The sequence below is a fragment of the Nocardiopsis sp. M1B1 genome (genome assembly GCF_052466615.1).
On sequence record NZ_CP196194.1, the window covers coordinates 1,777,848 to 1,835,319 of the forward strand.

General features: G+C 72.7%; 50 protein-coding genes and 1 pseudogene (2 of these 51 only partly in view). 34 read left to right on the forward strand and 17 right to left on the reverse strand.

What is annotated here, in order from left to right:
* Positions 1-554 carry the 3' portion of a 16S rRNA (uracil(1498)-N(3))-methyltransferase gene (locus ACSTA4_RS07700; RefSeq protein ID WP_444962962.1) on the forward strand. Its footprint begins 184 nt before the window's first position, so only the last 554 of its 738 coding nucleotides appear in the window; the start codon falls outside the window, past its left edge; its stop codon occupies positions 552-554.
* Positions 555-687: 133 nt separating this feature from the next.
* Here the strand turns inward: ACSTA4_RS07700 and ACSTA4_RS07705 are convergent, their stop codons facing one another.
* On the reverse strand, positions 688-1,455 hold the full coding sequence (locus ACSTA4_RS07705; protein ID WP_444962963.1) for a hypothetical protein: 768 nt from the start codon (positions 1,453-1,455) through the stop codon (positions 688-690).
* Positions 1,452-1,982, reverse strand: a complete 531-nt coding sequence (locus ACSTA4_RS07710) for a SigE family RNA polymerase sigma factor (RefSeq protein ID WP_013151757.1) — start codon at positions 1,980-1,982, stop codon at positions 1,452-1,454. Before ACSTA4_RS07710 ends, ACSTA4_RS07705 begins: the two co-directional genes overlap by 4 nt.
* Before the next feature lie 325 nt (positions 1,983-2,307).
* On the opposite strand from ACSTA4_RS07710, the gene ACSTA4_RS07715 reads away from it, so the two are divergent.
* A complete protein-coding gene (locus ACSTA4_RS07715; protein WP_444962964.1) occupies positions 2,308-2,658 on the forward strand; it encodes a histidine triad nucleotide-binding protein in 351 nt (116 codons plus the stop codon).
* Between the two features lie 152 nt (positions 2,659-2,810).
* Here the strand turns inward: ACSTA4_RS07715 and ACSTA4_RS07720 are convergent, their stop codons facing one another.
* Complete coding sequence (locus ACSTA4_RS07720; protein ID WP_444962965.1) at positions 2,811-3,374, reverse strand: RNA-guided endonuclease InsQ/TnpB family protein; 564 nt, start codon at positions 3,372-3,374, stop codon at positions 2,811-2,813.
* On the opposite strand from ACSTA4_RS07720, the pseudogene tnpA reads away from it, so the two are divergent.
* From tnpA to era, 6 genes and pseudogenes are all read left to right on the forward strand, one after another.
* Positions 3,343-3,660: pseudogene (gene tnpA / locus ACSTA4_RS07725) on the forward strand (IS200/IS605 family transposase); the annotation flags it as partial. The gene ACSTA4_RS07720 and the pseudogene tnpA overlap by 32 nt on opposite strands.
* 200 nt (positions 3,661-3,860) lie before the next feature.
* Positions 3,861-4,970, forward strand: a complete 1,110-nt coding sequence (locus ACSTA4_RS07730; protein WP_444962966.1) for a PhoH family protein — start codon at positions 3,861-3,863, stop codon at positions 4,968-4,970.
* Between the two features lie 185 nt (positions 4,971-5,155).
* Positions 5,156-5,644, forward strand: a complete 489-nt coding sequence (ybeY, locus tag ACSTA4_RS07735) for an rRNA maturation RNase YbeY (protein WP_444962967.1) — start codon at positions 5,156-5,158, stop codon at positions 5,642-5,644.
* Positions 5,641-7,038: a hemolysin family protein gene (locus ACSTA4_RS07740; protein ID WP_444962968.1), complete on the forward strand. Its 1,398-nt coding sequence runs from the start codon at positions 5,641-5,643 to the stop codon at positions 7,036-7,038. The genes ybeY and ACSTA4_RS07740 overlap by 4 nt, the downstream gene beginning before the upstream one ends.
* Positions 7,035-7,379: a hypothetical protein gene (locus ACSTA4_RS07745; protein WP_047870134.1), complete on the forward strand. Its 345-nt coding sequence runs from the start codon at positions 7,035-7,037 to the stop codon at positions 7,377-7,379. The genes ACSTA4_RS07740 and ACSTA4_RS07745 overlap by 4 nt, the downstream gene beginning before the upstream one ends.
* Before the next feature lie 9 nt (positions 7,380-7,388).
* Entirely contained in the window at positions 7,389-8,357 is a 969-nt protein-coding gene (gene era, locus ACSTA4_RS07750) for a GTPase Era (RefSeq protein WP_444962969.1), read from the forward strand.
* 139 nt (positions 8,358-8,496) lie between these two features.
* Here the strand turns inward: era and ACSTA4_RS07755 are convergent, their stop codons facing one another.
* Positions 8,497-9,231, reverse strand: coding sequence for an IclR family transcriptional regulator (locus ACSTA4_RS07755; RefSeq protein WP_019606907.1), 735 nt, complete (start codon positions 9,229-9,231; stop codon positions 8,497-8,499).
* 285 nt (positions 9,232-9,516) lie between these two features.
* Between ACSTA4_RS07755 and ACSTA4_RS07760 the strand changes: the two genes are divergently transcribed.
* Both ACSTA4_RS07760 and allB read left to right on the forward strand, forming a co-directional pair.
* On the forward strand, positions 9,517-10,821 hold the full coding sequence (locus ACSTA4_RS07760) for a DUF6986 family protein (protein WP_444962970.1): 1,305 nt from the start codon (positions 9,517-9,519) through the stop codon (positions 10,819-10,821).
* A 5-nt stretch (positions 10,822-10,826) separates the two neighbouring features.
* Positions 10,827-12,176, forward strand: coding sequence for an allantoinase AllB (allB, locus tag ACSTA4_RS07765; protein WP_444962971.1), 1,350 nt, complete (start codon positions 10,827-10,829; stop codon positions 12,174-12,176).
* Between the two features lie 60 nt (positions 12,177-12,236).
* On the opposite strand, the gene alc is transcribed toward allB, so the two are convergent.
* From alc to uraD, 6 genes are all read right to left on the reverse strand, one after another.
* Positions 12,237-13,364: an allantoicase gene (gene alc, locus ACSTA4_RS07770; protein ID WP_444962972.1), complete on the reverse strand. Its 1,128-nt coding sequence runs from the start codon at positions 13,362-13,364 to the stop codon at positions 12,237-12,239.
* An 89-nt stretch (positions 13,365-13,453) separates the two neighbouring features.
* Positions 13,454-14,392 (reverse strand): LysR substrate-binding domain-containing protein, encoded by a 939-nt coding sequence (locus tag ACSTA4_RS07775; protein ID WP_444962973.1) that lies wholly within the window; start codon positions 14,390-14,392, stop codon positions 13,454-13,456.
* Positions 14,393-14,488: 96 nt separating this feature from the next.
* Positions 14,489-15,997, reverse strand: a complete 1,509-nt coding sequence (locus tag ACSTA4_RS07780; RefSeq protein WP_444962974.1) for a nucleobase:cation symporter-2 family protein — start codon at positions 15,995-15,997, stop codon at positions 14,489-14,491.
* A gap of 534 nt (positions 15,998-16,531) precedes the next feature.
* Entirely contained in the window at positions 16,532-17,428 is an 897-nt protein-coding gene (gene pucL / locus ACSTA4_RS07785) for a factor-independent urate hydroxylase (RefSeq protein WP_444964113.1), read from the reverse strand.
* 233 nt (positions 17,429-17,661) lie between these two features.
* Positions 17,662-18,000: a hydroxyisourate hydrolase gene (gene uraH / locus ACSTA4_RS07790; RefSeq protein WP_444962975.1), complete on the reverse strand. Its 339-nt coding sequence runs from the start codon at positions 17,998-18,000 to the stop codon at positions 17,662-17,664.
* On the reverse strand, positions 17,997-18,545 hold the full coding sequence (gene uraD / locus ACSTA4_RS07795; RefSeq protein ID WP_444962976.1) for a 2-oxo-4-hydroxy-4-carboxy-5-ureidoimidazoline decarboxylase: 549 nt from the start codon (positions 18,543-18,545) through the stop codon (positions 17,997-17,999). The genes uraH and uraD overlap by 4 nt, the downstream gene beginning before the upstream one ends.
* A 411-nt stretch (positions 18,546-18,956) precedes the next feature.
* Between uraD and ACSTA4_RS07800 the strand changes: the two genes are divergently transcribed.
* The 6 genes from ACSTA4_RS07800 (at position 18,957) to leuA (ending at position 26,759) form a co-directional block, all read left to right on the forward strand.
* Positions 18,957-19,754 carry a hydroxypyruvate isomerase family protein gene (locus ACSTA4_RS07800; protein ID WP_248774025.1) on the forward strand — a complete coding sequence of 266 codons (798 nt, stop codon included), beginning with the start codon at positions 18,957-18,959 and terminating at the stop codon, positions 19,752-19,754.
* A gap of 83 nt (positions 19,755-19,837) precedes the next feature.
* Positions 19,838-20,728 carry a 2-hydroxy-3-oxopropionate reductase gene (locus ACSTA4_RS07805; protein ID WP_444962977.1) on the forward strand — a complete coding sequence of 297 codons (891 nt, stop codon included), beginning with the start codon at positions 19,838-19,840 and terminating at the stop codon, positions 20,726-20,728.
* A 210-nt stretch (positions 20,729-20,938) separates the two neighbouring features.
* Positions 20,939-22,654 (forward strand): glyoxylate carboligase, encoded by a 1,716-nt coding sequence (gene gcl / locus ACSTA4_RS07810; protein WP_416024448.1) that lies wholly within the window; start codon positions 20,939-20,941, stop codon positions 22,652-22,654.
* Between the two features lie 227 nt (positions 22,655-22,881).
* Positions 22,882-23,232, forward strand: coding sequence for a hypothetical protein (locus ACSTA4_RS07815; protein ID WP_248774028.1), 351 nt, complete (start codon positions 22,882-22,884; stop codon positions 23,230-23,232).
* Positions 23,233-23,554: 322 nt separating this feature from the next.
* Positions 23,555-24,616, forward strand: a complete 1,062-nt coding sequence (locus tag ACSTA4_RS07820) for an alkene reductase (protein ID WP_444962978.1) — start codon at positions 23,555-23,557, stop codon at positions 24,614-24,616.
* A 442-nt stretch (positions 24,617-25,058) separates the two neighbouring features.
* Positions 25,059-26,759, forward strand: a complete 1,701-nt coding sequence (gene leuA, locus ACSTA4_RS07825; RefSeq protein WP_416024454.1) for a 2-isopropylmalate synthase — start codon at positions 25,059-25,061, stop codon at positions 26,757-26,759.
* A 57-nt stretch (positions 26,760-26,816) separates the two neighbouring features.
* Here the strand turns inward: leuA and ACSTA4_RS07830 are convergent, their stop codons facing one another.
* Positions 26,817-27,527 (reverse strand): DUF2625 family protein, encoded by a 711-nt coding sequence (locus tag ACSTA4_RS07830; RefSeq protein WP_444962979.1) that lies wholly within the window; start codon positions 27,525-27,527, stop codon positions 26,817-26,819.
* A gap of 173 nt (positions 27,528-27,700) precedes the next feature.
* On the opposite strand from ACSTA4_RS07830, the gene ACSTA4_RS07835 reads away from it, so the two are divergent.
* The gene (locus ACSTA4_RS07835) at positions 27,701-29,899 is read left to right on the forward strand and encodes a TerD family protein (protein ID WP_444962980.1); all 2,199 of its coding nucleotides are present in this window, start codon (positions 27,701-27,703) and stop codon (positions 29,897-29,899) included.
* A 251-nt stretch (positions 29,900-30,150) separates the two neighbouring features.
* Here ACSTA4_RS07835 and ACSTA4_RS07840 read toward each other — a convergent pair whose 3' ends face one another.
* Positions 30,151-31,038, reverse strand: coding sequence for a CAP domain-containing protein (locus ACSTA4_RS07840; protein WP_444962981.1), 888 nt, complete (start codon positions 31,036-31,038; stop codon positions 30,151-30,153).
* A gap of 320 nt (positions 31,039-31,358) precedes the next feature.
* Between ACSTA4_RS07840 and recO the strand changes: the two genes are divergently transcribed.
* From recO to ACSTA4_RS07865, 5 genes are all read left to right on the forward strand, one after another.
* Positions 31,359-32,090: a DNA repair protein RecO gene (gene recO / locus ACSTA4_RS07845; RefSeq protein WP_212640976.1), complete on the forward strand. Its 732-nt coding sequence runs from the start codon at positions 31,359-31,361 to the stop codon at positions 32,088-32,090.
* Positions 32,087-32,908, forward strand: a complete 822-nt coding sequence (locus tag ACSTA4_RS07850; protein WP_248774035.1) for an isoprenyl transferase — start codon at positions 32,087-32,089, stop codon at positions 32,906-32,908. The genes recO and ACSTA4_RS07850 overlap by 4 nt, the downstream gene beginning before the upstream one ends.
* Complete coding sequence (locus ACSTA4_RS07855; protein ID WP_444962982.1) at positions 32,908-33,705, forward strand: SGNH/GDSL hydrolase family protein; 798 nt, start codon at positions 32,908-32,910, stop codon at positions 33,703-33,705. Before ACSTA4_RS07850 ends, ACSTA4_RS07855 begins: the two co-directional genes overlap by 1 nt.
* A 95-nt stretch (positions 33,706-33,800) precedes the next feature.
* Entirely contained in the window at positions 33,801-34,613 is an 813-nt protein-coding gene (locus ACSTA4_RS07860) for an SGNH/GDSL hydrolase family protein (RefSeq protein ID WP_444962983.1), read from the forward strand.
* Between the two features lie 128 nt (positions 34,614-34,741).
* Positions 34,742-36,091 (forward strand): hypothetical protein, encoded by a 1,350-nt coding sequence (locus ACSTA4_RS07865; protein ID WP_444962984.1) that lies wholly within the window; start codon positions 34,742-34,744, stop codon positions 36,089-36,091.
* Between the two features lie 12 nt (positions 36,092-36,103).
* On the opposite strand, the gene ACSTA4_RS07870 is transcribed toward ACSTA4_RS07865, so the two are convergent.
* The 4 genes from ACSTA4_RS07870 to ACSTA4_RS07885 all read right to left on the reverse strand — a co-directional run bounded on the left by ACSTA4_RS07870 (position 36,104) and on the right by ACSTA4_RS07885 (position 38,644).
* Positions 36,104-36,475, reverse strand: coding sequence for a Fur family transcriptional regulator (locus ACSTA4_RS07870; protein ID WP_248774039.1), 372 nt, complete (start codon positions 36,473-36,475; stop codon positions 36,104-36,106).
* Positions 36,472-37,374 (reverse strand): metal ABC transporter permease, encoded by a 903-nt coding sequence (locus ACSTA4_RS07875; RefSeq protein WP_248774040.1) that lies wholly within the window; start codon positions 37,372-37,374, stop codon positions 36,472-36,474. The genes ACSTA4_RS07870 and ACSTA4_RS07875 overlap by 4 nt, the downstream gene beginning before the upstream one ends.
* Positions 37,367-38,200: a metal ABC transporter ATP-binding protein gene (locus ACSTA4_RS07880; protein ID WP_444962985.1), complete on the reverse strand. Its 834-nt coding sequence runs from the start codon at positions 38,198-38,200 to the stop codon at positions 37,367-37,369. Before ACSTA4_RS07880 ends, ACSTA4_RS07875 begins: the two co-directional genes overlap by 8 nt.
* A gap of 72 nt (positions 38,201-38,272) precedes the next feature.
* Positions 38,273-38,644, reverse strand: a complete 372-nt coding sequence (locus ACSTA4_RS07885) for a DUF6703 family protein (RefSeq protein WP_444962986.1) — start codon at positions 38,642-38,644, stop codon at positions 38,273-38,275.
* 325 nt (positions 38,645-38,969) lie between these two features.
* Between ACSTA4_RS07885 and ACSTA4_RS07890 the strand changes: the two genes are divergently transcribed.
* From ACSTA4_RS07890 to ACSTA4_RS07915, 6 genes are all read left to right on the forward strand, one after another.
* Complete coding sequence (locus tag ACSTA4_RS07890; RefSeq protein ID WP_444962987.1) at positions 38,970-42,659, forward strand: CDP-glycerol glycerophosphotransferase family protein; 3,690 nt, start codon at positions 38,970-38,972, stop codon at positions 42,657-42,659.
* 205 nt (positions 42,660-42,864) lie between these two features.
* Positions 42,865-43,161 carry an antibiotic biosynthesis monooxygenase family protein gene (locus tag ACSTA4_RS07895; protein ID WP_444962988.1) on the forward strand — a complete coding sequence of 99 codons (297 nt, stop codon included), beginning with the start codon at positions 42,865-42,867 and terminating at the stop codon, positions 43,159-43,161.
* A gap of 242 nt (positions 43,162-43,403) precedes the next feature.
* Complete coding sequence (locus ACSTA4_RS07900; protein ID WP_444962989.1) at positions 43,404-44,792, forward strand: glycine--tRNA ligase; 1,389 nt, start codon at positions 43,404-43,406, stop codon at positions 44,790-44,792.
* A 126-nt stretch (positions 44,793-44,918) separates the two neighbouring features.
* Positions 44,919-45,479, forward strand: a complete 561-nt coding sequence (locus ACSTA4_RS07905) for a pyridoxamine 5'-phosphate oxidase family protein (RefSeq protein ID WP_444962990.1) — start codon at positions 44,919-44,921, stop codon at positions 45,477-45,479.
* 272 nt (positions 45,480-45,751) lie between these two features.
* Positions 45,752-46,126: a PadR family transcriptional regulator gene (locus tag ACSTA4_RS07910; protein ID WP_444962991.1), complete on the forward strand. Its 375-nt coding sequence runs from the start codon at positions 45,752-45,754 to the stop codon at positions 46,124-46,126.
* The gene (locus tag ACSTA4_RS07915) at positions 46,126-47,508 is read left to right on the forward strand and encodes a permease prefix domain 1-containing protein (RefSeq protein WP_444962992.1); all 1,383 of its coding nucleotides are present in this window, start codon (positions 46,126-46,128) and stop codon (positions 47,506-47,508) included. Before ACSTA4_RS07910 ends, ACSTA4_RS07915 begins: the two co-directional genes overlap by 1 nt.
* A gap of 135 nt (positions 47,509-47,643) precedes the next feature.
* Here the strand turns inward: ACSTA4_RS07915 and trhA are convergent, their stop codons facing one another.
* Positions 47,644-48,450 (reverse strand): PAQR family membrane homeostasis protein TrhA, encoded by an 807-nt coding sequence (gene trhA, locus ACSTA4_RS07920; RefSeq protein ID WP_444962993.1) that lies wholly within the window; start codon positions 48,448-48,450, stop codon positions 47,644-47,646.
* Positions 48,451-48,869: 419 nt separating this feature from the next.
* Here trhA and ppdK point away from each other — a divergent pair, with 419 nt between their 5' ends.
* The 6 genes from ppdK to ACSTA4_RS07950 form a co-directional block, all read left to right on the forward strand.
* On the forward strand, positions 48,870-51,566 hold the full coding sequence (gene ppdK, locus ACSTA4_RS07925) for a pyruvate, phosphate dikinase (RefSeq protein WP_444964114.1): 2,697 nt from the start codon (positions 48,870-48,872) through the stop codon (positions 51,564-51,566).
* Between the two features lie 372 nt (positions 51,567-51,938).
* Positions 51,939-53,021: a YdcF family protein gene (locus tag ACSTA4_RS07930; RefSeq protein ID WP_444962994.1), complete on the forward strand. Its 1,083-nt coding sequence runs from the start codon at positions 51,939-51,941 to the stop codon at positions 53,019-53,021.
* A gap of 51 nt (positions 53,022-53,072) precedes the next feature.
* A complete protein-coding gene (locus ACSTA4_RS07935) occupies positions 53,073-54,323 on the forward strand; it encodes a deoxyguanosinetriphosphate triphosphohydrolase (RefSeq protein WP_416024481.1) in 1,251 nt (416 codons plus the stop codon).
* Positions 54,324-54,497: 174 nt separating this feature from the next.
* Positions 54,498-55,508 (forward strand): LacI family DNA-binding transcriptional regulator, encoded by a 1,011-nt coding sequence (locus tag ACSTA4_RS07940; protein ID WP_444964115.1) that lies wholly within the window; start codon positions 54,498-54,500, stop codon positions 55,506-55,508.
* An 89-nt stretch (positions 55,509-55,597) separates the two neighbouring features.
* Positions 55,598-57,271, forward strand: coding sequence for a ribulokinase (gene araB, locus ACSTA4_RS07945; RefSeq protein WP_444962995.1), 1,674 nt, complete (start codon positions 55,598-55,600; stop codon positions 57,269-57,271).
* Positions 57,268-57,472 carry the 5' portion of an L-ribulose-5-phosphate 4-epimerase gene (locus ACSTA4_RS07950; protein WP_444962996.1) on the forward strand. Its footprint extends 488 nt past the window's final position, so only the first 205 of its 693 coding nucleotides appear in the window; its start codon is at positions 57,268-57,270; the stop codon falls past the right edge of the window. Before araB ends, ACSTA4_RS07950 begins: the two co-directional genes overlap by 4 nt.

The following is a 57,472-nucleotide window of genomic DNA, read 5'->3' on the forward strand; positions in this document are numbered from 1 at the left end:
TCGTCTGCGCGGTGGTGGAGCGCCGGGAGGAACCGGCGCCCCGCCCCCGCCTGACGGTGGTCCAGGCACTGCCCAAGGGCGACCGGGGCGAACTGGCCGTGGAGATGATGACCGAGGCCGGAGCGGACGCGGTCGTGCCCTGGGCGGCGGAGCGCTGCGTCACCCGATGGAAGGGCGACCGCGCCGCCAAGGCACTGGCCAAGTGGCGTGCGACCGCCCGCGAGGCGGCCAAGCAGGCCCGGCGTGCGCGGCTGCCCGAGGTCGCCGACCTCGCCGACCGGGCCGCCGTGGTCGGCCTCCTGGCGGGGGCGGACCTGGGCGTCGTGCTGCACGAGGACGGCGCCAGCCGCCTGTCTCAGCTGGAGCTGCCCGCGGGAGGGGGCGCCGGAGTCGTCGTGGTGGTCGGTCCCGAGGGCGGCTTCTCCGACGCCGAACTGGAGGCGTTCGACGCCGCGGGCGCGGTCCGGGCACTGCTGGGACCGAGCGTGCTGCGCACCTCCACCGCCGGGGTCGCCGCCCTGTCGGTGCTCCAGTCCCGCACCGGCCGCTGGTAGGGCGCACGCCCCGACCCCGAACATGTGAGAGGCGCCCGGACACGTCCGGGCGCCTCTCACATGCTCTCGTGGACGGCTCTCGCCCGTGGGGACACCGGTCCCGACGTGCGACGGGTCGCCTCGGAGGGGCCTGTCAGCTGCCGGGAGCCGTCTTGGCGCCGTTGTCGCCCCCGGTGGTGCCGGTGCCGCCCGTGCCGGTTCCGTCGCCTCCGGTTCCGCCGCCCTCGCCGCCGGTGCCGTCACCGCCGCCGGAGGGCTCCTCCCCGCCGGTCCCGCCGCCGTTGTCGCCGCCGCCCTCCTCACCGGTGGACCCGTCGCCGGCGCCGCTGCTGGGCTCGTCGGTGGGCTCGCACTCCTCCTCGGAGGCGGCCTTCTCGTCCTTCTCCTCCTCGGAGCTGGACGGGGTCGGGGGGACGGGCTCCTCGGGCGTCGGACACGTGGCGGCGGCCGTCACGCCCTCCTCGGAGGGAGCGGGCTCCTCCTCGTCGTCCTCCGGGGTGGGGGAGGAGGCCGGGTCGCGCGGCGGCTCCTCCTCCTGCTGGGTGGTGCCGTCCACGGAGCCGGTGGAGGGATCGGGAGCGGCCACACCGCCGCCCCCGCCCTCCTCCTCGGCGGGCGCGCCCTCGCGGTCGGCGCCCGCGGGGACGATCTCCAGCACGTGGTCGCGGACCTGGGGGCTGGAGATGACCACGGACCCGGCGATCAGGGCGGCTCCCGCCACCGCCACCGCCGGACGTAGCCAGGGCATACCGAACCAGGCCGAACCGCGGTTGCGCTCGGTGCGCTCACGGATCAGGTTCAACGCCTCGGGAGAGGTCGTGACCGCGTCGGCCTCGGCCTTGAGCAGGTGGCGCAGCTGCTCCTCGAACGGATCGTTCGTGGGGTTCGTGGGGCTGGTCATGTCGTTTGCTCCAGAACAGAGCGGAGCGCGGAGATACCGCGGGACGTGTGGCTCTTCACCGCACCCCGGCTGATCCCCATGGCGTCCGCGATCTGTGCCTCGGACAGGTCGCCGTAGTACCGGAGCACGATGGCCTCTCGCTGACGGGTGGGTAGTTTGCGCAGGGCACGGATGACGGCTTCGCGCTCCAACAGGCTCAGCGCGCCGTGTTCCGCGCTGGGGGCGTCGGGCAGGGCCTTGGGCGCGTGCTTCTCCACGACCGCCCTGTGGCGGAGCACGGACCGGGCCTTGTTGACCACGGCCTGGCGCAGGTAGGACAGGGCCTTGTTCGGGTCGCGCAGGCGGCGCCACGCTCCGTGCATGGCGACGAACGAGTCCTGGACGACCTCTTCCGCGGTCGCGTGGTCGCGGACCAGCAGGGCGGCGAGCCGAACGAGCGGACGGTAGTGCTCCCGGTAGAGCTCCGTCACGGCGTGGTCGGCGTCCCACTCCACCGAGAGCGGTGCCGTGGTGGCACCGGCCACCATGGTTTCTGTCGTCACATCAGTTCGACGCACACCCTTGTCGCGGGGTTTACGAAAGGGCATACCTCTTCTTTTCCAGGTAGACGTGCGTTTCAATCCGAACACGCGGGAATATGGCCGGGGCCGGACGGAGCCGACGACCTGACGCGCACGGGTGGAAAGCCTATCGCGCCCGGGGCGCCGAGCGTCGCCGAACCCGCTCGCCCGCGGTGCCCCGCAGGCCTTCCGCCGTCGGCCCGCCCGACGGCGACCTGCGGCATCATGGTCCCGGACGAAACCGAGAAGGCGGCCGTTCCCTCGGCCGCGCAGACGGAAAACAAGGTGAGCGATGGTCCAGGACGACTGCCTTTTCTGCAAGATCGTGAAGGGGGAGGTGCCCGCCGAGATCGTGCGCGAGAGCGAGCGCGCGGTCGCCTTCCGCGACATCAACCCCCAGGCGCCCACGCATGTGCTGGTCATCCCGCGCGAGCACTACCGCGACGCCGCCGAGGCCGCCGCGGCGGACACCGGCCTGCTCGACGAGATCGTCCGGGTGGCGCACGAGGTGGCCGCGGACGAGGACGTCGCCGAACAGGGCTACCGGCTGGTGTTCAACACCGGCAGCGGCGCCGGGCAGACGGTCTTCCACCTGCACGGGCACCTGCTCGGCGGCCGCGGGCTCAACTGGCCCCCCGGGTAGGAGGCGCGGAACCGGTCCGGCCCGCGGACGCCGGCGCCCCCGACCCCGTCCCAGCCCCTCCCGGACGTCGTCCACAGGCGGAAATAACGGATCGAGTCGGGCGGAGACGGCTTGTTGAAGTGCTCCCCCGGATGAATCCGGGGGATTCCCGCCTACCTCGCGGTGGTGGGCTTGACGCGACGAGCGCGCCTGACGACTGCCCTCCCGGCAGCCGGGAGGGCCACCACGTGGCCGATCCGGTACAGGTGCAAGATGTTGCGGGCCGCGTTGTAGTCGGCGTTCGCCGTAAAACCACAACCGTCCTTCTTGCATACGAACGTGGCCTGGTTCTGGCGGCTGCCGGGCGTGGTGAAACCACAAGCTGAACAGCGTTGGGAGGTGCCTGGAGCAGGCACTCTCACCAGGGTGCCGCCCCGGTGGGCGAGCTTGTACGCCAGCATCGTGACCGTGCGTCCCCATGCCTCCTGGGCGATGGCGCGGTTCAGGCCCGACTTCTGGCGGACTCGCTTCCCGGGTTGTTCGATCGTGCCCTTGGCGGACTTGGTCATGTTCGTGATGGTGAGTGCCTCGACCACGACCGTCCCGTACCGCTCGGCCAGAGCGGTGGTCACCTTGTGCTGCCAGTCCTGGTGGCGTCGCGTGGCTCTTGCGCGCAACCGGCGGATTCGGCCATAGGTGCGGTGCGAGGAGATGCTCGCTAGGTGTGAGGAGATCATGCGCGAGGTGTGCGCGGACTTCGAAGCCGAGTTGCGTGAGTTCAACGGCGAGGACGACCACGTACACCTTCTCGTGCGCTACCCACCGAAGGTTCAGCTCTCCAAGCTGGTCAACAGTCTCAAAGGGGTTTCGTCCAGGCGGATGCGCCAGGAGTACGACGCGCACGTGCGCCGGTACCTGTGGGATGGCCGCTTCTGGTCCGGTTCCTATTTCGCCGGATCATGCGGCGGAGCGCCACTGGCTGTCGTGCGTCAGTACATCGAACAGCAGCAGCGCCCGGCCTGACGGCCGGAGCGCTCTCGGATAAGACGGGTAGAATCGTCCATGTGGGCTTCGAGGGTTCGGTGTGACCGTTGGGAACACCGGCGCGCAAGCTCCGACCGGGCGCCGTCCGCGGCGCCGGGACCGTCCACCAGGTGCGCCTCCCGCAGGGGTCGGGCAGGCGCCCGACCGAAGGGTAGGGACAGCGGCCGCACGGCCTCACCATGTCCGAGACAACGCACACGCACCCGCCACGGGACACCCAGGTCAAAGTCGTGGTGCCCGACGAGCACACGATGGTCAGCCTGCTGGGCTCCAGGGACGAACTCCTCAGGGCGTTGGAGCGGGCCTTCGACAGCGACATCCACGTGCGCGGCAACGAGTTCACCATCAGCGGCTCCCCGGAGGAGACCGCCGTCGTGGTCCGCCTCGTCGAGGAGCTGATCGAACTCGCCAAGAGCGGCACCCACGTCACCCCCGACACCATCGAACGCATGGTCCACATGCTGCGCTCGCCCGGCGCCGAGCGCCCCGCGGACGTGCTGACCACCAACATCCTGTCCAACCGCGGCAAGACCATCCGCCCCAAGACGCTCAACCAGAAGCGCTACGTCGACACCATCGACCAGCGCACGGTGGTGTTCGGCATCGGTCCCGCCGGTACCGGCAAGACGTACCTGGCCATGGCCAAGGCGGTCAAGGCGCTCCAGGACAAGGAAGTCAACCGGATCATCCTCACCCGCCCCGCGGTGGAGGCCGGTGAGCGGCTGGGCTTCCTGCCCGGCACCCTCTACGACAAGATCGACCCCTACCTGCGCCCGCTCTACGACGCCCTGCACGACATGCTCGACCCCGACTCCATCCCCAAGCTCATGGCGGCGGGGACCATCGAGGTCGCGCCCCTGGCGTACATGCGCGGTCGCACCCTCAATGACTCCTTCATCATCCTGGACGAGGCCCAGAACACCTCGCCCGAGCAGATGAAGATGTTCCTCACCAGGCTCGGGTTCGGCTCCAAGATCGTGGTCACCGGTGACGTGACCCAGGTCGACCTGCCCGGCGGGCAGACCAGCGGTCTGCGCACCATCGAGTCCATCCTGCGTGACATCGACGACATCGCCTTCTGCCGCCTGAGCAGTGAGGACGTCGTCCGGCACAAGCTGGTCGGCAAGATCGTGGACGCCTACGGGCGCTACGACGCCGCCCAGGGCGACGCGCGCGACGGCAGGGGGTCCGCCGGGGGCGGCCGCCCCCGCCGCGGGTCCGCGCGCCGCGGTACCCCCGACACCCCGGCGGAGCCGGGGAGCGCCGGGGACGAGGAACAGGCAGACTGAGACGGGGCGTGTCCCGCCGGAGCCGAGACGGCCCGAGGAGCACGACCCCACGGCGTTCGAACCGGTGGGCCCGCCGCGGGCGGGTCCACCGGTTCGGTTGCCGCGGGCGCGCCGAACCGGCGCGCCGCACCACCGGCCGGGCGCGCCGCCCGGCCCCGCGATCCCTAGGTAAGGCAGCCGCAACCATGAGTATCGACGTCGCCAACGAGTCCGGCGTCACCACCGTGGACGAGGAGAGGCTCTCCCGTCTGGCCCGTCACGTGCTCGACGCCATGCGCGTCCATCCGCTGGCCGAGCTGTCCGTCGTGCTCGTGGACGAGGAGCCGATGGCCGACCTGCACGTGCGGTGGATGGACGAGCCCGGCCCCACCGACGTGCTCTCCTTCCCGATGGACGAACTGCGCCCCGGCGGCCCCGGCCGCACGAGCGAGCCGGGCGTCCTGGGTGACGTGATCATCTGTCCGCAGGTCGCCGAGCGCCAGGCGGAGAAGGCCGGGCACGGCACCGAGGCGGAGATCGACCTGCTGTGCACGCACGGCATCCTGCACCTGCTGGGCTACGACCACGCCGAGCCCGAGGAGCACAAGGAGATGTTCGGCCTCCAGGGCGAGATCCTCGCGGCCTGGCGCGAGCGCGAGGCGGCCGGGGCCGAGGGGGATGAGAGCGCCGAATGAGTCCGTCGGCCTGGCCTGACATCGCCCCGCTGACCACCGGTGAGCCCGTGGAGTGGATCAGCGCGTTCGCGGTCGCCCTGGTGCTGACCGCCGTCGCGGGCTTCCTGGTGGCCGCGGAGGTCGCCGTCACCCGGGTGATGTCCGTGGGCCTGCCCGAGGCGAGCCCCGGTGAGCGCGTGGCCAAGGCCGGGCGCCGCTGGGAGCGGGTGTCGGCGGACCCCACCCGCCACCTCAACGTGCTGCTGTTCCTGCGCGTGGTGTGCGAGGTGTGCGCGGTGCTGGCCGCGGCCGTGGGCATGGTGTTCCTGCTGGGGCTCGGCTGGCCCGCGCTCGGGCTGACCGCCGCGGCGATGGTCGTGGTGGAGTCGGTGCTGATCGCGATCGCGCCGCGCATCCTGGGCCGCCAGTTCTCCGGGGGCTTCGCGCGCGCCAGCGCGGCGGTGGTCTACCCGGTCCAGGTCGTGGTGGGCCCCATCGCCCAGCTGTTCGTGGGGGCGGGCCGCGCGCTCACCCCGCGCGCCAAGGGCGACCGGGAGGGCCCCTTCAGCACCGAGGTGGAGCTGCGCCAGCTCGTGGACCTGGCCGAGCGGGGGGAGGTCATCGACCCCGAGGAGAGCCAGATGATCCACTCGGTGTTCAAGCTCGACGACACGCCCGTGCGCGAGGTGATGGTGCCCCGCCCCGACATCGTGTTCACCAGCCGCGGGGCCGACGCCGACGCGGTGCTGACCCTGGCGCTGGCCAGCGGGTACTCGCGCATCCCGGTGACGGGCGAGGACGAGGACGACGTGGTCGGCATCGTCTACCTCAAGGACCTGGTGTACCAGCTGCGGGACCGCTGGGCGGCGGCCGCGGGCACCGACGGCGAGGTGCCGCTCACCGCGGGCGACGTGATGCGCCAGGCGAACTACGTCCCCGACACCAAGCCCATCGACGAGCTGCTGCGCGAGATGCAGCAGCAGCGCAACCACGTCGCCGTGGCCATCGACGAGTACGGCGGCACGGCGGGTCTGGTGACCCTGGAGGACATCGTGGAGGAGATCGTCGGTGAGATCACCGACGAGTACGACCACGAGATCCCGCCGGTGGCCTGGCTCGACGCGGACCGGGTTCGGGTGACCGCCCGCCTGCCGCTGGGCGAGCTGGACGAGCTGTTCCCGGACCGGGACCTGGACGTGGCGGACGTGGAGACCGTCGGCGGACTCGTGGCGTTCGTCCTGGGCCGGGTGCCCGTGGGAGGGGACCGGGCCGAATACGCTGGTCTCCGACTCACCCTCGAAGGCAAGAGCAGCCGCCGGAGCCGGATGACCACGGTCCTGGTGGAACGCCTGCCCGCCGACGCCGCGGCGTCGCCGGACGAGGGCAACGACGACGTGAGGAGTACGGAGCAGTGACGGAGACGACGGGGCTCGGCCCCGAGGACGGCAAGCTCATCACGCTCGCGCGGGCCTCCCGGGCCCGCAACGCGGCGGCGGAGGGCGCGGCGGTGCGCGACGAGACCGGGCGCACGTACGTGGCCACGACGGTGTCGCTGCCCTCGCTCCGGCTGTCCGCGCTCCAGGCGGCCGTGGCCGCGGCGGTCTCCGGTGAGGCCACCGCGCTTGAGGCCGCCGTGGTGGTCACCGAGGCCGCGGAGTTGACCGAGGACGACCGCGCGGTGGCGGACGACCTGAAGACCCAGGTGGTGGTGATCGCCGCCCCCGACGGGGTGCCCGCGAGCATCACCCGGCGCTGAGAAGGACCCATGAACGAGCTCGACCTGGAGAAGCTGCGCGTACCGCTGGAGATGCCCTCCCACCCCGAGGGCTTCCGCAGCGGTTTCGCGTGCTTCGTGGGCCGCCCCAACGTGGGCAAGTCCACCCTGATGAACGCGCTGGTCGGGCAGAAGGTGGCGATCACCAGCAACCGGCCCCAGACCACGCGGCGCACGGTGCGCGGGATCGTGCACCGGCTCGACGCGCAGCTGATCATCGTGGACACGCCCGGCCTGCACAAGCCGCGCACCCTGCTGGGTGAGCGGTTGGACTCGCTGGTGCGGTCCACCCTGGTCGAGGTGGACGTGATCGCGTTCTGCCTGCCCGCCAACGAGCCGATCGGGCGGGGCGACACCTACATCGCCAAGGAGCTGGCGGAGCAGACCAACACCCCCGTGGTCGCCCTGGTCACCAAGACCGACCTGGTGGACCGGGACGCCGTGGGCCGTCACCTGATGGCGGTGAACGAGCTGGGCGACTGGGCCGACATCGTCCCGGTCTCGGCCCAGGGGGGCTTCCAGCTGGAGACCGTCACCGACGTGCTGTGCTCGCACCTGCCGGAGGGGCCGCCGCTGTACCCGGACGGCGACCTCACCGACGAGCCGGACGAGATGCTGGTGGCGGAGCTGGTGCGCGAGGCGGCCCTGGAGGGTGTGCGCGACGAGCTGCCGCACTCCATCGCGGTGGTCGTGGACGAGATGTACGAGCGCGAGAACACCCGTCCGGGCAAGGAACTGGTGGACATCTACGCGTCGCTGTACGTGGAGCGCTCCAGCCAGAAGGCGATCGTGATCGGGTCCAAGGGCTCACGCCTGCGCGACGTGGGTTCGCGGGCCCGCAAGCAGATCGAGGCCCTGCTGGGCCGCCGGGTGTTCCTGGACCTGCGGGTGCGGGTGGCCAAGGACTGGCAGCGCGACCCCAAGCAGCTGCGCAAGCTGGGCTTCGACCAGCCCACCTGACGGGCTGACCGCGGGGGCCGCCGGTGCCGCGTGCGGGCCCCGACCCCCGGTGGTCCCGCGGGGTGCGGGCACCGCCGTCGGCCGGGTGCGCGGGAGCGCGGCGAACGGGCCGGGCCGGGAGCAACCCCGGCCCGGTTCGTCATGTCTGGTTGTTTAGGTCGGTGGCCAGCAGGGTGGCGCAGCGCCGCACGATGGGGGCGGCGCGGTCCACGAACTCCCAGCTCACCCGGGCTTCGGGGCCCGACACCGACACGGCCATCCCCGAGGGCGCGCCCGCGACGGGGACCGCCACGCAGCGCACGCCGACCTCCTGCTCGCCGTCGTCCACGGCGAAGCCCTGTGAGCGGACCCGGCGCAGCTCGGCGAGGAAGGCGTCGGGGTCGGTGATGGTGCGGTCGGTGGCGGCGGGCATGCCGGTGCGGCGGACCGTGGCCAGCACCTCCTCGTCGTCGAGCTGGGACAGCAGCGCCTTGCCCACGCCCGCCGAGTGCGGCAGCACGCGGCGCCCCACCTCGGTGAACATGCGCATGGAGTGCTGTGAGGGCACCTGCGCGACGTAGACGACCTTGTCGCCGTCGAGCATGGCGAGGTTGGCGGTCTCGCCCAGGTCCTCCACCAGCTGCGCCAGGTGCGGGCGGGCCCAGGTGCCCAGCATCTGCGAGGCCTTGTCGCCCAGTCCGATCAGCCGGGGTCCCAGCGCGTAGCGGCGGGAGGGCAGCTGGCGCACGTAACCGTTGCCGACCAGGGTGCGGATGATGCGGTGGATGGTCGGCAGGGGCAGCCCCGAGGAGTCGGCCAGCTGGCTCAGCGAGGTCTCGCCGCCCGCCTCGGCCATGATCTCCAGCAGTGAGAAGGCGCGGTCGAGGGACTGCACGCCGCCGGGGCGTCCGCGTTTGCCCTGTTCTTCAGGGTGTAGAGAGGTCTGTGGGGCTGACAAGGATCGTGCTCCCATGCTGAGGGCCGTGGGTTCGGGGTCCTGCCTCCGCGGGGGGAGGACGGTTTCCGGCTCACTGTCTTCTATAGCACGTGGAACGGCGGTGTTCCGGTGGTCCGGAAACCTGCGTCCCGGGATCTTGGACACCCCGGGCTCCCTTGTTATTCCGGATAGCAAAAGTTACTATCCACGATAGGAAAAACTAGCCTGGGAGGGGACATACACGTGCAACAGGACCGGTCCGAGAACCGCCGCAGGGAACCCGATCTCGGCCTGGACGTGCTCACCGCCGGGCTGAACGCCCGCCTGGCCGACGCCGACGCCCGACTCGTCCGCGACTACCCGGGCTCCTCCGGCGCCCGCCAGCCGGTGCACACCGTCTACGTTCCCGCGGACCGCGTCCGGGCCGGCCTGGTCCGGGAGTGGGGCGAGGCGGCCCTGCGCAGCCTGGACGAGTACGCGCCCGACGCCGCGGCACTGGCCGCCGCCACCGGTGTGGACGAGGACGCCGTGGCCGGGGTCCTGCCCCGCCTGCGCGACAAGCTCGTCCGCGAGCCGGTCGAGGACCTGCGCGTGGACCTGGAGGACGGCTACGGCGACCGGGGCGACGCACAGGAGGACGGCGACACCGTCGCCGCCGCCCGCGCCCTGTGCTCCGACATCGAAGCCGGACAGGCCCCGCCCGTTCTCGGCGTCCGGATGAAGGGAATGGAGGCGGCCGGACGCGCCCGCGGCGCCCGCAGCCTCGCGCTGTTCCTGCACACCCTCCTGGCGGAGCTGGGCGGCCTGCCGGAAGGGCTCGCGCTCACCCTGCCCAAGATCACCTCCGTGGAACAGGTCGAGGCGATGGTCTGGCTCACCGAGGAGCTGGAGCGGCGCCTGGAGCTGCCCGAGGGGCGGCTGCGCTTCGAGTTGCAGATCGAGACCCCGCAGTCGGTCCTGCTCCCCGACGGCACGGTGGCCGTCGCCCGCATGATCGGCGCCGGACAGGGCCGGGTCAGCGCCCTGCACTACGGCACCTACGACTACAGCGCCGCCTGCGGGATCACCGCCGCCTACCAGAGCATGGCCCACCCGGTCGCCGACCACGCCAAGGCCGTCATGCAGGTGGCCGCCGCCGGAACGGGCGTGTGGCTCTCCGACGGCTCCACCAACGTGCTGCCCGTGGGCTCGGCCGAGGAGGTGCACGCCGCCTGGCGCCTGCACGCCTCCCTGGTCCGCCGCTCCCTGGAACGCGGCTTCTACCAGGGCTGGGACCTGCACCCGCACCAGCTGCCCACCCGCTACCTGGCCACCTACGTCTTCTACCGCGAGGCCTTCGCGCCCGCCGCCGCGCGCCTGCGCGCCTACCTCGGCGCCGTGTCCGGCGGCGTGCTGGACGAGCCCGCCACGGCCCAGGCGTTGGCCGCCGCCCTGGTGAGCGGGGTACGCTGCGGGGCGCTGGACGAGGCCGAGGTGGCCGACGCCGCCGGAACCGACACCCGCACACTCGTCGACCTGGCCAGCCGACGGGTGGGACAGGAGCAGTGACACAGATGACCCAGCACGATCTCGCCGTCCGCGCCCGCCGCGCCCTCACCCCCGAGGGGGAGCGGCCCGTCACCGTCGGGGTGCGCGACGGGCGCGTGGTCAACGTCCTGGAGGGGGAGACCGCGCCGCTCATCGCCCGCCGCGAGATCACCCTGGCCGAGGACGAGGTACTGCTGCCCGGCCTGGTCGACACCCACGTGCACGTCAACGAGCCCGGGCGCACCGAGTGGGAGGGCTTCGCCACCGCCACGCGGGCCGCCGCCCTGGGCGGGATCACGACCCTGGTCGACATGCCGCTCAACAGCGTGCCGCCGACCACCACCGTCGTCGGGCTCGACGCCAAGCAGGCCACCGCCGAGGGGAAGCTCGCCGTGGACGTGGGCTTCTGGGGCGGGGCGGTGCCCGAGAACAGCCGCTCCGGCGCCACCAAGGAGCTCGCCGCGCTCTGGGAGCGCGGGGTGTTCGGGTTCAAGGCGTTCCTGTCCCCGTCGGGGGTGGAGGAGTTCGGCCACCTGTCCCCGGATGAGCTGTACACGGCCGCGGAGGCGATCGGGGAGTTCGGCGGACGGCTCATCGTGCACGCCGAGGACCCCGGCGTCCTGGAAGGGGCACCGCCCGCGGCCGGGCGCGACTACGCCTCCTTCCTGGCCTCGCGGCCCGACACCGCCGAGAACGAGGCGATCGCCCGGGTGATCGACGTGGCCAGGGCCACCGGCACCCACGCGCACGTGCTGCACCTGTCCAGCGCCTCCGCGCTGCCGCTGATCGCCCAGGCCAGGGCCGAGGGCGTGCCGCTGACGGTGGAGACCTGCCCGCACTACCTCACCCTGGAGGCCGAGGGCGTGCCCGCGGGGGCCACCCAGTACAAGTGCTGCCCGCCCATCCGGGACGCGGCCAACCGCGACCTGCTGTGGCGCGCGCTGGCCGACGGGCTGATCGACTGCGTGGTCAGCGACCACTCACCCAGCACCCCCGACCTCAAGGACCTGGACACCGGCGACTTCGGCACCGCGTGGGGCGGGGTGTCCGGCCTCCAGGTGGGCTTCTCCGCGGTGTGGACCGAGGCCCGCCGCCGCGGCGGCTCCCTGGCGGACGTGGTGCGGTGGATGTCGTCCGGGCCCGCGCGGGTGGCCGGGCTGCTCGGCAAGGGCGCCATCGCCGAGGGCGCCGACGCCGACTTCGCCGTGGTCGCCCCGGAGGAGTCCTTCCGGGTGGACGTGCGCGCGCTGGAGCACCGCAACCCGGTGAGCCCCTACGACGGGGCCGAACTGCTCGGGCGGGTGCGCCGCACCGTCCTGCGCGGACGGGACGTGGGGCCCGAGGACAGGGCCGGGCGGATGCTGGTCCGCCGGTAGGAACGGCGACGGGCCGCCGCCGGGACGTTCCCGGCGGCGGCCCGGTCGTTCGCGCGGGGGTCAGCCCCGCAGCTCACTCCAGCGGTCGCGGAGGTGGTCGGCCCCGGCCGTGGTCAGGGAGCCGAAGACGTTCAGGCGCGCGATGCCGCCGTCGGGGTACACGTCGGTGCGCACGTGGGTGGCGGTGACCGGTGTGTCCAGGACGAAGCGGTGGGCGCTGTCGGGCTCCAGCCGGGTGCGGGGGACGATCTCGAACCACGCGTCGGGGGCGTCGGAGTGCGCGTCGCGTCCCAGGACCGCCACCCAGCCCGCCGCGTTGCCCTTGAGGTAGGCGGTGTCCAACTCCAGGGCGCGGACGGTGGCCTGGGCGGTGAGGCGGAAGCGCACCCAGTCGTGCTCGGTGTCGCGGCGGCGCCGGTTCTCCCAGCCGTCGTCCATCTTCTGCGAGCGGCCGGGGGCGATGATGTTGTCCGGCGAGGAGTAGAAGCGGTCCGAGGCGTCCTCGACCATGCCGCCGTTGACCAGGGCTGCCACGTCGAAGCCGCCGAGGGCGGTGAGCCAGTCGGGGTCGGGCACGGGCTCGCCGTACACGCGCAGCCGGGCCACGCCGCCGTCGGGAAACTGCTTGAGGCGCAGGTGGGTCCACCGGCGCCCGGCGTCCACCTCGAAGGCGTTGGCGGCGTGCCCGTACACGAAGGCGCGGGGGACGATCTCGGTCCACTCCGCCTTGAGCAGCTCGTCGGTGGTGGGGGTGCCCTCCAGGTGGACGGCCTCGACGCTGACCTCGCGGGGGTGGTTGCCGCGGAAGTGCGCGGTGTCCACCACCACGCCGCGGACCAGGCCGGGCAGGCCGAGGCGGACCAGGGCCCAGTCGTGGTCGTCGGCCGCTGGGTGGGGCTGGTCGCCGCTCACGCCGCGGCGCCTGCGGGTCTCCCAGCCGTCCATCACCTTGCCCTTGTGCCCGAAGGCGTGCGGGTCGAACACGGCCGGTTCGGGCAGCAGCAGGTTCTCGCGCTGGGCGAAGAACTCGTCGTTGGCCGCCACGACCCCGGCGCCCAGGCGCCGGTCGGCCAGGTCGACCAGGGCCGAGAAGTCCAGGTCGGCGCCCCGGTAGTCGGCGTAGGGGTCGCCGCCCGCGTAGGGCCGGGCGTTGTAGGCACGTGGATCGGTGGGCTGGGCCCCGCTCATGTCTCTCCCGAAAAAAGTGGACGTGTCGGACATGTCCAGAGTCCCAAGAGAAAACGATTACTTCCAGCGAAAGTTTCTGATCATTCTGTTCAGTTGATCTGAACAGAAGGGCCGCCCAGGTCCGCCGCGGTGTCGGCCAGGGCGCGCAGCACCACCGCGACCTGGGGGCGCCCGCCCGCCCCGGAGCGCACGGCGGAGACCACGTGGCGGCGCGGCTGGTCGGAGCGCAGCACCCGCAGGCTGACCCCGGGGGTGCCGTCCGCGGCGGCCAACCGGGGGACCAGCGCGACGCCCATGCCCGCCGCCACCATGTCCAGGATGGCCCTCCAGTCGGAGGCCACGTGCGCCTGCTCGGGGACGAACCCCGCCTGGGCGCACGAGGCGACGGTGATGTCGCGCCAGGGACCAGACGCCCCGTAGATCCACGGCTCCTCGGCCAGGTCGCGCAGGCGCAGGGCGCGGGAGTCGGCCAGCCGGTGGTGGGCGGGCAGGGCCGCGTCCAGGGGGTCGGTGAGCAGCTCGCGCCGGTCGTAGCGTCCGTCGTGGCCGGTGGGGGCCTGGGCGGCCAGGGACAGGCCGACGTCGATCTCGCCCGCCGACAACAGGTCGTAGACCTCGGCCGCCTCGGCCTGGTGCACCCGCGTGGTCAGGCCGGGGTGGGCGCGCCGCAGGGCGCCCAGCGCGGGCACCACGAGGCTGGGGATGGCGGTGGCGAAGGCGCCCACGCGCACGTGCCCGGCCTCGCCCCGGGCGAAGCCCTCCAGTTCGGCCTCGGCCCGCTCCAGCTGGGCCAGGACGATGTCGGTGTGGCGCAGCAGGGCGTGCGCGGCGTCGGTGAGGCGGACCCGCCGCCCGTGCGCCTCCAGCAGGGCGACCCCCACCTGCTGGGAGAGGGAGGAGAGCTGCTGGGACACGGCGGAGGGGGTCATGCACAGGGCCTCCGCCGTGGCCCGGACGGTCCCGAACTCCTCCAGGGTGCGCAGGACACGGAGTTTGCGAAGATCCCAGTCGGTCACCCTCTCAGGCATACCATTCAGCCGCCCTGAACGGAACGCCGGTGTCCGCGGGGATCCCGCGGACACCGGCTCCGGGGGCGGGAGCGCGGCCCCCGGCCCGGCGACGGATTACGCCCGGGGCTTGTCCAGGGGCTCGGAGCCCCCGTCGCGGTAGGCCTCCCGGGCCTGGTCGGTGTACTTGGCCTCCCCGGGACCGGCGCTGCCGATCTCCTCGGCGTCGATCTCGGCCGGGGCGGCGGAGCCCCCGCGGCCGATCACGTTGAAGCACACGTTGAGCACGATCGCCACGACGGCCGCGCCGATGATGCCCGAGTGCGCGACCAGCTCCACCGACTCGGGCAGGAACGCGTAGAAGGTGGGGTAGGCCAGCGGGATGACCGCCACGCCCACGGAGGCGGCCACCAGCACCAGGTTGAGGTTGTTGGTGAAGTCGACCTTGGCCAGGGTCTTGACGCCGCTGGCGGCCACGCTGCCGAACAGCACCAGGCCCGCGCCGCCGAGCACGGGCGTGGGGATGGCCGCCATGGCGCCGCCCAGCACCGGGAACATCCCCAGCGCGACGAGGATGCCCGCGCCGGTGGCCACCACGTAGCGGCTGCGCACCTTGGTCAGGGCCAGCAGTCCGATGTTCTGCGCGAAGGAGCTGGTGGGGGTGGCGCTGAAGATCGGCCCGATGATCGACCCGCTCACGTCGGCGCGCAGGCCCGCCGAGATGCGTTTGGCGTCCACCTTCGAGCCGGTGATCTCCCCGACCGCGATGATGTGCGAGGCCCCCTCGGTCAGGACCACGAGCATGATGACGCACATGGTGACGACCGCGGCGACCTCGAACCGGGGTGCGCCGAAGTAGAACACCGAGGTCGGGTCGAACACGACGTCGGCCTCGCCCACCCGGCTGAAGTCGGCCATGCCCAGGGGAACGGCGACCAGGGTACCCACGAGCAGGCCCAGGAGGATGGACAGCCGACCCCAGATACCGGGCAGGACCCGGGAGCCGAGCACGATCACCCCGAGGGTGAGCCCGGCCAGCCCGAGGTTGGCCAGGGGCGCGGCCGGGACCGCGGAGCCGTCCTCCAGGGTGCGGACGCCGCCGTCCATGATCCACCGCGCCGCCACCGGCATGAGGCTGACGCCGATGACGGTGATGATGGTGCCCGTGACGATCGGGGGGAAGAAGCGGATCAGCTGCCCGAAGAACGGCGTCAGCGCCAGGGCGAAGAGCCCGGCGGCCAGGGAGGCGCCGAAGGCCACGGGCAGGTTCTCGCCGTCCTGCCCCGCGGCCAGGGAGGTGATGGCGCTGACGGGGACGAAGGAGCAGGCCACCACGATCGGCATCTGCGCGCCGACGCGCCGGTGGCCCACGGTCTGCATGAGGGTGGCGAACCCCGCCACGAGGAGCGCGCCGCTGACGAGGATGCCCATGGCGGCAGGGTCGTTCGCGAGCCCGGCGGCGGCGCCGATGACGAGGGCCGGCGCCACCGCGCCGGCGTACATGGTGAGGATGTGCTGGAGCCCGTAGACCAGGAGCAGCCGCGCGGGCAGCTTCTCGTCCTCGGGGCGGGGGGAGGAGGCGGCGTTCGTTGTGGCCGAGTCCTTCGCGGACGGACTGTTCGACATGGCCAGTTTCCAGCCTTTGCGATCGGCGGCCACCCCGGAGGGGGCCGAACTCTCGGGCACGGGGCCCGGTGGTGTCGCACCGGCCCGACACCTCCGTCAGGGGGTGCCGGGGCCGGGGGAGGGCCCGCCGCGGCGGGCCAGGGCCCGTGGCACGGCTGTGCGCGCGGGTCACGGGAGTGTCGGTGCGCGTGCCCGGCGGGGCGCCGGGGCCGCGGACGGGACCGCGAGGAGAGGGCGGTCCCGCCCGCGGGGCACTCGCCGGAGCGCCCACGGGGGAGCGCCCGGACACGGGGCGGGGCAGGGCTTTCTCCGTCAGGGGGCGCGCCGGGGGCTGCCGCCCCGGGGCGCCGTCCAGGGACTGTTTTTTGAACCTGCCTCAGCTTGTGGGGGGTGGTTCGGGCGCCCACGGGGTTCTGGAGGTGCCGGAGGCGGGTTTGCGAGGGACGAGCCAACCCGCCGTAGGCGCCGAAGGTTCCCGTTCTCCGGGCGCCCGAACACGGACCGAAGCGGAGCGGAGGTCCAAAAAAACACTGCCTAGACGAAGCCGGGGACGGTCTTCCAGGCGTCGCCGGGCTCGGGGGCGTCGTCGCGCTCCACGGTGGCCTCGATCTTGCCGTAGGGCCGGTCGGCGGCGAAGAAGACCTCGTTCGGGTTGTCCAGGCCGAACGGGGACAGGTCCACCAGGAAGTGGTGGTTGTTGGGCATGGAGAAGCGGATCTCGGCGATCTCCGGGTGCGCCTCCAGGACGGCCTTGCCCATCTCGTAGAGGGTCTGCTGCAGCGCCAGGCTGTGGGTCCGGGCGAAGGCGTCCAGGCACAGGGCGCGCACTGAGGCGTAGGCCTTGTCGAAGTCGTGCTCCACGCCCACGTAGCGCCAGCGGGCGGTGACGTCGGTGGCCAGGATCCGGTCGGTGGTCTCGGGCAGCGTCGTGTACTTGGTCTTGGGGAAGCCGTGGAACTCCGAGCCGGTGGACTTGAGCACGGACAGGCCCTCGAAGCCCGAGACCACCCACTCCCGGCCCCCCGTCTTGGTGACGACGGCGGTGCGGGTCTCGGCTCCTCTGCGCGAGAACGCGTGGTCGTGCGGGCCGGAGGAGGTCTGGATCCGCTCCCAGGAGTACTCCTGCACCTCCTGGCGGGCCCCGTGCACGTACTCGTGCTCGTCCACGAAGTGGCGGGCCAGGCGCAGGGCGAAGTCCTCGACGGCGCCGACGCCGCCCCACTCGCGGGCCTTGGCGTAGACGGTGTTCTTCTGGGTGTCGGTCGGCAGGCAGGTGCTGTTGTCGCCGAGGGTGTGCACCGTCTCCAGCTCTCCGCGCAGCTGGGAGGTGACGTTGACGTCCTTGATCCGGTGGACGTCGGTGTCGCGGTTGACGTGGACGAGGCGGACCTCGGCCTTGCCGTACTGGTTGTCTCCGAGTCGGATGCCCATCAGGGTGAACTCCATCCGTGTGATGCGTGAAGTCGTCATCGTTCGCGCCGTGGCGCAGTGCTACGAGGGAGGACCGCTGTGGTCGTGCGGAAGGACCTGTCGCGCACTCGAAGATTCAGGCTTGCCCTGGCCGGCGAGGATCTCCTGCCCGCCGCTCCCTTCCCGGTCGGCCGTGCCGCCGCGGTGGTCTGTGTGGGTGGTGTCCAGGGGGAGGGCGCGTGGCGCCCGCCGGTCTAGGAACCCCGGTAGGTCGAGTAGGCGAACGGGCTCAGCAGCAGCGGGACGTGGTAGTGGGCGTCCTCGTCGGCGAGGTCGAACACGATGGCGACCTCGGGGTAGAAGCCGCGCTGGCCGGTCGCCCCGAAGTAGGCGCCGGTGTCGAAGACGATCCGGTGGAAGCCCGCGGGGAGCCGGTCGGGGCCCAGGCCGGGCACGCGCCCGTCGTCGTCGGTGCGGCCCTCGGCGACCGTCCGCCAGGACCCGGCGCCGTCGGCGGCCTCCAGCCGCACGGGCACGCCGCGGGCGGGGCTGCCCAGGGCGGCGTCCAGGACGTGGGTGGTGACGTGGCTCATGCGTCCTCCAGGAGTTTGACGAGGCGGAGTCCGGCGATCCGCCGCAGCTCCCCGCCGACCACGGCCAGTTCGGTGCCGCGGTCGTTGGACAGGCGTGCGACCAGGTCGGCGAGGAGTTCGCGGCTGGAGCGCCCGCTCGCGCAGACGAGGTAGATCTGCCCGAACCTGTCCTCGTACTCGCGCTGGGCGTGGGCGAAGATCCGCTGGACGCGCACGGAGGCGTCGTCGGTGTCGGAGGCGAAGGCGGACTGCTCCCCGCGCGACCAGGCGGCCTCGGTGCCGGCGCCCTCGGCCTTCTCCCCGATGCGGGGGTGGCGGGCCAGGGCGGAGGCGACCTCGTCGGCGGTGACCGCGCGCGCGTGCCCGTCGGCCGAGGCCAGCAGGGCCGCGCGGTCGGGGAAGGGCGCCTCGGACGCGACGGCCGCGACCCAGCGGTCCACGTCCAGGCACTGCGCGAGCGCGGTGCGCAGCTCCTGTTCGGGCAGCGCGTTCAGGCGGGCCAGGCCGGGGTCGGGCCCGCTCTGCGGCTCCTCCGGGGTGCTCATGTGGTCTCCCCTGACTTGGCGCGAACCCCGGGCTCCCGTCCGTGGGACGGCGTACCGCCGCGGCCCCCGCCAAGAATTTTCGTAGTGCAGATAGCTAATTCCGTATTACGGATTGGGGGGACTCTAGTTGATGCGAGTGTGACCTTGTCAACACTCGCAAGGGGAGATCTGCGAAAAATAACCCGATCTGTGCCCGAGCACAAAGAAGGCCCGACCTTCTCGCCGTCACCCAGAGTTCACGACGGGTTTCGAGGGGTTCGCGGGGCCGGTGGGGTCGGGGCGGCGTCGGGGATGCGAGGAGGCCGGGCTCCGGAGTGGTTGACAAGCGGGGGTGCCCCGGCACACACTTCAATCATTCCTTAAAGCGAAAACTACTTTCCACATTATGGAAGTAGATGCTGGAGGCAAGGTATGAGCCACACCCTGGGGTACACGGTGAACTGCTCGCTGCTGTTCACCGAGCTCCCCCTCAACGACCGCCCCCGGGCGGCGCGGGAGGCGGGCTTCGACGCCGTCGAGTTCTGGTGGCCGTTCGAGAGCCCGACCCCGCCCAAGGACGAGGTCGACGCCTTCGTCTCCGCCCTCGACCGGGCGGGTGTCCGTCTCAGCGGCCTCAACTTCTTCGCGGGCCAACTGCCCGGCCCCGACCGCGGCGTGCTCTCGCACCCCTCGCGCAGCGCCGAGTTCCGCGCCAACATCGACGTCGTGGTGCGCATCGCCGAGCGCACGGGAGCCACGGGCTTCAACGCCCTCTACGGCCTGCGCCAGCCGGGGGTGGACCCCGGCGAACAGGACCGGACCGCCCTGGAGAACACCGTCGCGGCGGCCGAGGCCGTGGCGGCGGTCGGCGGCACCGTCCTCATCGAGCCCATCAGCGGGGCCGAGAGCTACCCCCTGACCACGGCCGCGGACGGGCTCGCCTTCGTCGCCCGGGCCGGGGAGGCGGGCGCGGACAACGTCGCCCTCCTGGCGGACCTGTACCACCTCGCCGTCAACGGCGACGACTTCGCCGCCGCGGTCCGCGACCACGCCGCCGAGTTCGGGCACATCCAGATCGCCGACACCCCCGGGCGCGGCGAGCCCGGCACCGGACGGCTGCCCATCGAGGAACTGCTCACCGCCGCCCAGACCGGGGGCTACCGGGGGCTCGTCGGCCTGGAGTACAAGCCGACCGTGCCCAGCGCACAGAGCTTCGGCTGGCTCAACTGATCCTCCAGCCGCGCACCCCGCCGCCAGCCACACGGCACCAGCAGCACAGCACCAGCCGCACACCAGTCACGAAGGGGGCCCTCGTGCCCGTCAAGAAGATCGCCTTCATCGGCCTGGGGATCATGGGTCTGCCCATGGCCGTCAACCTCGTCCGCGCCGGGTACACCGTGACCGGCCACAACCTCAGCCCCGAGCGCGTCGACGCGCTGGTCGCCGAGGGCGGCCTGCGCGGGGGCAGCGTCGCCGGGGCCGTCGCCGACGCCGACGCCGTCATCACCATGGTCCCGGACTCCCCGGACGTGGAGGAGCTCATGCTCGGCCAGGGCGGCGTCTTCGAGAGCGTCAAGCCCGGCACCCTGGTCATCGACATGAGCACCATCCGCCCCGACGTGTCCCGCTCGGTGGCCGAGGCCGGGGCTGAGCGCGGCCTGCGCGTCCTGGACGCCCCCGTCAGCGGCGGCGAGGCGGGCGCGGTCGAGGCCAAGCTCTCCATCATGGTCGGCGGCGCCGCGGAGGACTTCGAGGCGGCCCGGCCGCTCTTCGACGTCCTGGGCACCACCCCGGTCCTGGTCGGCCCGAGCGGCTCCGGTCAGACCGTCAAGGCGGCCAACCAGCTCATCGTCGCGGGCAACATCCAGCTCCTGGCCGAGGCCCTGGTCTTCCTGGAGGCGCACGGGGTGGACACCGAGTCCGGCCTGGAGGTCCTGGGCGGCGGGCTCGCGGGAAGCACCGTGCTCCAGCGCAAGGGCGCCGCCATGCGCACGCGCGACTTCACCCCGGGCTTCCGGATCGCCCTGCACGACAAGGACATGCGCATCGTCACCGACTCCGCGCGTGCCGCCGGGGTCGCGATCCCGCTGGGCTCGCAGGTCGCGCAGTACGTCGGCGCGCTCAAGCACCAGGGCCACGGCGGCCTCGACCACTCCGCGCTGCTGAAGATCGTCGAGCAGCTCTCCGACCGCTCCGAGAAGTAGCGGACCGGCCCTTTCCGGACGCGAGGGCCCCCACCCGGCCCCGAGCCGTCCGTCCCCGGTGTTGGCCGCACCGGTGGACACGGCCCGCGCGCCGTCCGGGCCCGCCCGCGGGCTCTCCCGCACCCCAGTAGCACCACGGCACCACCCCTAGCACCCAGCTTCACCACCACACAGCCACCAGCACCCCCAGCACTGAAGGGTTCGCTTCCCATGCCACAGATGCCCGCGATGAACGCGGTCGTGGAGGTCCTCAAGGACGAGGGCGTCGACACGGCCTTCGGCTGCCCCGGCGCGGCCATCCTGCCCCTCTACAAGGCGATGGAACAGGTCGGCGGCATCGAGCACCTGACCGTCCGCCACGAGGAGGGCGCCACCCACATGGCCGACGGCTGGTCCCGGACCACCGGCAAGGTCGGCGTGGCCATCGGCACCTCCGGCCCCGCCGGGACCAACATGATCACCGGCCTGTACACGGCCATCGCGGACTCGGTCCCGATCGTGTGCATCACCGGCCAGCAGCGCACCGACCTGCTGGACAAGGAGGGCTTCCAGGCGGTCGACATCGTCGAGATCGCCAAGCCCGTCACCAAGTGGGCCGTCCAGGTCAAGGAGGCCGCCACCGCGCCCTGGATCTTCCGCGAGGCGTTCCGGATCGCGCGGGAGGGACGCCCCGGCCCCGTCCTGGTGGACATTCCGGTGGACGTCGCCCAGCAGCTGATCGACTACGACCCCGCCATCGACGCCCCGCTCAAGGTCAACGCCGTCGAGCCGCACCGGCCCCGGGTGGAGCGCGCGCTGGACATGCTGCTGGAGGCGGAACGCCCCCTGATCCTGGCCGGAGGCGGCGTGATCACCGCCGAGGCCTCCGACGACCTGCGCGCGCTGGCCGAGCACCTCCAGGTTCCGGTGCAGGTCACCCTCATGGGCAAGGGCTCCTTCGACGAGGACTCCCCCCTGTACTCGGGCATGACCGGCGTGCAGACCTCCCAGCGCTACGGCAACGCCTCCTTCCTGGAGTCGGACCTGGTCCTGGCGGTGGGCGCGCGCTTCGCCGACCGCCACACCGGGCAGATCGACGTCTACCGTGGCGAGCGCAGGTTCATCCACGTCGACATCGAGGCCACCCAGATCGGCCGGGTCTTCGAGCCCGACCTGGGCGTGGTCTCCGACGCGCGGCTGTTCCTGCGCGAGCTGCTCGCCGCCGCGCGCGCCCGCGGCGCCAAGGCCGAGGTGCGGCCCTGGATCGACCGGGTCGCCGAGCTCAAGGCCACCCTGACCCGCCGCGAGGACTTCGACACGGTCCCGGTCAAGGCGCCGCGCGTCTACAAGGAGATCAACGAGGTCTTCGGCGAGGACACCTACTTCGTCACCGCGATCGGCCTGTACCAGATCTGGGGAGGCCAGCACCAGAAGGCGTACAAGCCGCGCCACTACCAGATCTGCGGCCAGGCGGGCCCGCTCGGCTGGGAGATCCCCGCCGCGATCGGCGTCAAGAAGGCGCTCAAGGACACCGAGCCGGACGCCGAGGTCGTCGGGATCGTCGGCGACTACGGGTTCCAGTACATGGTCGAGGAACTGGCCGTGGCCGCCCAGTACGACGTGCCCTACGTCATCATCATGCTCAACAACGAGTACCTGGGCCTGATCCGCCAGGCCTCGATCCCGTTCGACATGAACTACCAGGTGGACATCCACTACGACGAGTACGGAACCGACAACGTCAAGCTCATGGAGGCCTACGGGTGCTCCGGGCGCCGCGTCGTGGAGCCCGGGGAGATCCGCGAGTCCCTGGAGTGGGCCCGCAAGCAGGCCCAGGCCACGTCGCGGCCGGTGCTCGTGGAGATCATGATCGAGCGCGAGGCCAACACGCCGCACGGGCCCGCGATCGACGCGGTCCGGGAGTTCGAGCCGGTCCCGGGGGCCTGACGGCGGGTGTGCCCCGTGCGGAACGCCTGCCACAGCGGACCAAACGGGGCACACCGGACACAGGTGAACCCGCCGTTACGGGGTTGTGTCCGGAGTGTTTCGCGACGTGCGTTTTCTCCGGCCCGCACCTGCGCAAACGTGGAGTCACCTTGACGACGGAGCCGCCGTGCCAGGGAGCGGGAGAACGCAACGGAGCCGTCGTCGGCACTCTCGGAAGTTGGAAAAGCATGTCCCCCCACGCGCGTTTCCTCTCTGCGGCCGCCCTCGCGGCCGCCGCGCTCGCCTCCTCCGCGTGTTCCTCCCAGAACGGGTCCGAGGAGGAGTTCCAGGAACTCCTGGCGGAGAGCGGTCTGCCCGGTGACGAACTCAGGATCACGGCGCCGGACTCCGAAGGGTTCTGGTGGGCCACCTACGAGGCCACGCAGGACTGCCAGCTGCAGTTCAAGTGGAACGGCACCGACCCGGTGCTGATCTACGGGGCCCAGACGGACGGTTACCTGGAGCTGGCCCCGGACGAGACCTACGTGGAGTCCTTCGGCCAGGGCAAGGTCCAGCAGGCCTGCCAAGGGGAGTTCTGACCGCCCCCGGCCCCGGGCGCGCCGCCCGGGGCCGGGGCCCTGACCACCGGCGTCAGTCCCCGCCCGTGTGTCCACCGCGGATACGGCGATCTCCGGAGCGCCCCCGGTTTGCCCGCAGTCCCGGTGGAGCGCGCGGTCCGGCGCAGCCGGGTGTACCGGGGCCGACACCTGCGGTGACCCGCCCACCCGGGCCGGGGCGGCGGCGCGCGTGCGTGACCTGGCGAAGTGCGTACCCGGTCGACGGCCCCGCGGCGGTTCCTCCTAACGTGAGTGCGTTCCCGAGGGCACGGACCCTCTCGACCCGCACACCACGGAGTCCGCCTTGAGCGACCTGTTCGATCCCGTCCGGATCGGCCGCCTGCACCTGCCCAACCGCCTGTTCATGGCCCCGATGACGCGCTCGCGCTGCCGCGGGGGCTCGCCCGGCGACCTCACCGTCGAGTACTACGCCCAGCGCGCCTCGGCCGGGCTGATCATCACCGAGGGCATCCAGCCCAGCGTCCGCGGCCAGGGCTACACCGACACCCCGGGCCTGCACAGCGACGAGCAGGTCGCGGCGTGGCGGCGCGTCACCGACGCCGTGCACGAGCGCGGCGGGCACATCTTCGCCCAGCTCATGCACTCGGGCCGGGTCGGCCACCCCAGCCTCTACCCCGACGGCGGCCTGCCCCTCGCTCCGTCCCCCGTCGCCTCGGGCGCGTCCATGTACGACGGCAGGCAGAAGCTCGCGCACCCGGTGCCGCGCGAGATGACCGCCGCCGACATCGACCAGACCCTCGCCGACCACGCCGCGGCCGCGCGCAACGCGATCGCCGCCGGTTTCGACGGGGTGGAGCTGCACGGCGGCAACAGCTACCTCATCGAGCAGTTCCTCTCCGACGGCAGCAACCGGCGCACCGACGGGTACGGCGGCAGCGCCGCCAACCGCGCCCGCTTCGCCCTGGAGGCGGTGGACGCGGTCGCCGAGGCCGTCGGCGCCGACCGCGTCGGCCTGCGCGTCTCCCCGGCCAGCAGGCTCAACGGCATCAGCCAGAGCGACCCCCTGGAGCAGTACCTCGCGCTCCTGGACGGGCTGCGCGGACGTCCCGGACTGGCCTACCTGCACCTGACGGAGTCGGCCTCGGCCGAGTACACCGACGCGCTGCGCAAGGAGTGGCCGGGGACCTTCGTCCTCAACCCCGCCTCCGGCACCGACACCGGACCCGCCGCCGCGGCCCTGGCCGAGGAGCGGGCGGACGCCGTGGCGATGGCCTCGGCCTGGATCGCCAACCCCGACCTGCCCGCCAGGATCAGGACCGGCGCTCCCGTCGCGGTCCCCGACCGGGCCACCTACTACGGCGGCGACCACCGCGGCTACACCGACTACCCGGCCCTGGGCGCCTGACGCGAAATCCCGTCGACGGGACCGGCCCGGCCGCCGGCGCGCGGTGACCGCGCTGCCGGCGACGGCCTCGGGTGTTGGCCGCACCCCGGGCCCCGTCGACGGGATCTGGAACAACCCCCCTAGCACTGAAGGGTTCACCGAAAATGTTACAGACCCCCCGCCGTTCTCTTGAGGTCGAGGTACCGGTAAGGGGGAGGATTCCGCCGTGCGCGTCCTCCGTGATGAGGATTCCCAGGTCATGTGACGCGCGTCCCATCATGTGGACACCGGGTACCAGTTCCGGCGGGCCGTCTGCTAGCGTGAGGACCGTTATGCTGCGCGAGCTGCTTCTCCTTAGCGGCCGCGGCGGGGGTCGTTAAAAGGTCGGCTCCCTCGCCGCGGGACTTCGGCTTGTCCTGGTCGACCATGACCAAGCGCCAGAACCACCCGAGGAGCCACCGAGATGGTGCCGCAGCAGAAGCCCAGCCCCATGCCCTTCCACCGCTACAAGCCCTTCGCGCCGGTGGACCTGCCCGACCGCACCTGGCCCTCCAAGAGCATCACCGAGGCCCCGCGCTGGCTGTCCACGGACCTGCGCGACGGCAACCAGGCGCTGATCGAGCCGATGGACCCCGCCCGCAAGCGCGAGATGTTCGAGCTGCTGGTGCGGATGGGCTACAAGGAGATCGAGGTCGGCTTCCCCGCCGCCAGCCAGACCGACTTCGACTTCGTCCGCTCCCTGATCGAGGGCGACGCGATCCCCGACGACGTGCAGATCTCGGTGCTGACCCAGGCCCGTGAGGACCTCATCGAGCGCACCGTGCAGAGCCTGGTCGGGGCCAGGCGCGCCACCGTGCACCTGTACAACGCCACCGCGCCCACCTTCCGCCGCGTCGTCTTCCGCGTGGACCGCGAGGCCTGCAAGGACATCGCCGTCCAGGGCACCCGGCACGTCATGCGCTTCGCCGAGCAGTACCTGGGCGAGACCGAGTACTTCGGCTACGAGTACTCGCCCGAGATCTTCGTCGACACCGAACTGGACTTCGCCCTGGAGGTCTGCGAGGCCGTCATGGACGTCTGGCAGCCCGGCCCGGGCCGCGAGATCATCCTCAACCTGCCCGCGACCGTCGAGCGCTCCACGCCCAACGTCTACGCCGACCAGATCGAGTGGATGAGCCGCAGCCTGTCCCGGCGCGAGCACGTGGTCGTCTCGGTGCACCCGCACAACGACCGCGGCACCGGCGTGGCCTCGGCCGAGCTGGCCGTCATGGCCGGGGCCGACCGCGTCGAGGGCTGCCTGTTCGGCCACGGCGAGCGCACCGGCAACGTCTGCCTGGTCACCCTGGGCATGAACCTGTTCAGCCAGGGCGTGGACCCCAGGATCGACTTCTCCGACATCGACGAGATCCGCCGCACCGTCGAGCACTGCACCCAGCTGCCGGTCGCACCGCGCCACCCCTACGGCGGCGACCTGGTCTACACCGCCTTCTCCGGCTCCCACCAGGACGCCATCAAGAAGGGCTTCGCCGCCCAGCAGGAGGCCGCCGACGCCGCCGGGACCCCGGTGGAGGAGTACGTCTGGGACGTGCCCTACCTGCCCATCGACCCCAAGGACGTGGGCCGCAACTACGAGGCCGTCATCCGGGTCAACAGCCAGTCCGGCAAGGGCGGCGTCTCCTACATCATGCAGCGCGACCACTCGCTGGACCTGCCGCGCCGCCTCCAGATCGAGTTCTCCCAGGTCATCCAGAAGTTCACCGACGCCGAGGGCGGCGAGTTCGCCGCCGGGCGCATCTGGGAGATCTTCTCCCAGACCTACCTGGCCGAGGGCGGCCCGGTCGCGGTGCTGGCGCACCGCTCCACCACCGACAGCGACGGCACCTACCGGATCGAGGCCGACGCCCGGGTCAACGGCGAGATCCGTGAGCTGACCGGCACCGGCAACGGCCCCATCTCCGCGTTCTGCGACGCCCTGACCGACGTCGACGTCAAGGTCCGCGTCATGGACTACGTGGAGCACTCCATGGGCGGGGACGGCGACGCCCGCGCCGCCGCCTACGTGGAGGCCGAGATCGACGGCCGCGTGGTGTGGGGAGTGGGCATCCACAGCAGCATCACCACGGCCTCGCTCAAGGCGCTGTGCAGCGCCATCGCGCGCGTCTGACGGGCGTACGCCCGAGGGAGCGCGGGGCCGCGACCGCCGGGTCGCGGCCCCGGCCCGCTAGAGCAGGCCGAACGGACCGGGGTCGGGCAGACCCAGGGCGGCGCACGACTCCCGGTGCGCGCCGGTCAGCTCGCCCAGCGCGACCGGCCTGCGCGAGGTCGCGGCCATGTCCTGGCGCGCCTCGGCCGTCCAGGGGGAGGGACGCAGCGACAGCCCCCGCGCCAGGTCCAGCGCCTCGGCCTCCTCGCGCCAGCCCGGCCAGCGCAGGGCGCGGTAGAAGTCCTCCAGGTGGCCGTCCAGCAGCCACAGCAGCCAGCCGGAGTAGGCCGTCTCCAGCGGCTCCCACTCCAGGGAGTCGGGCGCGAAGTAGACCATCTCCCCGGGCCTGCCGGGGTAGTCCCCGCCCTCGGCCGCGGGCCCGTTGAGGGCGAACACCCCGCCCAGCACGTCGTGGGCGACCACCAGCCGCGGCGGCGGGCCGTACACCACCGCCGCGCTCAGGTCGTTGACCTCGCCCAGACCGGGCAGCTCGGCCCCGCCGCCGCCGTGGACGCGCAGCCACCCGCCGTCGAGGAGCAGGCCGCCGGACTCCAGCGCCATCGCGCCCAGGAAGGACCGCGCGGTCACCTGGAGGCGGTGCAGGCACGTGCGGCCCCGCTCGGGGTCGACGGGCAGGGCGCGCACGGCGGCCCCGCCCCGCTCCAGGCGTTCGGACAGCAGCGGCCAGGCGGGTTCGTCCACCTCGACCAGTTCACTCAGCTCGCGCACAGGGCCACCTCCCGTCGGGCCGCGAGGGGTCGCGACGGCGGTCCACACTACCGGTCGGCGCCGACGCGTCCGCCGAGGCCTCCGGAACGTCTGCGGTAGGCGTGGACGCTGTCCGCGCACGGGGTGGCGGGGCGGGCAAAAGCCGTGGCGCGGGCGGCCGGGGGAGTGCCACGATGCCGTGCATGGTGTACGGCGAGATCATCCAGCGAACCCTGCGCGTCCCCGAGCCGTCCGGCGAGCCCGGAGACGGCGGTGCCGCGACCAGGCGGCTCGACGCGGCGCTGCTGTCCGTGGGCTTCACGCTCACCGGCGAGCTGCGCGCCCGTTTCGAGGGCCTCGCCCCCGGGGCCGTGCTGCGCGAGGCCGGGCCCCTCCTGGACGCAGTCCGGCGACTCGTCGGCGCCGCCGCCGAGCACAACGTCTACTTCCGCGACTTCCCCGACAACGTCCCCGACACCGTCGAGTTCTGGGCGCGGTGCCTGGCCGAGGCGATCGGGGATCCGACCGGTCCGGTCCACCCGGAGCTCCCGCAGGAGCGGATCAACCTGCTCGACCTGCCCTCCTACGGCCGCTACCAGCACACCTACGCCGAACTCGCCGCCGCCCGCGACGCGTTCGTCCCGGGGGCCAAGGACCGGCTCACCCCGCTCCACCTGGGCGCGCCCCTGGCCGAGGAGACCCGCGCGCTGTACGAGGACCTGGCGGGCAGCCCGCTCCCGCTCGGGGAGGACGACCTGGCGCTCCTGGCCGTGCTCGCCGACGAGTGCGCCGACCGGGAACCGCCGCGGGTCATCCCCGTGCGGGAGAACCGCGCCGTGGTCAACGCCGCCCGCGTGCGGGCCGGACACGCCCCGCGCGTGGACACCGCCACCGACGTGCTGCGCCTGGCCCAGGCCCTCTCCGGCGGCGATCCCACCCTGGCCCGGCCCGCCCGCACGCGCTCCTTCCGCCGCCGCGAACGGCGTGCGCTGCTCGCCGCCCTGGACGCGGTGATCGCCGACAACCCCGGCAAGCTCGCCGACGTGGGCCGCCACACCGAGGCGTGGAAGCGGCTGGGAGAGGGGCTGCACCCGCACGAGTACCCGGCGTGGGAGCACGCCCGCGAGGTGTTCGCGGTGGCGCGCGGCGACCGCCGCGTGCGCACCTTCGACGCCCGTGTGGAGGCGGCCTTCCTGGACGGCGACGTGACCGCCGCCGTGGACCTGCTGGCCACCGCGCCGGGAATGCTGGTGCGCGCCCTGGACCGGGTCCTGGCGGCCGGCGGGGCCGGTACCGGGGAACTGCTGGCCGCGCGCCTGCGCGAGGTCGGCGACCGCGTCTCCGGCCGGGTGCTGGTCTCCGCGCGCGAACAGCTCGCCAACCGGGACGTTCCCGGCCTGGTGCGCCTGTTCGCCAACCAGTCCGCGCGCGGGTACACGGCCCCCGACACCCGTCCGCCGCTGCCCGGGGCCGACACCATCGCCGTGCTGGAGGCCCTGGACGGCCTGATCGCCCGGCGCCTGCCGGTCCACGACCTGCTCCTGGTGGACCCCGCCGTGCTCCCGGTGGCCGTCCCGCGTTCGGGGAGGGGGGTCGCCAAGGGCATGGGCGTGCTGCCGCGCGGCAGCCGTACCGAGGTCGAGGGGGACCTGCTGCGGTTCTTCGTGCACTGGACGCAGACGCGGACCCGGGAAACCGACCTGGACCTGTCGGTGGAGCTGCTCGACCAGGACTTCGCCCCGGTCGGCCAGGTGTCCTGGACCAACCTCGGGCAGGGCGCGACGACCCACTCCGGCGACCTGGTGGCGGCGCCCGCGCCGGACGGCGCCACCGAGATGATCGACCTGGACCTGTCCGCGCTGGACGAGCGGGTGCGGCACGTGGTGCCGCAGGTGCTCGTCTACGAGGGCGACCGGTTCACCTTCCTGCCGGAGGCCTTCTTCGGTTACATGACCCGGGACGGCGGACAGGGCGGCATGCCCTTCGAGCCGCGGACCGTGCGCGTGCGCTCGGACCTGGAGGGCGAGTCCCGGGTCCTGGTCCCGCTGGTGTTCAGCCGGGGGAGCGGCGGCCGGTGGAGCGCCTGCTGGACGCACCTGTTCCTGCGGGGGCGCCAGCACTTCAACCGGGTCGAGGAGACGGGGGCGTCCGCCCGGCTGATGGCCCGCGCCGTGGTGGAGCGCCGCTACCTGACCGTCCGGCACCTGGTGGACCTGATGGAGGGCACGGGCGCCGAGGTGCGGGAGTACCTGGAGCCGCCCACTGCCGAGGAGGTCGCCGGACGCCGGGTGGCCTACCTGGGGCTGGAGCGCCCCGAGGGGCTGCCCGAGGGGGTCGGGGCGACCGCGCTGACGGACCTGCCCTCCCTGCTGCCCGACCCCGAGGCGGTGTGACCGCCCGGAAAACCGTGTGACGTCTGCGGGAGGAGCGGGTTAGCCTTCTCTCCGGGCGGCACAGCGGAGGCTTCCTTCTCGGGGTTCGAATCCCCTTTCACACGGTATGCAGTCTCCGCGCTCCCCGCCCGGCAGGGCGAGGCACAGCGGCGGCTTCCTTCTCCTCTAGAGCCCAGCCGCCGCGCTCTCCTCGCGCGCGTCGGGCCGCCCTCCCCTCCCGGGAAGGCGGCCCCGCGTGTGTACGCCGGAGGTCACTCCCAACCGAACATCTGTGTCCAGGCGCTGCCGGACTCGCCGACGCCGATCGCGACCAGGTCGCAGTTGAGGATGTTCCGGCGGTGCCCGTCGCTGTTCATCCAGGCGTCCATCACCTGCTGGGGGCTGGTCTGCCCCTTGGCGACGTTCTCCGCGCCCCAGGCGTCGTAGCCGTGGCGGTCGGCCCGGTCCCCGGGGCCCTCGCCCTCGGGGCTCTCGTGGCTCATGTAGTCGCGCCGGTCCATGTCCTCGCTGTGCTCCTGGGCGGCGGCGGTCAGCCGCGAGTCCACCCGCAGCGGGCCGCAGCCGGCGTCCGCGCGCTGGGCGTTGACCAGGGTCACGACCTGGTCGGTCGACCCGCCCGAGGGGGCGTCGGAACCGCCGTCGCCGCCACCTCCGCCGTTGCCGCCGCCGTCACCGCCGCCGTCACCGCCGCCCGAGCCGCCGCCACCGCCGGACTCCGAGCCGCCACCGCTGTTACCGCCACCGCTGCCACCGCCGCCGGCGTCCTCGTCCCCGCCGTCCTCGGGCACGGAGGAGGCCTGCGCGCTCTGCGGCTCGCCGCCCTCCCCTGAGGGCGCGGGCTCCCGCTCCGGCGTCGCGGTGGGCGAGGCGAAGAAGTCGGCGTCCTCGGAGGCCTCGGGCACGAGCGAGTCGTCGGTGACCGCGGTGCCGAGCCCTCCCTCCCGCGCCTGGCCGTCCGCCGTGTTCTGGAAGGGGTTGAGGCCGGACTCCGCGCCGGTGAACAGCAGCGCGCCCGCCACGACCAGGCCGACGGGGACCGCGGCCATGGGCACCGCGAGCGGTATCGAGCGCAGTCCGCGCCCGGTACGGCGGTGTCGGTCGGCGCTCTTCCTGCGCCTGCCTCGGCGACCACGCGCCATGGGGCCCTCCTCGGGAAGTGGGACGTCGGGGCACGGGCGCGACGGGGTGCCGCTCGTGCGGGGTCCGCGCTCCGGGCGGTCCTCGCTCGTGCCCCGCGGGTCTCGGGTGAACCCGTGTCGGGGAGCGCGCGGGATGCGCGCGGCTGCTCCGGGAGAGTGCCGCGGGGGAAGGGCGGCGGGCCCGACGCGGAGCGCCTAGCGCGTGAGAGTAGAGCAAATGTCGCCAAAAGGGAAACCAAACTGTGACAAAGCTGGTCGTGGAGGGGTTTCGTGCTGCACCGTCCGCGTGGACGGTCCGCGGCATCCGCGACAATGGGGGTGTGAGTCTCTACCGCGACGAGGGTGTCGTCCTGCGCAACCAGAAGCTGGGCGAGGCCGACCGCATCATCACCCTCCTGACCCGGCGCACCGGCCTGGTCCGCGCCGTCGGCAAGGGGGTGCGCCGCACCAAGTCCCGCTTCGGCGCCCGCCTGGAGCCGTGCACCCACGTCGACCTCCAGCTGCACGCGGGCCGCACGCTGGACGTGATCACCCAGGCCGAGACCGTGCGCGCCTACGGCGAGGCGGTGGTGTCCGACTACTCCCGCTACACCGCCGCCACCGCGATGCTGGAGACCGCGGAGAAGGTCGTCTCGGTCGAGAAGGACCCGGCGCTGCGCCAGTTCCTCCTGCTCATCGGCGCGCTGCGTACCCTGGGTGAGGGAAGCCACGACTCCCGGCTGGTCCTGGACGCCTACCTGCTGCGCTCGCTCGCCGTCGCCGGGTACGCGCCCTCCCTGGCCGAGTGCGCCCGCTGCGGCAGCCGGGGGGAGCACCGCGCGTTCGCGGTCCACGCCGGAGGTATGGTCTGCACGGTGTGCCGTCCCCACGGCTCCGTGCACCCGTCACCGGACACGCTCCGACTCATGTCGGCGCTGCTCGGAGGGGACTGGGAGAGCGCGGACGCCAGCGAGGACAGGCAGCGCTCCGAGTGCAGCGGGCTGGTCGCGGCCTACCTACAGTGGCACCTGGAAAACGGAATCCGATCACTGCGCCATGTGGAGCGTTCTTGAGTCTGTTCAGCTTCGACACCGGTAAACGGCGGGAGTACTCCGCGCCCGTTCCGCACCCCAGCGGCGCGCGTCCCCCCGAGCTCCCCGCCCAGCTGGTGCCCCGGCACGTGGCCGTGGTCATGGACGGCAACGGCCGTTGGGCCAAGGAGCGCGGGCTGGCGCGCACCGAGGGGCACAAGGCCGGTGAGTCCTCGCTCTTCGACGTGATCGAGGGCGCCCTGGAGATGGGCGTGGCCAACCTGTCCGCCTACGCCTTCTCCACCGAGAACTGGAAGCGCTCACCCGACGAGGTGCGCTTCCTCATGGGCTTCAACCGCGACACCATCCGCAGGCGCCGCGACGAGCTGCACGCGCGGGGAGTCCGCGTCAAGTGGGCCGGGCGCGCGGGGCGGCTGTGGAAGAGCGTCATCCGCGAACTCCAGGACGCGGAGGAGATGACCAGGGACAACACCGCGCTCACCCTCCAGTTCTGCGTGAACTACGGCGGCCAGGCCGAGATCGTCGACGCCGCGCGCGAGCTGGCCCGCAGAGCCGCGGCGGGCCTGATCTCCCCGGAGAAGATCACCGAGGACACCCTCGCCCAGCACCTCTACGCCCCCGACGTGCCGCCCGTGGACCTGTTCGTGCGCTCCTCCGGCGAGCAGCGCACGTCCAACTTCCTCCTCTGGCAGTCCGCCTACGCCGAGTTCGTCTTCCTGGACACGCTCTGGCCCGACTTCGACCGCCGCGACCTGTGGCGGGCCTGTGAGATCTACGCGAGCCGGGACCGCCGCTACGGCGGTGCCGTGCCCAACCCCGTGTCGGAGGAGAAGAAGTGATGGCAGGTTCGGACGGTCCGCTGCTCAGGCCGGGCATGTCGCTCGTCTCGGTGGGCGACAGCTTCACCGAGGGCGTGGGCGACCCCTACCCGGAGCCGGGCGCGGGCTTCCGCGGCTGGGCCGACCGGCTGGCCGAGCACCTGGCGGACGACCTGGGCGAGGTCCTGTACGCGAACCTGGCGGTGCGCGGCAAGCTCATGCGCCAGATCGTCACCGACCAGCTCCCGCCCGTCCTGGCGATGGCCCCGGACCTGGTCACCCTGAGCGCGGGCGGCAACGACCTGCTGCGCCCGGGCGGGGACCCCGAGCGGATGGCCAGGATCCTGGACCACACGGTGGGCCGCCTGCGCGCCGCGGGGAGCCAGGTCGTGCTCTTCACCGGCGTCAACGTCACCACGGGCTACATGCGCGGCACCATCGGCCTGTTCGCGCGCTACTACATGCACGTGCGCGCCGTCGCCGACAAGCACGGCTGCCTCCTGGTGGACCAGTGGCCGATGGAGGTGCTCACCGACTCCCGCGCCTGGGACGAGGACCGGCTGCACATGTCCCCCGAGGGGCACCGCCGCCTGGCGCTGCGCGTGGCCGAGGTGCTGGGCGTGCCGGTGACGGAGCGCTGGGACGAGCCGTGGCCGCACAGCGAACCGGTCGGCTGGGCCCGCGCGCGCCGGGAGGACCTGACCTGGGTCAGGGAGTCGCTCGGCCCGTGGATCGGCCGCCGCCTGACCGGGCGCTCCTCCGGCGACACGGTCACGGCCAAGCGCCCGGAGCTGTCCCGGATCACCAAGGACCGCTGACCGCCGCCGTTCCGGTGTGAGGTGGCTCCCAAAACGCCGCAAACGATCAACCTACTGTCGCGTAACCCTGGCGCGGAGTTGGATGATCGGGCATTATGAGCGGTTTTGGGACGAACTTGGTGCACCAGGACATCCTGTCCTACGTCGCCCTCGGTGACAGCTTCACCGAGGGCATGAGCGACCCCTATCCGGACGGCGGCGGCGCGCCCGACGGCCGCTACCGGGGGTGGGCCGACCGTCTGGCCGAACACCTCGCCGACCACGTCGCCGAGGTGCGCTACGCCAACCTCGCGGTGCGCGGCAAGCTCATCGGCCAGATCGCCGAGGAGCAGGTCCCCCGGGCCGTGGAGCTCTCGCCGGACCTGATCACGCTGTGCGCGGGCGGCAACGACATCATCCGCCCCGGCAGCGACCCCGACGCCGTGGCCGTGGCCTTCGCCGCGGCGGTGGAGGAGCTCAGCCGGACCGGCGCGCGCATCGTGGTCTTCACCGGGTTCGACACCAACTGGCAGCCCGTGATGCGCCACATGCGCGGCCGGATCGCCACGTACAACATGCACCTGCGGGCCATCGCCGACCGCTACGGCTGCGACGTGGTGGACGTGTGGAGCATGCGGGTCCTGGACGACGCCCGCGCCTGGAGCTGGGACCGCCTGCACCTGTCCCCGGAGGGCCACCGCCGTATGGCGCTGCGCGTGGCCGAGGTGCTCGGGGTGCCGGTGGAGGGCGACTGGAAGCAGCCGTGGCCGCCCGCCGACCCCCGCGACTGGCGCTCCGCCCGCCAGGAGGACCTGCACTGGGCGCGTGAGTTCCTGGTGCCGTGGATCGGCCGCCGCCTCACCGGCCGCTCCTCGGGGGACAACGTCAACCCCAAGCGCCCCAGCCTGGACCCGCTGCGCCGGGACTGACGCGCCGCGGGGCGCCGCGCACGACGCGTCGGCGCTCCGGGCGCGGACCCGCCGGGGCAGACAGCCCCGGCCGGGCCGGGATAGTGTTCCGCTCGACGGAGCCCACCGGTCCACAGCGGGGAACCCCCATGCCCGACGAGTCCGCGCGGCGACGCGAGTCCGCACGAGTCCTCAGGACGACACTGCGGAGACTGCGCTGGGAGCGCCTGAAGTTCCGGTTGCGGCTCACAGGGCCGCTGCGGTACTACGAGTTCTTCGAGAGCCTCGGTACGGTCGAGGCCCGTTCGGACGAGTCCTACCTGCTGGTGATGGCCTCCCACCCGGGGGCCGGGCGGCCCCCGCTCCTGCTGACGCCGGGCTACCACTGCCGCTTCGGGCAGTTCGTCAGGGGGACACGGGAGGTCAGGTACGCCGAGATCACCCTGACGGTCGACGACGCGGGCAGGCCCCGGCTGCGCTCGGTCGGCCGCACCCACCCCGGCGACCGGGCCGGGTGGCGCGCGATGGTCCGCGACATCCGGGCCCTGTGGAGCACCCGGGGGAGCGGCGCCGCCCACGATGAGGACACCTTCGAGGCGGCCGTGCGCCGCTACCACGCGCGCTGGCCCCCGCCCCGGCGCGGGCCGACGGACGCGGCCCGTGCCGCGTCCTCCGGTACGGGGAAGGGGGCCGACGGCTCGGCCCGCACCCCACGGGTGCGCGCCCCCGGCACCGCGCCCCCGCCCTCTTCCGCCCCGCTCGGCACCGGGGCGTTCGCCGCCGCCGCGGTGTGGGGTTCGAACCGGTGGGCGGACCGCGCCTGGCACGTCCGCGCCGTGGTCCGCGACGAGACCGGACAGGTGTCGGTGAGCCGCGCCGAGGGCGTGGCCAGGGCGACACCCGACCTGGTGTGGTTCCACGACGTCCAGGACTGGTGGACGCGCGAACCGGTCGCGGTTCGCCACGTGGAGCGCGTGCTGGGGTGGTCCTCGCCCTGGGAGGAGGAGCCCGACCTGGTCCCGAACCTGCCCGGTCCGCCGGTCCGCGCCTCCGCGGACGGCACCGCCGGTGGGCGGTCGGCCCCCGCCCCCGCAGGAGGCCCGGACGCCGGACCGCAGGAGCCCGTCTCCGAGAGCGGTACGGACACAGGACAGGGGGCGTCCGCTCCCGAGGACGCCACCGAGGCGGAGCGAGCGGTTCCCGCCGCCGACACCCCGCCCTCCGGCGCGGTGCGGCGGGTGTGGGTGCGCCTCAGGTACCGGGACGCCGACACCGCGCTCATCTACGTGGACGGCGTCGAGCTGGGAACCCTGTGGCGCGGCGGCGGATACGGGTGGGAGCTGCTGGTGGAAGGCTCCGAGCCGGACCTCTTCGTGCCCCTGGAGTCCGCCTTCGACCGGACCGACCTCGGCGAGGCCCTGCCCGAGCTGCTGGCCGAGCACTTCGGCGAGCCGGTCACCGTGTTCTCGGTCATCACCGAACGGGATCGCCGACCGTGACGGACGCCCCGCCTAGGAGCAGTTGGCGCAGGTCCCGAAGACCTCCACGGTGTGCGTCACACCGGTGAAGCCGTGCTTGGCGCCCATCTCGGCGGCCCACTTCTCCACCGTGGGCCCCTCGATCTCCACCGCGGTCGCGCACACCCGGCACACGATGTGGTGGTGGTGGCTCTCGGTGCCGCACGCCCGGTAGACGGCCTCGCCCTCGTCGGTGCGCAGTACGTCCACCTCACCGGAGTCGCTCAGCGCCTGGAGCGCCCGGTAGACGGTGGTCAGGCCGATCTTGGAACCGTCGGCGCGCAGGTCCGCGTACAGGTCCTGGGCGCTGCGGAAACCGTCGGAACCGGTCAGCGCCTCGCGGACCGCTTCGCGTCGTGTACTCATGGTCTCACCCTCCCCCGCTCAGTCTGGGGCATCGTACCGGTCGAACTCCCACCTGCGGGATCGAAGGCCGCCGCGGAGCGGCGCCCCGAGGCGCGGCGCAGCACGCCGCCGACCGCCACGGCCAGCCCGAAGACGGCCAGGGCCAGCAGCACGATCGTCGCGCCGGGGGAGAGTTCGGCGTAGAAGGACGTGGTCAGGCCGCCCACCGAGGACAGCAGTCCGATCAGCACGGCCAAGAGCATCGTCACCCGGAAGCTCCTGGTGAGCTGCTGGGCGGCGGCGACCGGGACGATCATCAGCGCGCTCACCATGAGCACGCCCACCACGCGCATCGCGATCACCACCGTCAGCGCGGCGGTCACGGCCAGCAGCACGCTCAGGAAGCGCACCGGCAGCCCGTGGGCCCGCGCCACCTCCTCGTCCTGGCACAGCACGAACAGTTCGCGGCCGAACACCGCCACCACCGCGATCACCCCGGCGGCGAGCACGCCCACCACCCACAGGTCGGACTCCTCCACCGTGCTCACCGAACCGAACAGGTAGGAGACCAGCGTGGCGTTGCTCGCCCCGGGCGTGAGCCCGATGAGCAGCACGCCACCGGCGATGCCGCCGTAGAACAGCAGCGCCAGGGCCACGTCCCCGCTGGTGCGGGCGCGCACCCGCACCAGTTCGATGAGGACGGCGCCCAGCGTGGCCACGACGGCCGCGGTGAGCACCGGCGAGGTGCTGGTGAGCAGGCCCAGCGCCACCCCGGTCAGGGCGACGTGGCCGATCCCGTCGCCCAGCAGGGCCAGACGCCGCTGGACGAGGTAGGTGCCGATGATCGGGGTGACCAGGCCGACGAGCACCGCCGCGACCAGCGCGCGCCGCATGAACTCGTAGTGGAGCAGCTCAGTCACGGCCGGGTACCTCGAGTCGGATCATCTCCGCGGCCGTGGAGCCCGCGGAGTCGGGAGCGTTGGGGTCGGGGTGGGGGTGCTGGTGCTCGTGTCCGGGGCGGGCGCACGCGCCGGTGGGCGCGGGCGCGGTGCCGTCGTGCGCCACGCGGCCCGACTCCAGCACCACGGCGCGCTCGATCACGTTCTCCAGCGGGCCCAGTTCGTGCAGGACTAGGACCACGGTCGCGCCGCGCTCGCGCAGGCGGGCGATGGTCTCGGCCAGCGCGCGCTGGTTCTCGGCGTCCACACCGGCCATGGGCTCGTCCATGACGAAGGTGTCGGGCCGACCGGCCAGGGCGCGGGCGATGAGCACGCGCTGCTGCTGGCCGCCGGAGAGCTCGCGCACCGCGTGGCGGCCCCGGTCGGCCAGCCCGACGGTCTCCAGGGCCTCGTCCACGGCCGCGCGGTCGGCGCGGGTGGGCAGCGACAGGCGGCGGCGCGAGGCGACCTGCCCGGAGGCGACGATCTCGCGGACGGTGGCGGGGACGGCGCCCCCGGCGGTGAGCCGCTGGGGCACGTAGCCGATCCGCCGCCAGGCGCGGAACCGGCGCAGCGGGACGCCGTGCACCAGGACCTCGCCGGAGGTCAGGGGCACGATGCCCAGCATCGAGCGCATCAGGGTGGACTTGCCGGAGCCGTTGGGGCCCAGGACGGCCATCGTCTGGCCCGCGGGCACGTCGAGGCTCACACCGTCGAGCACGGGGACGCCGTCGTAGGCCACACGCGCGTCGACGGCCTGGAATGCGGGCGGCGCGTCGCCCGCGACGGCCGTGAACTGGTCAGACACCGTTCCATTATCACGAAAACGAAAATGATTGTCAAAATATGGCGGATTCGTGATCTTTTCGGTGCCGTCGTGTCAGTAGCCCAGGATCCGCGCCACCGCCAGCACCAGCACGACCACCACCATGAGCGCCCGTGCGGCCCGCGGCTGGCCGCCGAGGGAGGGCCAGGTCAGGAACGCCAGCCACGCGACGAAAGCGGCGACCAGCAGCAGGCACACCGCGCCGACCGGGCCGGGCGCCACCAGCCCCGCGATGAACAGGGCGCCCACCACCAGCGGCGCCAGCCACCGGGGTCCCTGGTGCAGCCACACGAGGGGCACCGCGCTGCGCTCCTCCACCGCCCTGCGCAGTCCGCCCGCCCTCCTCGAGCGGGGGGAGTCCCCCTCGCGCCGGGGTCGGTCCTGGTCTGGACGCCGCTTCTCGTCACCGTGTTCGGGAGGGGCCATGCTGTCCGTGTCCGCTTCTGGTCCGTGCCGCCGCCGGACAGGCCCGCGCGGGGGCGCGCCCATCCCGAAAGAGGTGGGCGGTGGGCCACCGGGCCTGTGATACTTGTGTCCTGAACCCTAGTGCAGGACCCCGGCCCGCCGCCGGGCGCCGGCGCTGCCGCGCCGGACACCCCCTCCCGCCTTCCGCGTGGCGCACAGCCATCGGTACCGTGTTGACTCTGAGTCACAAAATCTACACTCGCAGTCGTCAGTCGTCTGATGTACGCGGCCAGCGCGCCCAGTCGCCCGCGCGGCCCGTCGAACCCTCCGGAGGGTGTCAACTTCCGTGCCCGAAGCCACTGTCATCGTGACGTTCGACGTCACCGAGCCCCACCTGCAGCACTGCCTCGACTCCCTGGCCCGCCAACGCGACGACGGCGGGACCGGCGGGCCCCGGGCGGACGCGCAGGTGGTCCTGGTCCCCGTCCGCGACGGCGACCGCCTCCGCGCCGAAGGCGCCGAGACCGGGGACGAGTCCGGCCCCGAGAGCACCGACGCCGACAACGGAGGCGACGAGGACGCCGCCGACAACGCCGAGGCCGACGCCCGCGGGGAGGAGAACGAGCAGGGGGACGAGGCCGTCGAACCCGCCCGCGAGGACGCGCTCGCCCTGGCCGCCGCGTTCGCCGCCGCACCGCCGCCCGGCCTCACCGCCACGCTCCTGACCGGCGATCCCGCCCCCGACCGCCCCGCCGCCCGCGCCCGCGGCGCCGCCGCCGCGCACGGCACCCACCTGCTCTTCCTGGAGGGCTCCGACGCCCTCACCGGCTACGCCCTGGCCTACCTCCTGCGCAGCGCGGGCGACACCCGCTCGGACCTGGTCGTCGGCAACGCGTACAGGTTCGACGAACTGGGCACCTCCCCCTCCAAGGCGCACCGCAGGTACTGCGGCAGGCACCGCATGGCCGAGGACCCCCGCGCCGTCCCCGGACTCGCCGCCGACGCCACCCTGGGCAACAAGCTCTGGCGCCGGGAGTTCTGGAACTCCCTGCCCGACCACTCCCTGGACCCCGAGGACGCGGACCTGGGCCTGCGCCGGGCCGCCCTGTCCGCGGAGACCGTGGACACCCTGCCCGGTCCCGTCCTGCTCATGCGCCGGCGCGAGGCCGCCCGCCCGCCCCTGGACAAGGCCGCGCTCACCCGGCGCCTCACCGCCATGGGCGACCTCGCCGCCGGCCTCGCCAGCGCCGACCGCGAACTGTGGGACCGCACCCTGCTCGGCGGCGAGCTGCACCAGCTCCTGCTGCGCCTGGACGACGCCGACGAGGAGGCCCGCGAGGCCGCCGTCGACCTGCTCAACGCCTACCTCGACCACGTGCCCGCGCGCCTCCTGCGCGGCCTCAACGTGCTCGACCGCCTTCTGTACCACCTGGTGCGCAGACGGCGCACGGCCGACGTCCTGGAGGTCGCGACCTTCGCCAAGAGCGTCGAGATCAAGAAGGCCACCGTCGTGCGGCGCGGCCTGGGCTACTACGTCCGCTACCCCTTCTTCGAGTCGCGGGACCCCGACCGGGCGGTGCCGCGCGAGGTGTACCGGCTCGGCGAGGACATCCGGGTCCGCCAGAAGACCGAGGACGTCCGCTGGTCGAACGGCCGCCTGCACGTCAGCGGCCGCGTCGGCATCCGCCACCTGCGCGCCCGCAGACGCTGGCAGCAGCACCTGGCGGCCTTCGCGGTCAACACCTCCACCCGCCGCCGCGTCCGCGTGCCCGTGCGCGTGCGGCTCGCCGCCGAGTACCGCCTCCCCGACGTCATCGACGCCGCCCGCCACGACCACGGGGGCTTCACCGTCATCGTCGACCCCCGCAAGCTGCGCTCCTCCGGCGGGTGGGAGCCCGGCGACTGGAAACTGGAGCTGGTCGTCCTCAACCGCGGGATCACCCGCCGCAGGATCGTCGCCAACCCCGTTTCCGGCCCGCCCGAGCGCCCGGGCTACCACCGCGTGGACGGGGACGTGTGGGTGCGCCCGCACTGGAGCAAGGACCGCCAGCTGCTGATCAGCGTCGAACCGGCCCGCGCGCGCGTGGCCGAGCACCGCTTCGACTCCCGCACCGGTGTACTGGAGCTGGAGGGCGAACTGGTGTCCGCGCCCGCGGCCGAGGCCACCGGGCTGCGCCTGACCCGCCGCCCCGGCACCGCCGCGCTCACCTACCCGGCCACCGTCCACGGCGGCCGCGTCACCGCCCGCGTGCGCGCCGACGAGCTCTTCGACCGCGGCGTCACCGAGTGCGGCGGCGTGATCCGCCAGGAGGAGTGGGACGTCCACCTGGTGACCCCGGACGGGCAGGCCATCGCCCTGATCCTGCCCGACGAGACGGCCACCGCCGCCTACGCGGCCGAGGACGGCCACCGAGAGCTGGCCGTACTGCGCACCGCGACCGGTCACCTCAAGCTGCGCGCGGGGCACGCCCGACCCGTGGTCGACCGCGCCCGCTGGGAGGGCCGCGCCCTGCTGCTGGAGGGGGAGTTCTCCGCCGACGCCGACCTGGGCCTGGTCGCCCGGGCGCGCGGCCGTGACGAGGAGCACCCGCTGCGGGTGGAGCGCTCCGGCAGCCGCTTCACGGCCCGTTTCGCACCCGCCGACGTCCCCACCCTGTCCGGCGAGCTGTCCCTGCCCGCGGGCGCCTACCAGCTGTGGGGCCGGGTCGGCGACGCCGCCGGGGGCGGCGCCGACGCGACGGACGTGGGCGTGGAGTTCTCCGACGCGCTCATCCCCGACCTGCCGCTGGAGATGCAGACCGGCGAGCGCTCCTACACCCTGTCCTGCCAGGGGCGCGGTGCGCCCGTGCTCCAGGTGGGCAGCGACCTGCGCCCCGCCGAGCGCGGCACCTTCGCCCAGCGCGAGCTGCGCGAGCGCCACTATCCGGCCCGGCGCCGCGAGCCCGTCGCCGAGGGCGTGCTCTTCGACAGCTACACCGGCCGCCAGTACTCCGACAGCCCGCAGAGCGTCTACGCGGAACTGCGGGGGAGGGCCCGCTGGGCGCAGTACCCGATGTCGTGGCTGGTCGCCGACGGCCAGGTGCGCCTGCCCGACGACCTGACCGCCGTGCGGCACCGGGGCCGGGAGTACTACGAGGCGCTGGCCCGCACCCGCTACCTGGTCACCAACTCCCGCCAGCCCCCGTGGTTCCACCGCCACCCCGACCAGGTGGTCGTGCAGACCTGGCACGGCTCGATGCTCAAGCGGATCGGCTTCGACGTCGAGAACATCCGCGGCAAGTCGCGCGACTACTTCGACAAGCTCGCCTGGGAGACCGCGCAGTGGGACTACCTGGTCTCGCCGAGCCCGTGGGCGACCCCGATCCTGCGCAGCGCCTTCCGTTTCGAGGGCGAGGTGCTGGAGACCGGTTACCCGCGCAACGACATCTTCTTCGCCCCCGACCGCGAGGCCGTCGCCGAGCGCACCCGGCGAAGGCTCGGCCTGCCCGAGGGCAGGAAGGTGGTGCTGTACGCGCCGACCTGGCGCGACGACAAGTACTACACGCGAGGTAGGCACAAGCTGGACCTGCACCTGGACCTGCGCCGGATGTACGACAAGCTCGGCGACGACCACGTGCTGCTGGTGCGCAGGCACCCGCGGGTGGTGGACAGCGTGCCCATCGTGGGCAGGGACTTCGTTTACGACGTGTCCCTCTACCCGGAGATCATGGAGCTCTTCCTCATCACCGACGTGCTCGTCACGGACTACTCGTCGATGATGTTCGACTTCGCCAACACCGGGCGGCCGATGCTCTTCTTCACCTACGACCTGGAGAGCTACCGGGACAACCTGCGCGGGTTCTACTTCGACTTCGAGGAGACCGCGCCGGGACCGCTGCTGACCGAGTCCGACCAGGTCGTCGAGGCCCTGCTGGACATCGACGAGGTGGCCCGGCGCAGCGGGGACGCCTACCGCTCGTTCGTGGAGCGGTTCTGCCCGCTCGACGACGGCCGGGCCGCGGCCCGCGTCGTGGACCGGGTCTTCGGCCGGGGGTGATCCGGAACCCGTGCCCCGGGGGCCGCGCGTCCCCCGGGGCACGGGTTCGTACCCGCGGGGACAACGGCACGGCCTCCGGGGACTGCCTCCCGGGGGCCATCGGGCTCCTCCGGGTCCCGTGCCCCGTGAGGGAGGGCCGCCCGGAGCGGGACCCGCGCCTGTGGACAACCGCCCGGCGGCCTCCCGGGTGGGCCACAATGGGACCGTGATCGTCATCACCCGCTACTCCGTGCCCGAGGCCGACACCGCGGCCTTCCAGACCGACGCCGCCACCGCGATCGAGGTGCTCTCCCGCCGCCCCGGCTTCCGCGGCCACCGGGTGGGCCGCGCCGCGGACGACCCCTGCCTGTGGACCGTGGTCACCGAGTGGGACGGCGCCGGCTTCTACCGCAGGGCCCTGTCCGACTTCGACGTCAAGGTCAACGCCGTGCCGCTGCTCTCGCGCGCCATCGACGAACCCACCGCGTTCGAACTCGTGGCCGGGGGTGGGGCCCCGGCCTGAGCCCTCCGGTCGGTTTCCGCACGCTTGGGGGCGGTTTCCGCGCCTCCGGGGAGGGTTTCCGCACGCCTGAAGAGGGTTGCCGCACCCTCGAAACGTGCGTGCGCGCACCCCCGGTTGCTCTAGCCTGGACGGACGCGGTCGTCGCTGTTGCCGCTCCCTGGTTTCGGCGGCGCCGCGTTTCCACACCAACCGATGTATCGCGCACGCGATCCACCGACACCCAGCCGGATGGAGAGTTCCCCATGGCCGCCAAGTCAGAGGCAATGGACGCACTGGTCAACCTCGCCAAGCGCCGAGGTCTGGTCTACCCCTCCAGCGAGATCTACGGGGGTCTGCGAGCCGCCTGGGACTACGGCCCCCTCGGCGTCGAGCTCAAGAACAACGTCAAGCGCCAGTGGTGGCGCTCCATGGTGCAGGAGCGCGATGACATCGTCGGCCTGGACTCCAGCGTCATCCTGGCCCGCGAGGTCTGGGAGGCCTCCGGCCACGTGACGGCCTTCGTCGACCCGCTCACCGAGTGCCAGTCCTGCCACAAGCGCTTCCGGGCGGACCACCTCATCGAGGCCTACGAGGAGAAGCACGGCCACGAGCCCGCCGAGGGCCTGGCCGCCATCGCCTGCCCCAACTGCGGCGCCAAGGACTCCTTCACCGAGCCGCGCATGTTCAACGGCCTGCTGCGCACCTACCTGGGCCCGGTCCAGGACGAGAAGGGCCTGGCCTACCTGCGCCCGGAGACCGCCCAGGGCATCTTCATCAACTACAAGAACGTCGAGCAGAGCGCCCGCCGCAAGGTGCCCTTCGGCATCGGCCAGATCGGCAAGTCGTTCCGCAACGAGATCACCCCGGGCAACTTCATCTTCCGGACCCGCGAGTTCGAGCAGATGGAGATGGAGTTCTTCGTCAAGCCCGGCAGCGACGAGGAGTGGCACCAGCACTGGATCGACATCCGCCACCAGTGGTACGTCGACCTGGGCATCGCCAAGGACAACCTGCGCCTGTACGAGCACCCGCAGGAGAAGCTGTCCCACTACTCCAAGCGCACCGTCGACATCGAGTACCGCTTCAACTTCCAGGGCTCGGAGTGGGGCGAGCTGGAGGGCATCGCCAACCGCACCGACTACGACCTGCGGACCCACTCCGAGGCCTCGGGCGCCGACCTGTCCTACTTCGACCAGGAGAGCAACGAGCGCTACATCCCCTACGTCATCGAGCCCGCGGCCGGTGTCGACCGGGCGGTGCTCACGTTCATGCTGGACGCCTACAACGTGGACGAGGCGCCCAACGCCAAGGGCAAGCTGGAGAAGCGCGCCGTCATGCGCCTGGACCCGCGCCTGGCCCCGGTCAAGGCCGCGGTGCTGCCGCTGTCGCGCAACGCCGACCTCTCGCCCAAGGCCCGTGACCTGGCCGCCAGGCTGCGCAAGCGCTGGAACGTGGAGTTCGACGACGCCGGTGCGATCGGCCGCCGCTACCGCCGCCAGGACGAGATCGGCACCCCGTTCTGCGTGACGGTGGACTTCGACACCCTGGAGGACGAAGCGGTGACCGTGCGCGAGCGCGACACCATGTCCCAGGAGCGCGTGTCCCTGGACCGCGTGGAGACCTACCTGTTCGAGCGCATGCCCGGCTGCTAGCCACCGGAGCGGCGAGGGCCGTCCGTCCCCGAGCGGGGCGGGCGGCCCTCGTGCCTTCGCGGAGTCCGGACCCTCCGGCGGGGGCGGGCCGGAGCGCGGAACCGGTCGGGTGGAAAGCTCGGTGCCATGGGAAAGATCCACGACTCCATCGGTGACCGGCTCGCGCGCTTCCTCCTCGCCCAACCGGTCTTCTTCGTCGGGACCGCACCGCTCGCCGGGGACGGCCACGTCAACGTCTCACCCAAGGGGATGAGCGGGACGTTCGCCGTGCTCGGTGAGCACCGGGTGGCCTACCTCGACTACACCGGTTCCGGTGTCGAGACCATCGCCCACCTGCGGGAGAACGGCCGGATCGTGCTGATGTTCTGCGCCTTCGACGGGCCGCCGAACATCGTCCGCCTCCACGGCACCGGCCGGGCCGTGCTCCCCGAGGAGCCGGGGTTCGATGAGCTGCGCGCCCACTTCCCCAAGGAGCGCACCCTGGGCCAGCGCGCGGTCATCGTGGTCGATGTCCGGCGTATCTCCGACTCCTGCGGGTTCTCCGTGCCGCTGATGGACCCGCGCGGTGACCGGGACCTGCTGGACCGCTACCACGAGCGCCGCGACCCCGCCTACTTCGACGACTATCGGCTCACCCGCAACTCCGCCAGCGTCGACGGCCTGCCGGGCCTTCCGCCGACCTCCTGAGGGGCGGGTCCGGGGCCGAGGGCACGGCGAGACGGCCGGACCCGGGGGGAGTGGTTTCCGGCCGCCTCTTCGGCCCCGGGCCGCACACGGCCGTGGGATCCGGCTCTCAACCTAGCGGTAGGGGGTGCGCGTTACGCGGTCGTTTGGTGTGTCCTGTCCTGTCGTGTGAGCGAATCGTGACACCGGCGGAGACCGGGCTCTATGCCTCGTTCTTCTATGCCTAGGTCTGCTAGGGTAATAAACCCTAGCGGAACTAGGTATAGGAAGTGCGCGTGCACATCGACAAGGACCTGGTCGCGGCGTCGGCCACACCGCTCGTCCTGGGCATCCTGGCCGAGGGCGAGTCCTACGGATACGCCATCGTCAAACGCGTCAAGGAGCTCTCCGACGGCCGGATGCAGTGGACGGACGGCATGCTCTACCCCCTGCTGCACCGCCTGGAGCGCAACGGCTACGTCCGGGCGTCCTGGGGCGCGTCCGAGACGGGGCGGCGCCGCAAGCACTACGCGATCACGGAGGCCGGGCTGGAGACGCTGGCCGAGCGGCAGAAGCAGTGGGGAGTCGTCGCCGACGCCCTCCAACAGGTGTGGCAGGCCGCGTCGCGGCCCCCGATCCTCGGGGACGCCGCCGCAGGGGGGATCGCCTGATGAGCGGGACCGCACGCGGTGAGGTTCTGGAGGAGCAGATCGACCAGTGGCGCGGCTTCGTGCGCCGCCGCCGGGCCATCTCCCCCTCCGACGTCGAGGAGATGGAGGACCACCTGCGCGAGCAGATCGCCGACCTGGGGGCGAGCGGCCTGGACGACGAGGAGGCCTTCCTCGTCGCGGTCAGGCGCATGGGCAACCTGGACGAGGTGTCGCGGGAGTTCGCGCGCGAGCACTCCCACCGGCTCTGGAAACAGCTGGTCCTCGTCCCCGAGGCCGAGGACGGGGCGGGCGGACTCGCGCGCTGGCGCGATCTCGGCGTGGTGCTCGCGTTCGCGCTCGGCGCGGGGCTGGCGGTCAAGCTCCTGTTCGCGACGGTCGACGACGAGTTCGCGCAGCTGCGCAACGTCGCCTTCGTGGTGCTCCCGTTCCTGGCGGGGTGGTTCGCCTGGAAGAGGCGGACGTCGTGGCGTGTGTGCGCGGTGCTGGCCGCCGTCGCGGCGGTACCGGCCCTGGCCGTGAACCTCTACCCGTTCGAGGCGGCCTCCGGGCCGTTCGCGGGCCCCGGCATGACCGCCGTGCTCGCGTTCACGCACGCCCCGGTCCTGCTGTGGCTGCTCGTGGGCGTCCTGCACACGGGCGGGCACTGGCGCTCCCACGACCGGCGCATGGACTTCGTGCGGTTCATGGGCGAACTGGTGATGTACCTGGCGCTGATCATGCTGGGGTCCGCGGTCCTGGTCGGCCTCACCTTCGGGGTGCTCTCCCTGGTGGAGGTGGACCTGGAACCGTTCATGGAGGACTGGCTGCTGCCGTTCGGCGTACCCGGCGCGCTCCTGGTCGCCGCGTGGCTGGTGGAGGCCAAGAAGAGCGTGGTGGAGAACATCGCGCCCGTCCTGACCCGGGTCTTCACGCCGCTGGCGCTCCTGATGCTGCTCGCGGACCTGGTGGCGCTCCTGGTGAACGGTCCGCTGACCACGGTGGACCGCGAACTGCTCATCATCATGGACGCCGTTCTGGTGCTGGTCCTGTTCCTGCTGCTGTACTCGGTCTCCGCCCGCGCCCCGCTGTCCCCGCCGGGCGTGTTCGACTGGCTCCAGCTCGCGCTGGTCGGGGCGGCGCTCGCGGTGGACGCCGTCGCGCTGACGGCGATGCTGACCCGCATCGCCGAGTTCGGGTTCACCGCCAACAAGACCGCCGCGCTCGGCCTCAACCTCGTGCTGCTGGTGCACCTGGCGTGGTCGGCGTGGCTGATGGCGGGTTTCGTGCGGGGAACCCGCCCGTTCGCCGCGATCGAACGGTGGCAGACGGCCTACCTGCCGGTCTACGCGGTCTGGGCGGCGCTGGTCGTGGTGGTGTTCCCGCCGGTGTTCGGCTTCGCCTGATCCGGGCGGCGGCCGCGCCCCCGCGCTGGTCCGGCTTCCTCCCGGAGGGGCCCGGGTCAAGGCGGGGGCGCGGCCGGTCTTTCAACCCGTGGTGTAGACCACGAACGACACCCCCCCGTCGCGGTGCCCGGTCTTTCAACCCGTGGTGTAGACCACGAACGACACCGCGACATAGTGGCAGACGAACGCCGCGATGGTCAGCGAGTGGAAGATCTCGTGGAAGCCGAACCAGCGCGGCGCCGGGTCGGGCCGCTTGAGCCCGTAGACCACCGCGCCGACGCTGTAGAGCACCCCGCCCACCAGGATGAGGATCCACGTCGCCGGGTGGGTGCCGCCGATCAGTTGGGGGATGAACAGCACCGCCACCCAGCCGATGGCCAGGTACAGCGCGGTGGACAGCCAGCGCGGCGCGTTGAGCCACAGCATCTTGAAGCCGACCCCGGCGATCGCCCCGCCCCAGATCAGCGCGAGCATGGCGGTGCGCAGCGTGCCTTCGAGCACGAGCAGCACGAACGGCGTGTAGGTGCCCGCGATGATCAGGTAGATGTTGGAGTGGTCCATGCGGCGCAGCACCTTCTGCGCGCGCGGCGACCAGTGCCCCACGTGGTAGACCGCCGAGGTGGCGAAGAGCATCACCGCGCTGAGCGCGTACACGGCGCTGGCGATCATGGCGGGCACGGTGGGGGACAGGGACACCAGGACGATGCCCGCCGCCAGGGCGAGCGGAGCCGTTCCCAGGTGCAGCCAGCCGCGCAGCCGCGGTTTGACCGCCTCCAGCAGCTCCTCGGCCGCCGCCGCGGCCCTCTCGGGCACGGACGCGTCCGAGGGAACGCCGGACCCCGGTTCGCGCCCGCCTTCGCGCGGGGCCCCGCGGTCCTTCCGGTCGGTCTCCGTGCGCCCGGTACCCCGCGCCTGTTCCTCCGACACGCTGCACTCCTCCATCCCGCGGTCCGCCCCGCTGCGGGCCCACCCGAAGCCTAACCTACGGCTCCGTAGGTTACTGATGGGTAGTCCTGTGTTTCGCGGCACAGGCATTCTCCCGTGGCGGGTGTGGCGCAGGATTGGTCGTGTGCGCTCTCGGGGCGGCGTTCACCGGGGACGCGGGGTTTCCGGACGCCTCACAGATCCATGACCAGCGGGGTCGTCTCCGTCGGCGGCTCCGCCCGCCGGATCGAGGCGATCGGCGGCTTCTCCTTCGCTGGACCATTGGTATAGACCTCTTTGACAGCTATGAACTGGGAATATGGCGAAAAAAGGGAGTTCATGGGCGAGTGATGATGCGGAGTGTGGATAGAGTCGCGCCCATCCGGGCACAGGCGCCGACCCAGCGCTGCGCCGTCGAGAAGCGAGGGAGCACCCCCGTGGCCAAGTACGTCTACACGTTCACCGAGGGCAACAAGGACCTGAAGGATCTCCTCGGCGGTAAGGGGGCCAACCTCGCCGAGATGACCAACCTCGGCCTGCCCGTTCCCCCCGGGTTCACCATCACCACCGAGGCGTGCCGCCACTACCTCTCCCACGGCAGCATGCCCGCCGGACTCGACGCCGAGATCGAGGCCAACCTCCAGGAGCTGGAGAAGGCCATGGGGCGCCGCCTGGGCCAGGCCGACGACCCGCTCCTGGTCAGCGTGCGTTCGGGCGCCAGGTTCTCCATGCCCGGCATGATGGAGACCGTCCTCAACATCGGCCTCAACGACGAGTCCGTCGTGGGCCTGGCCGCCCGGGGCGGCGACGAGCGCTTCGCCTGGGACTCCTACCGGCGCCTGATCCAGATGTTCGGCAAGACCGTGCAGGGCATCGACGGCGAGCTCTTCGAGGACGCCATCGAGGAGGTCAAGGCCGCCAAGGGCGTCACCAGCGACCTGGACCTGGACGCCGCCGACCTGCGCCTGCTCGTGGACCGCTTCAAGGAGGTCGTGCGCGAGCGGACCGGCGGCCCCTTCCCGAGCGACCCCCGCGAGCAGATGGTGCTCGCGGTCCGGGCGGTCTTCGACTCCTGGAACGCCCCCCGCGCCGTCCTCTACCGCCGCCAGGAGCGCATCCCCGCCGACCTCGGTACGGCCGTCAACGTCTGCTCCATGGTCTTCGGCAACCTCGGCATGGACTCGGGCACCGGCGTCGCCTTCACCCGCGACCCCGCCACCGGCCAGCCCGGCGTCTACGGCGACTACCTCCAGAACGCCCAGGGCGAGGACGTGGTGGCCGGGATCCGCAACACCGTCCCCCTCGCCGACCTGGAGGGGATCGACGCCCCCAGTTACGGGGAGCTGATGGGCATCATGGAGACCCTGGAGAACCACTACCGCGACCTGTGCGACATCGAGTTCACCATCGAGCGCGGCAGGCTGTGGATGCTCCAGACCCGGGTGGGCAAGCGCACGGCCGCCGCCGCGTTCCGCATCGCCGACCAGCTCGTGGACCAGGGCGTGATCACCCTGGACGAGGCGGTCCAGCGGGTCACCGGCGACCAGCTCGCCCAGCTGATGTTCCCCCGCTTCGACGAGGAGGCCCTCTCCGGGGCGGACGCCCACCGCCTCGGCCGCGGCATGAACGCCTCGCCCGGCGCCGCCGTCGGCAAGGCCGTCTTCGACTCCTACACCGCCGTCAAGTGGTCGCGCAGCGGGGAGAGGGTCATCCTGTGCCGCCGCGAGACCAACCCCGACGACCTGGAGGGCATGATCGCCGCCGAGGGCATCCTCACCAGCCGCGGCGGCAAGACCTCGCACGCCGCCGTGGTCGCCCGGGGCATGGGCAAGACCTGCGTGTGCGGCGCGGAGGAGCTCGACATCGACACCAAGAACCGGCGCATGACCGCGCCCGGCGGCGAGGTGGTCGAGGAGGGCGACGTCATCTCCATCGACGGCACCAGCGGCGAGGTCCTCCTCGGCGAGGTCCCCGTGGTGGACTCGCCCGTCGTGCGCTACTTCGAGGGCGAGATCGACCCCGCCTCGGACGAGGCCGACGACCTCGTGCGCTCGGTGGACCGCCTCATGCACTACGTGGACGCCGCCCGCCGCATGCGCGTGCGCGCCAACGCCGACACCGCCGAGGACGCCGCCCGGGCCCGCCGCATGGGCGCGCAGGGGATCGGCCTGTGCCGGACCGAGCACATGTTCCTCGGCGACCGCCGCCAGCTCGTGGAGCGGCTCATCCTCGCCGACACCGAGGAGGAGCAGGAGCAGGCCCTCGACGCGCTGCTGCCGCTCCAGCGCGAGGACTTCGGCGGCATCCTGGCGGCCATGGACGGCCTGCCGGTGACCGTGCGCCTGCTGGACCCGCCGCTGCACGAGTTCCTGCCCGACATCACCGAGCTGTCGGTGCGCGTGGCCGTGGCCGAGGCGCGCGGGGAGAGCCACGAGAACGACCTGCGGGTGCTCCAGGCGGTGCACAAGCTGCACGAGCAGAACCCGATGCTGGGCCTGCGCGGCGTGCGCCTGGGCCTGGTCGTGCCGGGGCTGTTCACCATGCAGGTGCGCGCCATCGCCCAGGCCGCCGTCGACCGGATCGCGGCGGGCGGGCGCCCCCGCCCCGAGATCATGATCCCGCTGGTGGGCACGGTGCAGGAACTGGAGATCATCCGCGAGGACGCGCTGCGCGTGCTGCGCGAGGTGGGCCGGGAGAGCGGCGTCGAACTCGACTTCCCCGTCGGCACGATGATCGAGCTGCCCCGCGCCGCGCTGACCGCCGGGCAGATCGCCGAGAACGCCGAGTTCTTCTCCTTCGGCACCAACGACCTCACCCAGACGGTCTGGGGCTTCTCGCGCGACGACGTGGAGGCCTCCTTCTTCTCCGCCTACCTGGAGAAGGGCGTGTTCGGGGTCTCGCCGTTCGAGTCCCTGGACGTGGACGGAGTGGGCCGCCTCGTGCGCATCGCGGCGGAGGAGGGGCGCGCCGCCCGTCCGGGCATCAAGCTCGGTGTGTGCGGCGAGCACGGCGGCGACCCCGCCTCGGTGCACTTCTTCCACCGCGTGGGCCTGGACTACGTCTCCTGCTCCCCGTTCCGGGTACCCGTCGCCCGCCTGGAGGCGGGCCGGGCCGCCGGACACACCGCGCCCTGACCGAGCCGGGGACGCACACGGGTGCGGCGGTCCCCGCGGACCGCCGCACCCGCTTTTCCTCCACCGTGCCAAGACGGCGGAAGTCCCTGCCCGGAGGGGGGAACGGCGCCTCCCCGACGCCCTAGACTCGTCCCGGTCGGCCGCACGCGCGGGAATGCGCTGTGATCTGTTCGTGATGTATTCTGGCCGCCAGCCGGGCCACCACTTCCCCGCCCGCCTCCCCGTGCCCGCGAAACCGCGTACAGGGTGCGCTGACACCACCCTCCGCCACGGTCCTCTCACGGGCCGAACCGCTGAGAACCAGCGGTGGGCGGAGGCCGTCCCAGTGGGGGTGACACGCCCCCCGACCAGAGAATGTGCGGAGGTGAGCCGGTGCGAACGGCGAACGACGGCCGCGGCGACGAGCCGTGGGACGACCCGACCACCGCCCCCTCGTCCGACGACGAGGCCACCCAGGTCTTCTCCCGGGGGGCCTACGTCCCGGCCTCCTCCGGAACCGAGGGCGCCGAGGGCACCCGCGCGTTCTCCGTCGACGACGCCGCCCGTACCCTCTCCGACGACGAGACCACGCGGGAGTTCCGGCGCGACGAGGTCCTGGCGCCCGGCGCGACCGCCCCGCAGGGCGTGTCCGCCGACCGCCCGGCGGCCGACGACGCCGTCTTCACCCGCCGCTTCGTCCGCGAGCGCCCCCGGCCCCGCACCCGCGTGTCCCCGCCTCCGGCGCCCGCCCTCCCCGAGGAGGGGTTCCCGGAGGAGGAGTTCCCGCGCGCGCCGGAGCCCGCTCCCCGCCGCCGCCCCGAGCCGCCGTCCTTCTCCCGGCCGCGCCGCCGCGTCCGACGCCGCTTCCGCCTGCGCTGGCTGGTCAGCCTGCTGCTGGTCACCGCCCTGGCCGTCCCGGTCGGCACCTGGGCCTGGGTCTGGTACGTGGCCCGCCAGGACGAGCGCACCCCCTCCGACGCCATCGTCGTGCTCGGCGCCAGCCAGTACAACGGCGTGCCCTCGCCCGTCTTCGAGGCCCGGCTGCGCCAAGCCCAGGTCCTCTACCTGGAGGGCGTGGCCCCGGTCATCGTCACCGTCGGCGGCAAGCTGCCCGGCGACAACTTCACCGAGGCCGCCTCCGGGCGCAACTGGCTGATCGAGGTGGGCGTCCCCGGCGCCCAGATCATCGCGGTGGAGGAGGGGAGCGACACCCTCCAGAGCATCGACGCCGTCGCCGAGGTCTTCGAGGCCAACTCCTGGGACACCGCCATCCTCGTCTCCGACCCCTGGCACAGCCTGCGCTCCGAACGCATGGCCGCCGACCACGGCATCGAGGCGGGCACCTCGCCCTCGCGGTCGGGACCCGCGGTCATCGAGCGCCGCACCCAGCTGTGGTACATCACCAGGGAGACCGCGGCGCTCTGGTACTACTGGATCTTCAACGACAGCAGCGACATCCAGGTCGATGCCGCCTGACCAGCGCGGACGGCGCCCGGGTCGTAGCTGGGAAGTAGGCTCGCAGACACCATGACGAACAACCCCCGCGAGGGCGGAGCACTCGGCTACACCGACCAGGACACCGAGCGCATGGCCCTGGAGAACCGCAAGAACCGGGCCCGCGACCCCTTCGAACGGGACCGGGCCCGGGTCCTGCACAGCGCCGCCCTGCGCCGCCTGGCCGCCAAGACCCAGGTCGTCCAGCCCGGTGTGAGCGACTTCCCGCGCACCCGCCTCACCCACTCCCTGGAGTGCGCCCAGATCGGCCGCGAACTCGGCCAGGCCCTGGGCTGCGACCCCGACCTGGTGGAGGCGGCCTGCCTGTCCCACGACCTGGGGCACCCGCCCTTCGGCCACAACGGCGAACGCGCCCTGGACGAGGCCGCCGCCGACTGCGGCGGGTTCGAGGGCAACGCCCAGAGCCTGCGCCTGCTCGTGCGCCTGGAGGGCAAGGTCATCGACCCCGACGGGCGCAGCGCGGGGCTCAACCTCACCCGCGCCACCCTCGACGCCACCGTCAAGTACCCCTGGCTCCGGGGCGAGGGCGGCGACACCCACAAGTTCAACTGCTACCCCGACGACATCGCGGTGTTCGACTGGCTGCGCCGGGACGCGCCCCCGGGACGCACCTGCTTCGAGGCCCAGGTCATGGACTGGGCCGACGACGTCGCCTACTCCGTGCACGACGTCGAGGACGCCCTGCACGCCGGGCTGGTGGACCCCGCGGCCCTGCGCGGCTCCGCCGAGCGCGCCGAGGTCGTGCGGATCGCCGCCGCCGACTACTGCGACGCCGACCCGGCCGAACTCGACGAGGTCTTCACCGACCTGATCGCCCACCCCGCGTGGCCGCGCGAGTTCACCGGCGACCTCGCCTCGCTCGCCGCGCTCAAGAACCTCACCAGCGGGCTCATCGGCCGCTTCTGCCGGGCCGCGGAGGAGGCCACCCGCGCCGCGTACGGTCCCGGGCGCCTCACCCGTTACGGCGGAGACCTCCTCGTGCCCCGCCGCCCCCTGCTGGAGTGCGCCCTGCTCAAGGCGGTCGCCGCCCACTTCGTGCTCTCGCGGGAGGAGGCCCGGGTCTACCAGGCCGAGGAGCGCCGCCTGATCACCGAGCTGGTCGGCCTCCTGTGGAAGAACGCCCCCGAGGGCCTGGACCCGCAGTTCCGCGCCGCCTTCACCGGGGCCGCGGACGACTCCGCCGCCCTGCGCGTGGTCATCGACCAGGTCGCCTCGCTCACCGACACCTCCGCGACCGCGCTGCACGCCGGTCTCACCGGCTGAGCGCGGGGCCGCGCCCGCGTGCCCGGGCCCCTTCCCCCGTTCCCGCGATCGGGGTGAAGGGGGGTTGACTTCACTGATGTGAGCGCTAACAATGTTGCGCACATCACAGAAGTCCCCCTTCTCGTGCCCGGAGGTGTCGTCCCGGTGAAACCCCCAGGTGGCCGTACCCCCGTCATGGCGGACGTGGCCCGGCTGGCCGGAGTCTCCCACCAGACGGTGTCGCGCGTGGTCAACGGCCACCCCAACGTCCGCGAGGAGACGGTGCTGCGGGTACGCGACGCCATCGAGGAGCTGGGCTACCACCGCAACTCCACCGCGCGCGCCCTGGTCACCCGCCGCACCAACGTGCTCGGCGTCATCGCCTTCGACCCCACGCTCTTCGGCCCGGCGCAGACCCTGGCGGGGATCGAGCGGGCCGCGCGCGAGGCGGGCTACTTCCTGAGCATGGTCAGCCTCGACGACGTGTCGCCCGAAGGAGTGGTCGCGGCGGCCGACTACCTGATCCAGCAGTCGGTCGAGGGCTGCGTGGCGATCGCCCCCCAACGCGCCCTGGTGGAGGCGCTGGCCGCGCTGCCCGGCCCCGGCCCCCTGGTCGCGGTCGAGGGCGGCGAGGGCTCGGGTCTTCCCGTCGTCTGCGTCGACCAGGTCCAGGGCGCCCACGACGCCGTCCGCCACCTGCTCGACCTGGGCCACACGACCGTCCACCACGTGGAGGGCGACCCCCTGTGGCTGGAGTCCGAGGCCCGGGTGGTCGGGTGGCGCCGGGCCCTGGAGGAGGCCGGTGCGCCGGTCCCCGAACCGCTCCAGGGGGACTGGAGCCCCCGGTCGGGCTACGAGCTGGGCCGGGCACTGGTGCGCAGGCGCGCCGAGGGGGAGCGGGTCACGGCGATCTTCGTGGGCAACGACCAGATGGCCATCGGCGTGCTGCGCGCGCTGCGCGAGGCGGACCTGCACGTCCCCGGCGACGTCAGCGTGGTCGGCTTCGACGACGTCCCCGAGGCCGAGTACCTGACCCCGTCCCTGACCACCGTCCACCAGGACTTCGCCCAGGTGGGCCGGGAGAGCCTGGCCCTGCTGCTCGCCGAGATCGCCCGGGAGGGACCGGCCGACCCCTCCGGGGCCGAGCGCCGGGTCGTCCCGGCGCGGTTGCGGGTGCGCGGCAGCAGCGGGCCCCCGCCGCCGTGACCCCCTGAGACCTCCCTGTCCGCCCCCTCACGGAGGAGTTTCCCTTGGCCCAGAATGTTAGCGCTAACAATTCACGTTCACCCGACCCGGTGGTCGTGGGCGTCGACTTCGGCACCCTCTCCGGCCGCGCCGTCGTCGTCCGGGTCCGCGACGGCGCCGAACTCGGCTCCGTCGACTCCGTCTACCGGCACGGCGTCATCACCGCGCACCTGCCCGGATCGGCCGAGCCCCTCGAACCCGAGACCGCGCTCCAGCACCCCGAGGACTACCGCGAGGTCCTGCGCACCGCCGTCCCCGAGGCGCTGCGCGCCGCCGGGGTCGCGCCGGAGCGGGTCGTCGGCGTCGGCACCGACTTCACCGCCTGCACGGTCCTGCCGGTGACCGCGGACGGCACGCCCCTGTGCGAGCTGCCCGACCTGGCCCGGCGCCCGCACGCCTGGCCCAAGCTGTGGCGCCACCACGCCGCCCAGCCCGAGGCCGACGAGATCAACGCCCTGGCCGCCGAGCGCGGCGAGAAGTGGCTGGCCCGCTACGGGGGGAGGATCTCCTCCGAGTGGGAGTTCGCCAAGGCCCTCCAGGTCCTGCGCGACGACCCCGGCGTGTACGAGCGCGCCGACCGCTGGATCGAGGCCGCCGACTGGATCGTGTGGCAGCTGTGCGGACACGAGACCCGCAACGTCGCCACCGCCGGCTACAAGGGCATCCACCAGGACGGGGAGTGGCCCTCGGCGGACTTCCTGGCCGCCCTGGATCCGGGATTCTCCGGTTTCGTCCGCGACAAGCTCGCCCACCCCCTGTCCCAGCTCGGCGAGCGCGCGGGCGGCCTCACCGCCCGCGCCGCGGCCTGGACCGGGCTGCCCGAGGGCGTCCCCGTCGCGGTCGGCAACATCGACGCCCACGTCACCGCCGCCGCCGCGCAGACCACCGGCAACGGCCGGATGCTCGCCATCATGGGCACCAGCACCTGCCACGTCATGAACTCCGACGTCCTCGCCGAGGTCCCGGGCATGTGCGGCCTGGCCCACGGCGGCATCACCCCCGGAGCGTGGGGCTACGAGGCGGGCCAGAGCGGCGTCGGCGACGTCTTCGCCTGGTTCGCCGACTCCTACGTGCCCCCCGCCTACCACGACGAGGCCCGCGAACGCGGCCTGTCCGTGCACGACCTGCTCTCGGAACGGGCCGCCGGCGCCGCGGTGGGGGAGCACGGGCTCCTCGCCCTGGACTGGCACAGCGGCAACCGCTCGGTCCTGGTCGACCACGACCTGTCCGGCGTGCTCGTCGGCCTGACCCTGGCCACCCGGCCCGAGGAGGTCTACCGCGCCCTGGTCGAGGCCACCGCCTTCGGCACCCGCACCATCGTCGAGGCCTTCGCCGACGCCGGGGTCCCCGTGCACGACCTCACCATCGGCGGCGGCATGGTCCGCAACCCCTTCGTCCTCCAGGTCTACGCCGACGTCCTGGACCGGCCGCTGCGCGTCGTGGCCTCCGACCACAGCTGCGCGGTGGGGGCCGCCATCCACGCCGCGGTCGCCGCCGGGGCCCACCCCGACATCCACGCCGCCTCCGCCGCCATGGGAGGGGTGCGCGAGGGGACGGTCGACCCCGACCCGGTCCGGGCCGCCGCCTACGACGGGCTCTTCGCCCTCTACACCGAACTCCACGACCACTTCGGCCGGGGCGGCAGCCGCAGCCTGCACCGCCTGCGGGCCCTGCGCAACGCCGCCCTGTCCGCCGCCGCGAGCGGCGGGGAAGGAGAACGATGACCGCCCCCACCCCCACGGCCGTCCCCGAGGAGCACCGGGAGGAGGTGGAGCGCCTGCGCACCCTGGTGTGCGCCCTGCACGCCGAACTGCCCCGGTGGAACCTGGTCACCTGGACCAGCGGCAACGTCTCCGCCCGCGTCCCCGGCGCCGACCTGATGGTGATCAAGCCCAGCGGTGTCTCCTACGACGACCTCTCCCCGG

Excerpts from the sequence above, each read along its gene's own strand:
- ACSTA4_RS07715 (WP_444962964.1), top strand. The coding sequence starts at position 2,308 with ATGGTCCAGGACGACTGCCTTTTCTGCAAGATCGTGAAGGGGGAGGTG.
- alc (WP_444962972.1), bottom strand. The coding sequence starts at position 13,364 with ATGAGCGGGGCCCAGCCCACCGATCCACGTGCCTACAACGCCCGGCCC.
- ACSTA4_RS07935 (WP_416024481.1), top strand. The coding sequence starts at position 53,073 with ATGACGAACAACCCCCGCGAGGGCGGAGCACTCGGCTACACCGACCAG.
- gcl (WP_416024448.1), top strand. The coding sequence starts at position 20,939 with ATGCCACAGATGCCCGCGATGAACGCGGTCGTGGAGGTCCTCAAGGAC.
- pucL (WP_444964113.1), bottom strand. The coding sequence starts at position 17,428 with ATGGGCATCCGACTCGGAGACAACCAGTACGGCAAGGCCGAGGTCCGC.
- uraH (WP_444962975.1), bottom strand. The coding sequence starts at position 18,000 with ATGAGCCACGTCACCACCCACGTCCTGGACGCCGCCCTGGGCAGCCCC.
- ACSTA4_RS07720 (WP_444962965.1), bottom strand. The coding sequence starts at position 3,374 with ATGATCTCCTCACACCTAGCGAGCATCTCCTCGCACCGCACCTATGGC.
- ACSTA4_RS07885 (WP_444962986.1), bottom strand. The coding sequence starts at position 38,644 with ATGGCCCCTCCCGAACACGGTGACGAGAAGCGGCGTCCAGACCAGGAC.
- ACSTA4_RS07900 (WP_444962989.1), top strand. The coding sequence starts at position 43,404 with ATGGCCGCCAAGTCAGAGGCAATGGACGCACTGGTCAACCTCGCCAAG.
- leuA (WP_416024454.1), top strand. The coding sequence starts at position 25,059 with ATGGTGCCGCAGCAGAAGCCCAGCCCCATGCCCTTCCACCGCTACAAG.
- ACSTA4_RS07705 (WP_444962963.1), bottom strand. The coding sequence starts at position 1,455 with ATGACCAGCCCCACGAACCCCACGAACGATCCGTTCGAGGAGCAGCTG.
- ACSTA4_RS07865 (WP_444962984.1), top strand. The coding sequence starts at position 34,742 with ATGCCCGACGAGTCCGCGCGGCGACGCGAGTCCGCACGAGTCCTCAGG.
- uraD (WP_444962976.1), bottom strand. The coding sequence starts at position 18,545 with ATGAGCACCCCGGAGGAGCCGCAGAGCGGGCCCGACCCCGGCCTGGCC.
- ACSTA4_RS07915 (WP_444962992.1), top strand. The coding sequence starts at position 46,126 with ATGAGCGGGACCGCACGCGGTGAGGTTCTGGAGGAGCAGATCGACCAG.
- ACSTA4_RS07905 (WP_444962990.1), top strand. The coding sequence starts at position 44,919 with ATGGGAAAGATCCACGACTCCATCGGTGACCGGCTCGCGCGCTTCCTC.
- ACSTA4_RS07780 (WP_444962974.1), bottom strand. The coding sequence starts at position 15,997 with ATGTCGAACAGTCCGTCCGCGAAGGACTCGGCCACAACGAACGCCGCC.
- trhA (WP_444962993.1), bottom strand. The coding sequence starts at position 48,450 with ATGGAGGAGTGCAGCGTGTCGGAGGAACAGGCGCGGGGTACCGGGCGC.
- ACSTA4_RS07870 (WP_248774039.1), bottom strand. The coding sequence starts at position 36,475 with ATGAGTACACGACGCGAAGCGGTCCGCGAGGCGCTGACCGGTTCCGAC.
- ACSTA4_RS07800 (WP_248774025.1), top strand. The coding sequence starts at position 18,957 with ATGAGCCACACCCTGGGGTACACGGTGAACTGCTCGCTGCTGTTCACC.
- ACSTA4_RS07940 (WP_444964115.1), top strand. The coding sequence starts at position 54,498 with ATGGCGGACGTGGCCCGGCTGGCCGGAGTCTCCCACCAGACGGTGTCG.
- ACSTA4_RS07710 (WP_013151757.1), bottom strand. The coding sequence starts at position 1,982 with ATGGTGGCCGGTGCCACCACGGCACCGCTCTCGGTGGAGTGGGACGCC.
- ACSTA4_RS07740 (WP_444962968.1), top strand. The coding sequence starts at position 5,641 with ATGAGTCCGTCGGCCTGGCCTGACATCGCCCCGCTGACCACCGGTGAG.
- ACSTA4_RS07855 (WP_444962982.1), top strand. The coding sequence starts at position 32,908 with ATGGCAGGTTCGGACGGTCCGCTGCTCAGGCCGGGCATGTCGCTCGTC.
- ACSTA4_RS07840 (WP_444962981.1), bottom strand. The coding sequence starts at position 31,038 with ATGGCGCGTGGTCGCCGAGGCAGGCGCAGGAAGAGCGCCGACCGACAC.
- ybeY (WP_444962967.1), top strand. The coding sequence starts at position 5,156 with ATGAGTATCGACGTCGCCAACGAGTCCGGCGTCACCACCGTGGACGAG.
- ACSTA4_RS07835 (WP_444962980.1), top strand. The coding sequence starts at position 27,701 with ATGCCGTGCATGGTGTACGGCGAGATCATCCAGCGAACCCTGCGCGTC.
- ACSTA4_RS07860 (WP_444962983.1), top strand. The coding sequence starts at position 33,801 with ATGAGCGGTTTTGGGACGAACTTGGTGCACCAGGACATCCTGTCCTAC.
- allB (WP_444962971.1), top strand. The coding sequence starts at position 10,827 with ATGACCCAGCACGATCTCGCCGTCCGCGCCCGCCGCGCCCTCACCCCC.
- era (WP_444962969.1), top strand. The coding sequence starts at position 7,389 with ATGAACGAGCTCGACCTGGAGAAGCTGCGCGTACCGCTGGAGATGCCC.
- ACSTA4_RS07730 (WP_444962966.1), top strand. The coding sequence starts at position 3,861 with ATGTCCGAGACAACGCACACGCACCCGCCACGGGACACCCAGGTCAAA.
- ACSTA4_RS07815 (WP_248774028.1), top strand. The coding sequence starts at position 22,882 with ATGTCCCCCCACGCGCGTTTCCTCTCTGCGGCCGCCCTCGCGGCCGCC.
- ACSTA4_RS07775 (WP_444962973.1), bottom strand. The coding sequence starts at position 14,392 with ATGCCTGAGAGGGTGACCGACTGGGATCTTCGCAAACTCCGTGTCCTG.